The sequence below is a fragment of the Streptomyces sp. cmx-4-9 genome, from assembly GCF_046548835.1.
GTDB lineage: Bacteria > Actinomycetota > Actinomycetes > Streptomycetales > Streptomycetaceae > Streptomyces.
The window spans coordinates 441,686-499,356 of sequence record NZ_JAEBEE010000002.1; the positions used below are offsets into that span (position 1 = coordinate 441,686).

Sequence of the window (57,671 nt, forward strand, 5' to 3'; positions counted from 1 at the left end):
CCTCGCCTTCGAGAAGCAGTCCGAGTCCAACGCCATGTGGGGGCTGTCGCTGCCCGTCCCCTTCCAGCAGCCCCTGCTCGCCGGGGCGGGCGGGTTCTTCGCCCCGCACGTGCGCGCGTACATGCGGCGCACCGGCGCGCCCGACGCGGTGGGCTCGCTCGTCGCCTACAAGGATCGGCGCAACGCCCTGAAGAACCCCTACGCGCACCTGCACGAGCACGACATCACCCTGGAGAAGGTCCAGGCCTCCCCGATGCTGTGGGACCCCATCCGGTACTCCGAGACCTGCCCCTCCTCCGACGGCGCGTGCGCGATGGTCCTCACCGACCGGGCGGGCGCGGCCCGTGCGCCCCGGCCGCCGGCCTGGGTGCACGGCGGGGCGATGCGCAGCGAGCCCACCCTCTTCGCGGGCAAGGACTTCGTCTCCCCGCAGGCGGGCAAGGACTGCGCGGCCGACGTCTACCGGCAGGCCGGGATCACCGATCCGCGGCGGGAGATCGACGCGGTGGAGATGTACGTGCCGTTCTCCTGGTACGAGCCGATGTGGCTGGAGAACCTCGGCTTCGCCCAGGAGGGCGAAGGGTGGAAGCTCACCGAGGCGGGGGTCACCGAACTCGACGGGGACCTCCCGGTGAACCCGTCGGGCGGGGTGCTGTCCACCAACCCCATCGGCGCCTCCGGCATGATCCGCTTCGCGGAGGCCGCCCTCCAGGTCCGCGGCCAGGCCGGGGAGCACCAGGTCCCGGACGCCCGGCGGGCGCTGGGGCACGCCTACGGAGGCGGCGCGCAGTTCTTCGCGATGTGGCTGGTGGGAACGGAGCCACCGGCCTCCTGACGGAAGCGCCGGCCTCCTGACGGAGCCGCCGGCCTCCTGGCGGACCGGGGCGCGGGCGAAGGGTGCCGCACCGGCCACGGATGACTCACCGTGGCCTGTGCGGCACGCGGCGCGATGGCTAACCTGAGCCTCGGACGACGTACCGGGAGGAGCACGCACGTGGCCGAGAGCATGACTTCGCAGGCCCTGGCCGGCTGGGGCAAGCCGGACCTCGATCTCAGCGGGGCGGACTGGCAGTCGAGCAGCCGGGGAGCAGGTGACGTCCAGATCGCCTTCGTCGAGGGCTTCATCGCGATGCGCAACGGCGACCGACCCGAAAGCCCCTCGCTGATCTTCGCCCCGGACGAGTGGCGCACGTTCGTCCTGAACGCCCGGGGCGGGGAGTTCGACCTGACCTGAGACGGGGCCGTCCCCGCAGACGCGGATGCAGACGCGAGCGCGGCCGGAGCCCCTGCGCGGAGGGGCGGGCCGGCGGGCGGGTGGGGACGGCCGGTGCGGTCGTCCCCACCGGGTCAGCGGGCCGCGCCGAAGGACTGCGTCCAGTAGGAGTTGGGCTGGGCCAGGCCCACGCCGATCTCCTTGAACGAGCAGTTGAGGATGTTCTGGCGGTGGCCCGGGCTGTTCATCCAGCCGGTCATGACCTGTTCGGGCGAGCTGTAGCCGTAGGCGACGTTCTCCCCGTAGGTGCTCCACGTGTAGCCGGCCCGCGTGATCCGCTGGCCCGGGTCGGAGCCGTCGGAGCCGGTGTGCGACATGTTCGCGTGGGCGGCCATGTCCTGGCTGTGGCCCTGCGCGGCGGCCGTCAGCTTCGCGTTGACGGTGAGCGCCGAGCAGCCGGCGGCGGCGCGCTCCTTGTTGACGAGGGCCACCACCTGCGCGACCGGGCCGGAGGCCGGCGCGCTCGGGGTGCCGGTCGCCTTCGAGGGGGCCGGGGCCGGGGCCGCCGGCCGGGTCGTCGGCTTCTTCGGCTGCGGGGCCACGGGCGGCCGGGGGGCCTCGGTGGCGGGCGCGGTCTGCTCCGGGGCCGGTGAGGTCTGCACGGCCGACGGGGTCGCCTCGGTGACGGGGGCCGCGGGGGCCGCCGTCTCGACGGGGGCCGCCTGGTTCTCCACCGGCAGCGGGACGCTGGGGGAGGGCGCAGCGTGGACGGGCCGCACCGTGTGGCGGCCGGCAGTCGGGGATCCGCCGGACCCGGTGTCCAGGCACGCCATGGCGGCCGTGGGTATGCCCACGATCCCGAGCGTGACGGCGGCGATCGATATCTTCTTGGAGTGCCTCTTCTTGCGGTGCTTCTGCATGCCTGACCTCACTTGGTTCTGCGAAGCGTCCTGCGCCCGAGCTGCGTGAATGCCGGGCGGGCCGCCATTCTGAGAAGTCCCTCAACTGCCTGGCAAGTCTGATCACCGGCCCGCGCGGCAGTGCCGCGGCACGGGCTTGAAATGGGCGGACGGTCATGCTGGGCACCCCGGCGCAGGACGCCCGGACCTTGCTGGCAGGGCATCAGAAGCACCTGTGACGAGCTAAGACACCGCATTTCATCCCACTCTGCAAGACGCCCGATCCGGCGGACAGGGGGAATGTCCGTCTCTGCGCGACAAGTCGGTACATGTCGGCAGGGCCTGAGTGGACGTGATGCTTCCGTGATGCGCCGTGGTGTGGTGACGCATGTCACTGTTTCGCCGCGGCAGCCCGCGGCGCTCCACCGGCAGCTACCCCGCCGCCCTGCCCCGGATACACCCCCGAAGAGGTCCGGCACAGAAGATCGGATTCTTTCCCCGCACCGGGGCACCCCGCGCTGTGCGCGGGCGTACGCTGATTCCCTGAACAGGCCTGGGGGGAATACCAGCCATGACGGAATACCGTGCCCGCCGGCACCGCACGATGGTGGAACGCGAGGCCGAACTCGCCACGGTGGACGAGGCCCTGGACCGGCTCACCGGACCGGGCCGCGACTCAGGCGGAGCCCTGCTGGCCTTCTCCGGTCCCGCCGGCCTCGGCAAGACCACGCTGCTCGCCGAGGTGCGCCGCCGCGCCCACGCCCGCTCCTGCACCGTCCTGGCCGCCCGCGGCGGCGAGCAGGAGCAGAGCCAGCCCTTCCACGTGGCCCGCCAGCTCATCCAGCCCCAGCTGGCCGGCACCTCCGAGGAGGAGCTGCGGGCCGCCCTCGGCAGCTGGTACGCCATCGTCGGCCCCGCCCTCGGACTCTGCGCCCCGGAACAAGGCGCCCCGCCCGACCCCCAGGGCCTGCGCGACGGCCTCGACTGGGTCCTCACCCACCTCGTCGTCAAACGGGCACCCGTCGCCCTCGTCCTCGACGACGCGCACTGGGCCGACCCCGAGTCCCTGGGCTGGCTCGCCGCGTACACCCCGCGCACCGAGCACCTGCCCCTGCTCCTCGTCGTCGCCTACCGCCCCGACGAACTGCCCGCCCACGCCGAAGCGTTCCGCACCCTGCCCGGTCGGGCGGGACAGCAACCGCTGCCGCTCGCCCCGCTCACCTCCGGCGCCGTCGCGGCCCTGGTCCGCGAGGTGCTCGGCGACCACGCCGAGGAGGCCTTCTGCCACGAGGTCTGGGCCGTCACCGCCGGCAACCCCTTCGAAGCCGTCGAACTCACGGCCAAGGTCCGCGAGAAAGGCCTCGCCCCGGTCGGCGCGAGCACCCCGCTGCTGCGCGACCTCGCCGCCGCCCAGCGCGGCAGCGGACTCGTCGCCCGCCTCGACCGCCTCGGACCCTCCACCGTCCGTTTCGCCTGGGCCTGCGCCGTCCTCGGCACCGCCATCCCGCGCGACCTCGCCGCCCGGGTGGCCGCCCTGGGCCGTGAGGAGGCCGCCGACGCCACCGCCCGACTGCGCGACGCCCGCATCCTCGCCCCCGCCGGAGCCGCCGCCGAACCCGTCGGACCGGCCGCCGTCTTCCCGGCCCCCGCCGCGGTCCCGGTCGGGTACGGCGCGGCGGACGAGGAGTACGAGGCCGGACTGGAGTTCGTCCACCCCCTCATCGCCACCGCCATCTACCGGGCCATCCCCAAGGCGCTCCGCGTCGCCCTGCACGGCAAGGCCGCCGCGGCCGTCGTCGACGCCGGCCTCGGCTCCTCCGCCGCCGCCCGCCACCTGCTGGAGACCCACCCCGAGAACGACCCCTGGGTGGTGCGGACCCTGCGCGAGGCCGCCGCCGAGAACCTCCGCGCCGGCGCCCCCGAAGCCGCCCGCCGCCAGCTCGCCCGCGCCCTGCTCGAACCCCCGGACTTCGACGAACGCGCCGCCGTCCTGTACGAACTCGGCTGCGCCTCCCTGCTCACCGAGCCGGCCAACACCGTCAACCACCTCAGGGCCGCCCTCGCCGAACCCGTCGACGACACCGCCCTGCGCCAGGGCATCGTCATCCGCCTCGCCCAGGTCCTCGCCCACAGCGACCACCTCTTCGAGGCCTCGGAGCTGCTCGCCGACGAGATCCCGCAGACCCAGGACGTCCGCGCCCGGCTGCGGCTGCAGTCCGAGCAGTTCATGTGGGACGCCTTCAACGCCGCCGAACCCGACTCGCCGGCCCGCTCCCGCCGGCTCGCCAAGCTCGCCGACCGGCTCACCGGCCGCGACCTCACCGAGCGGTACGTCATCGGCCTGCGCACCTGGGACGCCTGCCTGCGCGGCGAACCGGTCGCCGTGGTCCTGCACCACGCCGAGCGCGCCCTGCAGCAGCACCTCAGCTGGGCCCACGAGGACCGCGGCTTCGAGGTCCCGGTACTCGCCGCGATGGTCCACATGTACGCAGACCGGCCCTGGCGGGCCGAGCAGCTCTTCGAAGCGGGCACCGCCGAGTTCGAACGGGAGGGCTGGCGCGGCGCCCACCTGTCCTTCGCCTACAGCCTGCGCGGGTACCTCCGCTACCGGCGCGGGCGGCTCGTCGAGGCGGAGGACCTGGCCCGGGCCGGACTGCGGCTGGCCGAGCGCGTCGGCCGCCGTACGCCCGTCCACTGGTACGCCATAGCCACCCTCGTCACCACCCTGCTGGCCCGCGGGCGGACCGATGAGGCCTGGGAACTCGCCCAGGACCACGAGTACGGCAGGCCCTTCCCCGCCGCCGTGGTCTTCCCGGACGCCCAGACCGTCCACGCCGAGCTGCTGCTGGCCCGCGGCGATGCCAAGGGGGCCGTCGCCGAACTCGAAGCGGTGGACCGCCGGCTGACCCCGCGCGGCATCCAGAACCCCGCCTGGTGCCCGTGGCGGCTGCACCTGGCCCGCGCGGTCGCGGCCGACGACCCGGAGCGGGCCGCGGCCCTGGCCGCCGAAGCCGTCCGGCGGGCCCGCGCCTTCGGCGCCCCGTCGGGCATCGGGCAGGCCCTGCGGGTGGCGGCGGAGGTGTCCGCCCCCGAGGGCCGGGCACTGCTCCTGCGGGAGTCCGTCGCCCTGCTGTCGGCCTCCCCGGCCGGGTACGAACTGGCGCGTGCGCAAGCCGCCCTGGGCCGGGAACTGCGCGACACGCACCTGCTGGAGCGGGCCGTGACAACGGCCCGGGAATGCGGAGCGGACGCCCTGGAGGCAGAGGCCACCGACGATCTGCTCGCGCTGGGCGGCAGCCTGCCCTGCCTGTCCGGGGGAGCGGAGGAAGGGCTCACGGAGGAAGAGCTCCGCGCCGCGGAAGGGGCCGCGCAGCGGGCCGCAGGGACGCCGTGGCCCCCCGGGCCGCAGCCTTCCGACGGGACGGGTCCGGCGCAGGGAGCGCCGGACCCGTCCGCCGACGCCGCCTCCGCCGCCACGACGACGGCCGTGCGCACGGCCGCCGCACCGGACTGGGACCTGTCCGCGGCCTGCCGCAAGCTCGGCACGGACCGCGCAGGACTGCCCGCCGCCCTGGCAGCCCTCACCCGCGGCCCGCACTGACCGGACCCGCACCTCCCGGTCCGCCAGCCGCCCCCGGCGGCGGTGGGCAAGCCCCCGGTTGCCGTGCGCCACCCCGCCCCGGAGCCCCCTACGAGGCCCGCAGACGGGCCGCCGCCCACGCCGGACCGCGCCGACCGTGCCGGGACACGCCACCGCGCCGGGCACACCGGCGGCCGCGGGCGTCGCGGCCTCCCCACCGGGAGGCCGCCCGAGCGGGTCCGGCCCGCTCCGGCGCGGCCGCTCCGGCGGACGCCGGGCCGGGGCGCACATCCGGCCCCCCGTCGACCCGGGCCCTTCGGCGGTCCGGCCGGCCCGCGGCCGCCCCGATCCGCGCCCGGTCGGCCCGCACGGGCCGCCCCGGCATGCTCCGCGGCGCCGGCGGGACCGTACGGCGACGGCAGGGGGGACGGCAGGCGGGACGGCGGCCGGATCAGGGGCCCCGGGCCGGAAAACTTCACCCGGACACGTACCATGGCGGCATGTCCTTCCTCCGCCGCCACCGCGCCGCCACACCCGCCGGCCCGGACTTCGACGTCCTGGCCATGGACCCGGGGGACTGGCCGGGCAATCTCGGGGCCGGGCTGCTACCCGCCCCCGACGGCAGCTGCCAGGGTGTCTTCCTCCGCTACGACCTGTTCGGCGGACGCGGCCCCGCGATGATCATCGGGAACCTCCCCGAGGGCTCCCCCGCCCGGGACCTCTCGGAAGGACAGGTCCCCTTCGAGGTGGCCCAGCTCCTCGACGCCCTCGAGAACGACGAGGACGTCGAGGTCACCGGTGTCGAGGACTGCCCCGTCATGCAGGGCGACAACCTCCTCATCGTGCGGAAGGTCAAGCTCTCGGAGTCCCGCATCTCCTGCGTCCAGTTCGACCGCAGCGACAACGTGCTGGTCACCATCGCCAGCTGGGACCGCCCCATCACCGACGACCTCTACGCCCTCCTGAAGCCGCTCCCCGCCGAGCTCTTCCAGCAGGGCTAGCAGCAGGGCCGGCGGCGCCGGCCGCGCCGCAGCCTCACCCGTCCGCGACGGCGTTCGCCGCGACGTAGCCGAACGTCATCGCGGGACCGATCGTCGACCCCGCCCCCGCATAGCTGTGGCCCATCACCGCCGCGCTCGCGTTCCCGGCCGCGTACAGCCCCGGAATCACCGATCCGTCCGGCCGCAGCGCCCGGGCCCGCGCGTCCGTGACGATGCCGCCCTTGGTCCCCAGGTCCCCCGGCACGATCTTGAACGCGTGGAACGGCGGAGCCCAGACCGGGGCCAGGCACGAGTTCGGGTGCACGCCCGGGTCCGTGTAGTAGTGGTCGTAGGCCGTGTCGCCCCGGTGGAAGTCGGCGTCCGTCCCGTTCCAGGCCTGCGCGTTGAACCGGTTGAGCGTGGCGCGCAGCGCCCCCGCCGGCACCCCGATCTGCCCGGCCAGCGCGTCCCAGGTCCACGCCTTCTTCGCCGCGCCGGACTCGTACCAGGCGTCGGGGAAGAGAAACGTCGGCAGGATGTCCTTGAACAGGTACTTGTTGCGGTAGTTCTGATCGACGATCAGCCACGCCGGGATGTGCGAACCGGGTGCCCCCCGGTCCTTCTCGTACATCACGTGCACCACATCGCTGTACGGGGCGGCCTCGTTGACGAAACGGGCCCCGTTCCGGTTGACGATGAGGCCGCCCGGCAGGGTCCGTTCGGCGAGGCAGAAGTACGGCTCCCCGGGCAGTGGGATCGAGGGCCCCCACCACGCGTCCTCCATCAGCGCCAGCGCCGCCCCGGCCCGCTGGCCGGCCCGGATCCCGTCGCCGGTGTTCTCCTTCGCCCCCACCGACCACTGGGTGCCGACCGGCTGCTGCTGGTACTGCGCCCGCATCTGCGCATGGTGCTCGAATCCGCCCGAGCCGACGATCACCCCACGCCGGGCCCGTACGGTGCCCCGTACGCCCTCCTTCTCCACCACCACCCCGGTGACCGCGCCGCCCTCCTGGACCAGGTCCACCAGCGGGCTGTTCAGCCACACCGGAACCCCCGCCCGCTGCAGGCCCGCCCGGAGCCCCGCCGCCAGGGACTGGCCCATGGTCAGCGGCTTCTCCCCGCGCAGGGCGGCCTTCGTGCCGCGGGCCAGGCACTCGGTGGACACGGCCAGCCCCTTGGCGTTCACCGCTGCCAGGTTCAGCCACTTGTAGTCCTGGCTGAACACCACCATCCCCGCCGGGACCGGCAGGTACGCCGGGTTCAGCCGGGCCAGTTCGGCTCCCAGGATGTTGCCGTCGATCTGGTCCGGCTCGATGGAGCGGCCGTTCGGCAGCCCGCCCGGCAGGTCGGGGTAGTAGTCGCTGTACCCCTCCATGAAACGGAACCTCAGCGGGCTGTTGGCCATGACGAAGTCCAGCATCCGCGGACCGTTGGCGAGGAACGCCGCCTGCCGGTCGGCGGGCACGTCGGGGCCGACCACGGCCGCGAGGTAGGCGGCCGCCTTCTGCGGGGTGTCCGGCACGCCCGCGGCGAGGATCACCGAGTTGTTGGGAAGCCAGATCCCGGCCCCGGAACGCGCGGCCGACCCCCCGAACGTGGGGGCCTTCTCGACCACCAGGACGCTCAGCCCCCGCCGGGCGGCGGTGAGGGCGGCAGTCATCCCGGCGGCTCCGGACCCGACCACGACGACGTCGTACTCGCCGAGCGGGGGCCCGTCCAGGGCGCTGTCGGCCCGTGCCGCGGCCGACGGCAGCACGGCTGCCGCGAGCACCCCGGCTCCGGTCCCGGCCAGGACCGTCCTGCGGGTCGGGCGCGCGGAGGGGGAACTGCTGGACGATGCGGGGCTTGCGGTCATGGGCAGGCTCCAGCGGAGAGGGAGGAGGGGGGCGGTACCAGCATGCTGATGCTGCGTCAGAAAAATGTTCGGGGGATCATGTGAAGTCAAGGCATACGCCCCGGACACCTCCCGGCACCTTTCCCGCCTCGCGCCCTCAGGCCGGCTGGCCGCGGACATCGCCGAGCCCCGGGCGGGTGACCCGGGGCTCGGCAACCATGGGGGTGGGGAATCAGGGGGAAGCGGTCAACGGGTGCCGACCGCCGCGCGGACCGCCCGGCGGGCCAGCCCGGCGTCGTCGTGCAGCCGGCGCAGCAGCAGCCGCTGCTCCTCGCCGCAGGACAGGGCGCCCGCGACGAGGGGCTGGGCGGGGGCCGTGGCGTGCATGGACCGCTGGACCGCAGTCTCCGACATCCGGATCTCCCGGGTCAGCACCAGCATCAGGTTGACCAGGAAGGCGTCCCGGGCGGCCGGGCCGGCCGCCTGGGCGAGGCGGCTGATCTGGCTGCGGGCGGCGGGGGCATCACCGAGCACCGTCCACAGGGTGGCCAGGTCGTAGCCGGGCAGGTACCAGCCCGCGTGCTCCCAGTCGAGCAGCACCGGACCGGCGGGGGACAGCAGCAGGTTCGACAGCAGTGCGTCACCGTGGTTGAACTGCAGCCCCGTCCCCGACATCCTGACGCCGTGCAGCAGCTTCTGCAGGTCGCCCAGGTCCCGGTCGGTCAGCAGGCCGAGCTCGTAGTCGCGGACGATACGGCGCGAGTAGTTCAGCGGAGTGCCGAACAGCTCACCCGGCGGCTGCCACTGGTTGACGCGGCAGACCGCGCCCAGGGCCGCCCGCAGGTCGACCCGCGGAGGAGCCTCGACCGGGTGCCGCTGCAGAGCCGCCACCCGGCCCGCCATCCGCTCGACCACCAGCGTGCAGTTCTCCGGGTCGGCGGCGATCAGCCGCGGCACCCGGACCGGCGGGCGGTGCCGGACGAACGCCCGGTATGCCGCTATTTCGTGCCGGTACCGCTCGCGCCACTCGGGCGAGTGGTCCAGTAAAACCTTCGCGACGGCGGTCGTCCGCCCGGTCGTTCCCACGAGGAGGACCGAGCGGCCGCTGCGCCGCAGCACCTGGACCGGGGCGAACTCCGGACAGATCCGCTGCACCGAGGCGAGCGCGGTACGCAGCTGCGCCCCCTGCGGGCCGGAGAGGTCGATCCGCCCGCTGAGCGGCTGCGATCCGGTCCCCGGCAGCCGCCGGGCCCGGACGGCGCCCTGCGCCGGCGCCGCGGGACGGCCCGGTTCGAGGTAGGGGCCGCCGCCGGCCTGGAGCGTGCGGTGGGGTCGGACCGGGGCGGACACGGAGGACGTTGCTGCGTACATGGCGTTACGGATCCCTTCGTGCGCCGACGAGTTCGTACGCCGCCCCGCCGGATCCCGTGCTTCACCCTGGGGAGTTCCGCCGGTGACCGGGTCGGGGAGGCGCATTCCTACCTGACACCCGGCCGCGGGTGGCGGACCATCGAGCGTGCCCTGGCGAAGCCTGGCGAATAGTCGCTGGGCATCTGACGGGGGGCTACTGTCAAGTCAGCCGAGAACCTGGGGGCTTGACGTGAGCAAAGGTCCAAACACCCGCCTGAACGACCTGTTCGGCCTGGCCGGCTGGTCGAAGGGCGAACTGGCGAGGATGGTGAACCGGCAGGCGGCGGCCATGGGCCACCACCAACTGGCCACCGACACCTCGCGGGTGAGGCGCTGGATCGACATGGGGGAGACCCCCCGCGAACCGGTGCCCACGGTACTGGCAGCACTGTTCACCGAGCGGCTCGGTCGTGTCGTGACCATCGAGGACCTCGGGTTCGTACGGCAGCGGCGCACCTCCAGACGGCAGCCGGACGGGGTGAAGGAGAACCCCGACGGAGTGCCCTGGGCGCCCGAACGCACGGCCGCGGTCCTCACCGAATTCACGGGAATGGACCTCATGCTCAACCGTCGCGGTCTGATGAGCGCGGGCGCCGTGCTCACCGCCGGCTCCGCCCTCAGCAACGCCATGTACGACTGGCTGCACACCGATCCCACCCGCTCCGGGGCCGCCCAGGGCCCGGGGGACTCCTTCCAGGCCGACCCGGCCGCCTACGACCGCTACGAGGCCGCCCCGATCGGCTCCCAGGAGATCGAGGCCCTGGAGCGTTCCGTGGAGGTCTTCCGGGCCTGGGACGCCTCCAGAGGCGGCGGACTCCAGCGCAAGGCCGTCGTCGGCCAGCTCAACGAGGTGGGCGGCATGCTCGCCTACCACCACCCGGACCACTTGCAGCGGCGGCTGTGGGGGGTGGCGGCGAACCTGGCGGTGCTGGCGGGCTGGATGTCCCACGACGTGGGGCTCGAACCGACGGCCCAGAAGTACTTCGTGATCGCCGCGCACGCGGCCCGCGAAGGCGGCGACCGGCCGCGCGCCGGCGAGGCACTGTCCCGGGCCGCCCGTCAGATGGTCCACCTCGGCAAACCGCACGAGGCCCTGGACCTGATGAAGCTGGCCAAGTCAGGGTCCGGGGAGCAGACCCTGCCGCGCACCCGCGCCATGCTGCACACCATCGAGGCCTGGGCGCAGGCGGCGATGGGCAAGGGCCAGGCCATGCGCCGCACCCTGGGCGAGGCGGAGGAGCTGTTCGTCTCCGACAAGGGCGACGTACCGCCGCCGAGCTGGATGCAGCACTTCGACGAGGCGGACCTGCACGGCATGCAGGCGCTGGCCTACCGGACGCTCGCCGACCACGAGGCCGCTGCGGCCCCGGTGGCCGCACGCCACGCCAAGGAGGCGCTCCGGCTGCGCGGTGACGGCTACCAGCGTTCGCAGATCTTCGACTACATCTCGATGGCCTCCGCCTGCTTCATCGCCGACGACCCGGAACAGGCGGACCGGTACGCCCGTCTCGCGCTGGTGTCGATGAACGAGACCTCCTCGCACCGGACCTGGGACCGGCTGCGCGAGATGTACCGGCTGACGGGTCAGTACGCCGGCTACGCACGGATCGAGGACCTCCGCGAGGAGATCGAACGGGCCCTCCCCGACAGCCCGGCCCCGCGCGGGGTGCGCGTCGGCAAGGCGTAGCCCCACTCGGCAAGCCACAGCCCCGCGCGCCGGCCGCGGGCCGCCCGCCCCGGCGGGAGACCGGGACATGCACTCTCCGGTGGGAGGCGGGGACATGCACTCTCCGGTGGGAGGCGGGGACATGCACTCTCCGGTGGGAGGCGGGGACACGCACTCCCCGGTGGGAGACGGGGTCCGCGCGGAGACGAGAAAGGCCGCGCCCGTCGGCGCGGCCACGAAGCCCCTGCGTGGGTGCGCCGGGTCAGCCGCCCACCCGGGCGACGAGCACACAGGCGTCGTCCTCGCGCCGGTTGTCCCCGAATTCCTGAATGACCAGCCGCACGCAGTCCTGAGCCGACCGCGCCGCGGAGAACCGCGAGGCCAGCGACAGGAGCCGCTCGGTGCCGTCGGTACGGCTGAACTCGATGCTGCGCGGGGTCAGTCCGTCGGTGCTCAGCACGAGCACGTCCCCCGGCTCAAGGTGCTCCTCGGCCTGTCCGTACGCCGCCCCGGAGGTCGCACCGAGCAGGACTCCCTCGGGCGGTACCAGGGAGCGGCCCGTTCCGCGGCGGAAGAGGAGCGGGGCGGGGTGTCCGGCCTGCGCCCAGGACAGCACCCGGCGTGCGGGGTCGTAGCAGCAGCACACGGCGGAGCCGAGCGCGGGCTGGACGGAGGTTTCGAGGAGTTGGTTGAGCCAGCCCATCAGGGGGCCCGGTTCGATGCCCGCCATGGCCATGCCCCGCAAGGCGCCCAGCATCATCGCCATGCCCGAGGTGGCGGTCACCCCGTGCCCGGTGAGGTCGCCGACGGTCAGCATCGAGCGTCCGTCGGGGAGTTCGAGTGCGTCGTACCAGTCGCCGCCGATCAGGGCGCTGGTCGCCGAGGGCATGTAGTGGGCGGCCACGTCGAGGCTGCCCGCGCTGCCGCTCGGGAACTGCAGGGAGCCGCGCCACGGGGGGAGCACGGCTTCCTGCAGCTCGACCGCCAACCGGTGCTCGGTCTGCGCGATCTCCCGCCGGCGCTGCAGCGAGTCCTGGGACTCGCGCACCGCCCGCTGGCTTCGGCGCAGCTCGCTCACGTCGCGCAGCACGGCCCACATCGAGGCGGTGCAGCCGTCGGAGTCGATCACCGGTTCGCCCCTCATGTGCAGCGTCCGGACGCGGCCGTCGGCCCGGACGATGCGGAACTCGCCGTCTATCGGCCGTCCGTCCACCAGGCAGGCGGTGACCCACGCGGTGAGCAGCGGCTGGTCCTCGGAGAAGAGGGTGGAGCCCAGTTCGTCGAGGGGCAGCGCGCCCGACTCGGGCGAGCGGCCGAAGATCTGGAAGAGTTCGTCGGACCAGGTGACCTCGTCGGTCAGCAGGTTCCATTCGGCGCTGCCGACCCGGGTCCGGTGGTCCTCGGGCTCCGGTTCGGGGGCCGCCTGCGGCGCCTCGATGAGCTCGGGGGCGGGCGGCAAACCCTCCTTGAGCTGGCCGAGGTGCTGGCCGAGGTCGTCGAGGTGGTGGACGGCGAGGTCACACAGTGCGCGCTGCCAGCGGCCCTGGGCGTCGTCGTCGTCCACCACGGTGTCACGGCGGACGGCGTCCACCTCGCCGCGGAGGCGCCGGGTCTGCGAGATCAGCGCGTCCACCGATCCCGGCTCGGGCGGCTGCGCGGGACGGTCCGCGAACAGGTGGGACGGCATGAGAACTCCGATACAGGCGCGGCACGGCCAAGTCTGGCGGATGGAGCCGGTATTGACTGTTGCACAGGCGGCGACGGCGTGTAAGACGTTTGGCAACATCCGCAACGGCCTTGCGGCCGGCATATGCCCGAGGCCTCCCGGCGCCGTCTGCTGCGTGCGAACGATTCCGGTCACCGCTGCGTCCGCCCCTCCGGCGACGGTGCGCGGGCCCGTCCCCGGCCACCCCCGCCCACGCAGGGACGTCCGTGCCGAGGGGCCTGCCGGGCGGTCCCCGCCGGGCCCCGCTGCCTGCCGGCGGCGGCTTGATTGCGGCCCCGCGGTCCGGGCCGGTCGATCACGCGGACGACCGTGCGAGACGGGAACACCACCCCTGCGGGAGGGCGGCCGGGTCAGACAACCTGCCCGAGCGTTCCCCCGAACGGAGGACCCCGCCCCGGCGCGGGAGGTCGACGCACCGGCGGCGAGGCGGACCGGCGGCCGGGCGGGACGGCGGCGAGGCGGGACGGCAGCGAGGCGGACCGGCGGCCGGGCGGAACGGCGGCGAGGCGGGACGGTGAGGGGCTCGCGCCGGGACCGTGCCGCCTCGGGGCGGTACGGGCGGAGCGGCCGGTCCCCGGTGCTTCCCCCGTGAGCACCGGGGACCGGCCGCCCACGGGCAAACCTAGGCGGCCACCGGCCCGTTCGCAGGATTCGGTGTGCCCAGTGGCGGTGCGCGGGGGGTTTCCCCGCGCACAGTGGGTGCCGGATGATGGAACGCGGCGGCCCCCGCCCCCCGCCCGCACCCGGAGGAGCGTCCCATCCAACCTCGTCCCGCCCTGCCACCGCCCCAGGACTGGTCGCGTTCGGACGATGTCCTCAGGCTCCACCGGCTCGCCCACACCGGCGGGTCGGCGGCCGTGCTGGAGTGGCTCGCCGTCCGGCTGGGCGGCTGGACCGGGGTGCTGGACACCGTCGAGGCGCGCGGTCCCGGACTCGCCGTCCGGGCGGCCGCGGAGATGGCCGCCCGGAGGGCCCGGTCGGCCGTCCTGCACGACGGCGGTTCGGTGGCGCTGCTCTTCGCGTTGGAGGACGGCCGCGCCCTGGCCGCCGTACTGCAGCGGCAGCACCATCCCGGCGCGGCGGCCCTGCTGGCGGATGCGGCCGTCCCGCTGGCCCTGGTGCTGCGCGCGGAGGAGGCCGGCCGGCGTGAGGAGCGGGCCGAGCTCGCCGAGTCCCGGGCCCGCGAGGCAGTGCTGCACCTCCTCATGAACGGCAGGATCTCGACCGCCCACCAGATCGCCGGGGCCCTCGGCCCCCCGCTGCCCGAGCCCATGAGGATGTACGTCGTCGAGTGCCGGCCCGGGAGCCGCGCCGAGGTGACCCGGCTGTGCGAGGAGCTGACGGGCGGCCAGGCCTGGATCGTGCGCTGCCCGGTGTACGTGCGCCACCTCATCGTCTTCGTCCCGGCGGGCCCCGTGGCGGCCGCCGACCACGACCCGCTCGCGGCGGCGCTGGTGGACGCGGCCCGCGACTGCACGGTGGGGGTCAGCGGAGAACGGTTCCTGCGCGAGGCCCCGGACGCCTACGGCCAGGCCTTCCACGCCCTGGCCGTCGCCCGGGGGCGGGACGAGCGGCACGCCCGCTTCGGGCCGGGGCCCGAACTGGCGCTGGCCGCCCACGATGCGGCGGCGGGCTGGGCGCAGACCGTGCTCGCGCCCCTGCACGGCTACGAGCCCCGGCGCCTGCAGGACCCGGGCGCGCAGGAGCTGCGCGCCACCGCTCACGCCTGGTTGAACTTCACCTCGCACGCGACCCGGCTGCTGAAGATCCACCGCAATACGCTGGCCGGGAGGCTGCGGCTGATCGAGGAGGTGCTCGGGCTGGACCTGACGCGCCTGCCGGACCAGGCGGCGCTCTCGCTCGCGCTGCGGCTGACCCCGGGTGCGGCGCGGCCGGGCGCGGGGGCGGGCTCCGAGCCGACCCCGCCGCCGGAGACGCCGCCGGAGCGGGGCCCGGACCCGCGCCCGGCCGGGGGTCCGGCCGCCGCAGCCGGGGCGGCTGCCCTGCTCACCGCGCCGCCGCCGGACCTTAAGGCCGCCCTCGACGACGTCCTGCGCGATCCGCGGCTGACGGCCTGGGCACGTACCCATCTGGGCCCGCTGGCCGGAGCCGGGGCTCCGCCGGGCGCCCGCACCACCCTCCGCACCTGGCTGGACCACGACGCCCAACTCGTCCCGACGGCCGCCGCGCTGGGCATCTCGGTGCCCGGCGCCCGGAAGCGGCTGACGCGCATCGAGGCCGTGCTGGAACGCTCCCTGCTCCAGTGCCCGAGCACCCGCCACGACCTCTGGCTGGCGTACCGGGCGGAGGAACTCGCCGGATGACACAGGCGACGAAAGGGGCAATGGACCGCAAGACGGGCTGAATCATGCACGATCATGCCCCAATGAGGCGTATCAATGCGAAACGCGTACTGGTCGGTGAACCCCTCGACACCGCGCGCCTGGGCGAGACCCTGCTGCCCAAACGGCTCGCCCTGCCGATCTTCTGCAGCGACCCGCTCTCCTCCGTGGCCTATGCCACCGAGGAGATCCTGCTGATCCTCGCCCTCGGCGGCGTCGCCCTACTGCACCTCACCTGGTACGCGGCCGCCGCCATCGTCTTCCTCCTGGTGGTGGTCATCGCCTCGTACCGGCAGACCTGCCACGCCTACCCCGGCGGCGGCGGCGCCTACGTCGTCAGCTGCGAGAACCTCGGGCCCACCGCCGCCCTCACCGCGGCCAGCGCCCTCCTCGTCGACTACGTCATGACCGTCGCGGTCTCCGTCGTCTCCGGGGTCTCCGCCATCACGTCCGCCATTCCCGCGCTCAGCGACCACGAGGTGGTCCTGTCGGTCGGCTTCGTCGTCCTGCTGACCCTGATGAACCTGCGCGGCGTCCGCGAATCGGGCCGCATCTTCGCGATCCCCACCTACGGGTTCGTCCTCGTCATCTACCTCATGTTCGCCTGCGCCGCGGTCCGGCTCGCGACGGGCGACACCATCCGCGCGGAGTCGGCCGACCTGCCCATCACCGCGGAAGGCTCCTACGCCGGCTTCGCCCTCGTCCTGCTCACCATGCGCGCCTTCGCCTCCGGCTGTACCGCCCTGACCGGCGTCGAGGCGATCAGCAACGGCGTGCCCGCCTTCCAGAAGCCCAAGGCGAAGAACGCCGCCACCACCCTCGCGGCGATGGGGGTGCTCTCGGTGACCATGTTCGCCGGCATCACCGCCCTCGCCATGTCCTACCAGGTGCACGTCGCCGAGGACCCCACCGAACTCGGCCTGGCCCCCGGCACGCCGATGTCCACTGCGCTGGCCCAGATCGGCCGCGCCACCTTCGGCAGCTGGCACATCCTCTTCTACCTGCTTCAAGCGGTCACCGCCGGCGTGCTGATCCTCGCCGCGAACACCGCCTTCAACGGCTTCCCGATGCTCGCCTCGATCCTGGCCAAGGACCGCTACGCCCCCCGGCAGCTCTTCAACCGGGGCGACCGCCTCGTCTACTCCAACGGAGTCGTGCTCCTCGCCCTCGCCGCCATCGCCCTGATCGTCGCCTTCGACGCCCAGCTGACCCGCCTCATCCAGCTCTACATCATCGGCGTCTTCGTCTCCTTCACCCTCTCCCAGGCGGGCATGGTCCGGCACTGGCGCAAGGAGCTCGCCGCCCCGGCGACCCCGCCCGAGGAGCGCGTGCACATCCACCGCCGCCTGGCCATCAACGCCGTCGGCGCCACCCTGACCGCGCTGGTCCTGGTCATCGTCCTGATCACCAAGTTCACGCACGGGGCCTGGCTGGTCGTCATCGCCATGCCGCTGCTCTTCCTGGGGATGAAGGGGGTACGCCGCCACTACGACCAGGTGGCCCGGCAGGTCGCCGTCCCCCCGGGCGCCACGCCGCGCAAGCCCGCCCGCCACCACGTCCTGGTCCTGGTCGCCTCCATGCACGCCCCCACCCTGCAGGCCCTCGGCTACGCACTGGGCCTGCGGGCCGACACCCTGACGGCCGTCACCGTCGCCGCGGACGAGGCGGACGCGGCCCGGCTGCGCGAGGAGTGGGCCGCGCACGACCCGGGGCTGCCGCTGAAGATCCTGCACTCGCCCTACCGGGAGGTGGTGGGCCCGGTCCTGGCCCACGTCCAGGAGCTGGCCGCCGACACCTCGACGGACATGCTGTCCGTGGTGATCCCCGAGTACGTCGTGGGCCACTGGTGGGAGCAGCCCCTGCACAACCAGAACGCGCTGCGGCTCAAGGCCCGGCTGCTGTTCACGCCCGGGGTCGCGGTGATCGACGTGCCGTACCGGCTGGAGTCGGCGAAGGCCGCGCAGGCGCGGCAGCGGGAAGCGGACCGGACGTAGCGCGGCTCGCCGGTCCGCGCCCCGGTCCGCGCCCCGGACCGGCCGGGAGCGGCAGGGCGCCCGGCGCGCCCGCCTGCTGGACGACCGCGGCGTGCGCCAGCGCCAGTTCCACCACCTGCGCCGGGTCGGCCAGGGTGCGGCCGGTCAACTGTTCCAGGCGCCGCAGCCGGTTGGAGACGGTGTTGCGGTGGCAGTGCAGCAGTCCGGCCGCCCGGGTCGTCGAGCCCTGGCAGGCGAGCCAGGTCCCGAGCGTGGTCAGCAGCACCCGGCAGTCCTCCGCGGGCAGCGCCAGGACCGGACCCAGGACCACCTCCCGCAGCCGGGCGGCCAGTTCGGCCTGCGCGGCGACGAGCGCCTCGGGCAGGTGCTCGTCGAGCAGGGCCGTGCCGGCGCCTCCCGCCGGACCCGGCGCCGGGCCTGCCGCGCGGCCTGCCGCGGAGCCTGGTGCGGTGCGCAGTGCGAGGGCGGCCAGCCTGCGGGCCCGCGCCAGCTCGCCGGGTGCCTCCACGACCGGGCTCACCCCGGCCCGGACCCCCAGCGGAGCGAGGAGTTCCCGTACGGACTCCAGCGGATGGTGACCCAGCTCCACCAGGCCGGTCTCCCCGTCGGCCCGGATCCGCCACAGCACGCGCAGCGCCGGGCCGGGACCGGCGGGGACCGGCCCGGCCGGCAGCGGGGGACCGCCCGCGGCCACCAGGACCACCGCGAACCGGCCCCGCTCGGGCAGCCCCAGCTGCGCCGCGGCCTCCGAGGCAGTGGGGCCGTCCGCCTCGGCCGTCCCGTCGAACAGGGCGTCCAGCAGGGCGGCGCGGCGCTCCCGGTCGCGCTCCCCGCGCAGGCCCTCCACCTGCCGGTAGGCCTCGGCCACGGCGTCCGTCATCTCGTCCAGCACGTCCCATAGGGCGTTCGCGCCCGGCAGCAGCCGGGGCAGCGCCGCCCGGTCGTGCACGGCGACGGCCTCGGTGAGGACGTGCCAGAGCAGCCGCCCGCCGTCCCGGTAGGCCCGCAGCAGCGAGGCGAGCGGCAGCCCCTGGCCGGCCCGGAGCGTCCCGGTGGCCCGCGCGTCGGAGAGGTCGACGGGCAGCCCGCGCAGGCGCCGGAGCAGGCTTTCGACGGCCTGGCGGAGGTGGTGGTGGACCCGCTCGCGCAGTTCGGCCCGGCCGAGCAGAGCGGCGTACGCGGGGTCCTCGGCCAGCGTCCGGTCGGCGAGCCGGTCCGCCGCCAGGGCGATCCGGCGGTCCAGGTCCTCGCGTATCTCCTCGATGATCCGCTCCATGACGGGCAGCCTGACACGGCGGAGGAGCCGGTGGGGAGGGCCCGGACGCTGCACATCCGCAACCGCGCCGAAGGGGCTCGTTCAGGTGCGGGTCGGGCGACTGAGCCCGGAGCGCCCCGCGCACTGGCTAGGGTGCCGGTGCGGGGAGCACCGACATCGCGGGGGGAGACCGTGGGGGAGACCGTGGGGGAAGCAGGGGTCGCCGGGACCGCGGAGGACGGCGCGGGCGGCGGCATCCGCTGGCTGGCGGACTGGGACGGCTGGTTCGTGGGCCTGACCTTCGCCCGGGGCATCGACCCGGGCGAACTGGCCCTGCGGCTGGGCGCGGTCCCCGGTGTCGACCCCGGGCCGCTGGGCGCCCTGGACGCGTGGAGCATGGTGACGGAGACGGTGGACGGGGACGGCGTCGCCCGCGTCGGCAGCTGGGGCGGCTGGTCCTTCGCCGTCGAGCACGGGCTGCCCGCCGGGGCGCAGCGGCTCGCCGAGGTTTCCCGGGGCGGGGCGGAGGCCGTCCACCTCGACCCGCAGCCGGACCACCCGCCCAAGCAGTTCGCGTACGCCCGGGACGGCGAACTGGTCTGCTGCTTCGCACTCGGAGAGGAGTGCTGGCGCGGCGGCCACCAGCCGGACTTCCTGCTGCCGGAGCTGATGGCGGCGGGGATCCTCGGCCCGGACGGCGCCGGACCCGGCCCCGAGGACGCACCGTACGGCCTCCACGACCGGGACACGCTGGCCGTCCTGGAGCGGCGCTTCGGCCTGTCCCTGCCCCGCCGGCTGATCCAGGACGCGGCGCTGCCCGCCTTCGTGACGTGCACCCGGTAGGGCGTCCTGGGGCTCAGGGCGCGGCCAGGACCCGGAGTGGACCGATCCGGGCGCTCAGTGACCGCTTTTTTGCCTACATGATCAAAAGGCGACGCGTTCCGGCCAAGGTGTCACGTGCTGACCCGCATGTTCCAGCGGAAAATGCCAGAACACCCTTCCGCAGTCCGGAACTTGAGTAGGTTCCCTCCTGTCGCGCCGTACGACCGTGCACCCTGCACGTCCGGCCGGGAGGGGAGCCCGAGTGCCCGGGATCGACGAATGCCTGCTCGAAGCCATGGCCCTGCCCGGTGCGCGGGGGGCCGCGCTGGTCGACTGGAGCAGCGGACTGGCCCTCGGTACCGCCGGGGACTCGCCCGTGGGCGACCACGAGACGACCGCGGCCGAGACCGCCGAGCTGGCCCGGGCCGCCGCCGAGTACGAGTCCTTCGCCCCGGCGGGGGACGGGCCGTCCGCCGCCGGGACCGGGCAGGGCGAGGCAGGACCGCCCGTCGAGGACCTGATCGTCACCACCCGCACCGGCTACCACGTGCTCCGCTTCGTCGAGACGAGCTTCGACAGCAGCGTCTTCCTCCACCTGTGGCTCGACCGGGCCGAGGGAAACCTCGCCCTCGCCCGGCACAGACTCCGCACACTGGCCGAAGGGCTGGTGCTCAGATGACCCTCCCGGTCACCGCCCCGGCGGCCTCCGTCGCCGTCTCCCCCCTCCTCACACGGCTCGCCGCCGAACGCGCCACCGGCGCCCTGTTACGCGACCGCGGCACCCTCTTCCTGGAGGACGGCCGCATCGTGCACGCCGAGAGCCCGGCCACCCCCGGTCTCGACGTACTCCTCACCACCGGCGGCGGCCTCGCCCCCGAACGCTGGCGCGAGGCCGTGGACCGGGCCGGCGCCCGCCGCCAGGTCGCCCGCTTCCTCGTGGACAGCGGCGGGCTCTCCGGCGGCGAACTGGAGATATGCCACCTCGCCGCCATATTCGACGCCGCCTTCTTCGCCCTCTCCCCGGGCAGCGGGCCCTCCCGCTTCCGCCGCGGGGCCACCCACTGGATCGGCTCGGTCCGCTCGGTCCCGGCCGCCGCCGTCGAACGGGAGACCCGGCGCCGCCGCGAACTCCTCGACGCGGTCTGGCCCTATCCGCTGCTGGACACCGCGCCCGTCGTCCCCCGGGCAGCCGCCCCCGGCCAGACCGTCACCGCCCGCCAGCGCCTGCTGCTGGTCCGGGCCGACGGCAGGCGCACCCCCGCGGACCTGGCCTGGGTGCTGGGCAGACCGGCCTTCCACACCCTGCTCGACGTACGGCGCCTTGCGGCGGCCGGACTGGTCGAGACCCCGCACACGCCGGTCCCGGTGCCGGCCGCGAACCCCCTGCCCGACTGGATGACCCAGGCCCAACCCCCGGACGTGGCGCTGCTCCGCCGGTTACGCGACGCACTGGAGGCAAGCCTGTGAGGCTCCCGCTGCGACCGGCCCTGCGTGCCGACCGCTCCGAGCGGAGGCAGCCCGAAAGGAGAAAGGCCGACATGAGCACGGTGCCCGCCGAGGCGGAGGCCGAGATACTCGCGGAGCTCCGCAGGCTGCGGGCCCGTGTCCCGCAGCTCACCGGCGCGCTCGCCGCCAGCTCCGACGGGCTGGTGCTCGCGCAGGACAGCGCCGCCACCGAGTCCGAGTCCGTCGCTGCGCTCACCGCGGCCGCCCTCGCGGTGGCCCAGCGGCTCAGCGACAGCACCGGCCAGGGCGGATTCCGCGAACTGCTGGTCCGCGGCGAACACGGCTACGTCGCCACCTACGCGGCGGGTGAGGCCGCCGTCCTCACCCTGATCGCGGAGCCGCGCCTGAACGTGGGACGGCTCCACCTGGAGGCGCGGCGGTCCAGCCTGCGCATCGCCGAACTCATCGAACACACCCTGGCGCGGCGCGGTCCCGCGGCGCCCCCGGGCTGACCACGACCACGACCCACCGCCGTGACCGGACCGGATCCGGCACACCCCACCAGTGAACAAAGGAAGAGGAACCTCTCATGGCCAACGTCGAAACCGCCCTCAAGGAAGCCACCACGACCATCGAGGGTGCGCTCGGCGCCGCCCTGGTCGACTACGGCAGCGGCATGGCCCTCGGCACCATCGGGGGCGGCAAGGACCTCGACCTCGCAGTCGCCGCGGCGGGCAACACGGACGTGGTCCGCGCCAAGGTGCGCACCATGGAGATGCTCGGGCTCAATGACGAGATCGAGGACATCCTGATCACCCTCGGCGGTCAGTACCACCTGATCCGGTTGCTGAAGGGGCGCGGGGCGGCGGGCTTCTTCCTGTACCTGGCGCTCGACAAGAAGCGCGCCAACCTCGCGATGGCCCGCCACCAGCTGAAGAAGATCGAGAACGAGCTGGAGGTCTGACCCCCGGTAACCCTTCCGGAGCGCGTCCTACCGCATCGTCCGGGTGGCGGACGGCTTAATTCTTTGCCGTCCGCCCCGGTGATCAGGCCGGGTATGACCGGGATAGGGGGATTTTATGAATCCGTTACAGAGTAGGATGCTGTCATCAGCTGATCATCGATAAAGCATAAAACGCTGGAGAACTCGCCACCCATGCCCCCGCGCCTGAGCATCGTCGTCCCCGTCTACAACGTCGAGCTCTATCTCGACGAGTGCCTGGAGTCCATTGCCGCCCAGACCTTCGAAGACTTCGAGGCCATCCTCGTGGACGACGGGTCCACGGACACCAGCGCCGTCATAGCCAAGGCGTTCGCGGCCAAGGACAAGCGCTTCCGCGTCGTCATGCAGGAGAACGCCGGCCTCGGCGCCGCCCGCAACGTGGGGGCCCGGCACGCGGACAAGGACAGCGAGTACCTGGCCTTCGTCGACAGCGACGACACCATGCCGGACTACGCGTACCAGCGGCTCATCGACGCCCTCGACGAGACGGGCTCGGACTTCGCCGGCGGCAACGTGAAGCGCTTCCGCTCCGTCGGCATGCAGCAGTCCTGGGGGCACCGCGCGGCCTTCGCGAAGACCCAGCTGAAGACCCACATCTCCAAGTTCCCGGCGCTGGTCACCGACCGCACCGCGTGGAACAAGGTCTACCGGCGCACCTTCTGGGACGAGCACGGCTTCCAGTACCCCGAGGGCATCCTCTACGAGGACGCCCCCGTCAGCATCCCGGCGCACTACTTCGCCTCCAGCGTCGACATCATCAGCGACTGCGTCTACCACTGGCGGGTCCGCGAGACCGGCGAGCGCTCCATCACCCAGCGCTCCACCGACCCGGTCTCCCTCATCGACCGCGTCACCTCCGTCCGCCTGGTCCGCGAGTCCCTCAAGGCCAAGCAGGGCGCCAAGTACGAGCGCTACCTCCGCGACTACGACTACAACGTGCTGAGCGAGGAACTCCCGCTCATCTACAAGTACGTCGGCGAGGGCGGCCCCGACTTCCGCGCCGCCTTCGTCAAGGAGGTCGGCGGCCTCGTCCGCGAGATCGGCACCGGCCCCTGGTCCGACCTGACCGTCGCCGACCGCCTCAAGGCGTACCTCGCCCGCGAAGGCCGCGTCGAGGACTTCATCGCCCTCCAGGACCACCAGCGCGACTTCCACTACAGCGTGCCGGTCAAGGGGCTCGCCCGCCCGCAGGCGGACTACCCCTTCCTGCACGGCCGTCCGCCGGTCCCCGCCAAGATCCTCACCCTCGGCCCCCGCGAACGCCGCGTCGTCAGCCGCCTGGAACAGGCCGCCTGGGCCGACGGCAAGCTCCTCCTGCGCGGCTACGCCATCCCCGGCCACCTCGGCGCGGAAAGCCGCCTCGGCTCGCGCAAGATGCTGGTGTTCCGCGAGGGCGGCAAGCGCCGCCGCTCCGTCGTCAGCGCCCGCACCGTCGCCTCCCCGATGGCCTCCGTGAACGCCCCGCACCTGGCCCTGAGGCACGCGGGCTGGGCCGGCTTCACCGCCGTCGTCGACCCCTCGGTCTTCCAGTCGGGCGGTGCCTGGCGCGACGGCACCTGGACCACCTCCATCGCCGTCACCGGCGCCGGAGGCCTGCACCGCGCCCGCCTCAAGGGCGGCGAGCACGACACCGGCCAGAACCCGCCCCCGCACTGGGTGGCCCCCGACGTCCGCATCGTCCCCAGCGTCGCCGGCGCGCTCACCGTCCAGGTCGAGGTCGTCCGCGCCCGCGCCCTGGACGTCCGCAAGGCCGGTGACGACGCCATCGAGGTGCGCGGCGAACTCGCCGCCGAGGTCGGCGCCGCAGCCGTCCTCAAGGCCGTCCACGTCACCACCGGCACCGTGCGCACCTTCCCGGTCAAGACCACCCCGGCCGGCGCCGGCCGGACGCCCTTCACCGTCCGCGTGCCCCTCGCCGACCTGGCCGCCGTGGCGGACACCGTGTGCGAGCCCGGTGAATGGTCCCCCGAGCCGTGGAGCCTGTCCGTCTCCGGCGCCGACGGCACCGAGCACCGCCTGGTCCACGACGAGCGCGGCGGCTTCAACGGCCTGGTCCTGCCCCTGCCCGGCGGGGAGACCGGCCGCAGCCTGTACGCCAAGCGCGGCAACACCGGCCACCTGACCCTGTCCGTGCAGCCCTCGCCCCCGCTGGTCGACTCCGTCGAGGCCAAGGACGGCGCCGTCACCCTGAGCGGCCGGTTCGCGGCGCCCACCGACGAGCCCTACGAGCTCGTCCTGCACAACGCGCACGGCGTCGAGTTCAGCTACCCGCTCACCCGGGACGGCGACACCTTCACGACGACCTTCGAGCCGGTGCTCCCCGAGGCCTACGCGGGCCTCACCACGCTGCCCGAGGGCCGCTGGTGGCCCACGCTGCGCCCGGTCTCCCAGGGCGGCACCACCGCCGGCCTGCTCGGCGTCGACCGCGGAGCCCCCGTGCAGATGGGCCCCGGCCTGCTGTTCGCCGGCCCGCACCCCTTCACCACGCGGGGCCGCCGGATGCGCGTCGAGGCGCGGTTCTACGACCGCACGGTGCTGGTCTCCGACCCGCTGCTCAGCCCGCACGACCGCTCCAACTACGCCCAGCGCGTGGCCCGCTTCGAGACCTACCCGGCCCAGCGCGCCCTGCCGGTCAAGGACGTCGTCGTCTACGACACCTTCCAGGGGACCGGCGCCGGCGACTCGCCGCGCGCCATCCACGAGGAACTGCTGCGCCGCGGCGAGAAGCTGGAGCACGTCTGGCTGGTCCGCGACGGCCGCGCCGAGGTGCCGTCGACCGCCCGCGCCGTCCAGTACGACAGTGTGGAGTCGTGGGAACTCCTGGCCCGTGCCCGCTACTACGTGGTCAACTCCAACGTGCCGCGGAACTTCCTGCGCCGCCCCGGCCAGACCGTGGTGCAGACCTGGCACGGCACGCCGATCAAGCAGATCGGCCACGACTACGTCCACGACTACTACTCGAGCCCCGAGGTGCTGGAAGGCCTGGAGCACGACAGCGCCCAGTGGACGCTGCTGGCCTCCCCGAGCTCGTACGCCACCCCCGTCCTGAAGCGGGCCCTCGGCTACCAGGGCGAGGTCATCGAGTCCGGCAGCCCCCGCACCGACGCGCTCGTACGGCCCGACGCCCAGCGGATCGCGGAGGTCCGGCGGCGGCTCGGCCTGCCCGAGGGCAAGAAGGTCGTCCTCTACATGCCCACGTGGCGGGAGAACTGCGAGGGCTTCTCCGGCGGCTACAAGCTGGACCTGCGGATCGACCTGGACCGCGCCCGACGCGAACTCGGCGAGGACCACGTCCTGCTCATCCGCGGCCACCACAACGTGGGCGAGCAGGTCCGCGAGGGAGTCCGCGACGGCTTCGTCGTCGACGTCTCGCGCTGGCCCGACGCCACCGACCTGCTCCTGGTCGCCGACGTCCTGATCTCGGACTACTCCTCCGCGATCTTCGACTTCGCGCTGACCGACCGGCCGATCCTGCTCTTCACGTACGACCTGCAGCACTACCGCGGCACCCTGCGCGGCTTCAACTTCGACCTGGAGGAGAAGGCCCCCGGCCCGCTGCTCGCGGACTCGGACAGCCTGATCGAGGCCGTGCGCGATGCGGACGCGGTCGGGGCGCAGTACGCCGAGGCGCGCGCCGCGTTCCGCGCCGAGTTCTGCGACCTGGACGACGGCGAGGCCACCCGGCGGGTCGTCGACCGGATGCTCGGCGTGACCGGGCCGTCCGGGGAGTAGCCCGGACGGGCGAATTCCAGGCCGGACACGGAAAGGCCCCGGGCCCACCGATGAATTTCGGGCCCGGGGCCGGTCTGTATGTGCGGGACGGCATCCACCGCGGAACCGTCCGTCACGCACTCGCCTGGAGGCAGTCATGAGCAGCAACGGTTTCACCACGTGCCTGTGGTTCGACGGGAACGCGGAGGCCGCCGCCGACTTCTACGTCTCCGTGTTCAAGGACGGCAGGATCGGGAGGATCGGCCGGTACAACGAGGCGGGTCCGGGCAAGGACGGCGAGGTCATGGTCGTCGAGTTCGAGATCAACGGGCAGAAGTTCATCGGCCTCAACGGCGGGCCCCAGTTCCCGTTCACCGAGGCGGTCTCCTTCCAGATCCGCTGTACCGACGACGCCGAGGCCGACTACTACCACGAGGCGCTGACCCGCGACGGCGGGCAGGAAGCGAACTGCGGCTGGGTCAAGGACAAGTTCGGGCTGTCCTGGCAGGTCACCCCGGAGGAGGCCATCGAGCTGATCTCCGACCCCGATCCGGCGCGGGCGGTCCGGGCCACCGCCGCCATGATGCAGATGAAGAAGCTGGACGTGGCGGCGATGCGCCGTGCGGCCGACGGCGCGTAGCCGCCCACGACCCGACGGACCGGCCCGGCAGCGGGCCCGGTCCCGTCATCCGGCGAACCGGGCCAGCAGGGCCGGCAGGGCGGTCCCGATCGGCTCGCGCACGATCTCGTCGGCGAGCGGATCGTACGGAGTCTCCTGCGCGTTCACGATGACGAGCCGGGCCCCGGCCTCCGCGGCCGTGCCCGCGAGCGAGGCCGCGGGCTGCACCTGGAGGGTCGACCCGACCGCGATGAACACCTGGCAGCCCTTGGCCACGGCCATCGCCTGCCCGAGGACCACCGGGTCCAGGCGCTGCCCGAACATCACGGTCGCGGGCTTGAGGATCCCGCCGCACCGACGGCAGGGGGGATCCGGCTCCCCGGCCGCGACCCGGGCCAGGGCCTCCTCCATGCCGGAGCGCTCGTGGCAGGCGGTGCACACCACGGACCGGGCGGTGCCGTGCAGCTCGAAGACCTTGCGCGCGGGCATCCCGGCGAGCTGGTGCAGCCCGTCCACGTTCTGGGTGAGCACCCGTACCGGGGTGCCGGCGCGCTCCAGCTCCGCCACTGCCAGATGCGCGGCATTGGGCCGCGCCCCCAGCGCGGCGACCTCGGCGCGCATCAGCCAGGCCCGCCGCCGGATCTCCGGATCGGCCATGTAGAAGGAGTACGTGACCAGCTTCTCGGCGTCGGGGTCCCGGCGCCACAGCCCCTGCGGGCCCCGGTAGTCCGGAATACCGGACTCCGTGGACATCCCGGCCCCACTGAACACTGCGACGAGCGGCTTCCCCATGCGCCGACCCTACGCAGGGCCCCGGCGCGTGCGCGACCGCATATTCCGGGGCCGTGCGCGGGGGCCGGGGAGACGTTTCCGCGGTGAATCCGGACCACCACTGGAGTGAGATCCGGCCCGGCTCCCTCCGGCCGGCCCGGTACCCGGGTACAAACCGGAACATGAAGCTCATGCCGTACGGCCTCGGCGTCCTGCCGCTCACCCTGCTCGCCCTGCTGGCCCCGTCCTCCGCAGCCGTTCAGGCGGCCCCCGGAGCGGCGCCGGCCCCGGTCTCGCACCGGCACTCCGCCGTGGAGATCAGTCGCTTCCTCACCTCCTTCTACGGTCTGCGCGGCCCCTCCGCGTACGACCGCGAGCACCGGGTCTCGCAGCTGCTGAAGGACAAGCAGGGCGAGAGCGAAGGGGCCGACGTCCTGCTGTGCGCGCAGAACGCGCCGCGGGGCATCGCCGTCGGCCCGGTCACCGTGGCGCAGTCGGCCGGGGTCGGCTGGGCCACGGTCACCACGCTCTGGGACGCGGGGGCCACCGACACGTTCACCGCGTACGTGCGGCTGGACTCGCTGCCGATCCGGCTCGACGACGTGATCTGCGCGGGCTGACCGGCGCACCGGCCGCCGCCGACGGTCGGCCGGCGCCCTGCTCGGCCCCCTGCACGGCCCTCCGTCCGTCTGCTACAACACCGGACATGAGGGGATTCGAGATCACCGGCGCCGGCGGCGCCGACATGGAGACGATCCGCGCGTGGGCCGACGAGGAGGGCTGGAATCCGGGGGACTCGGACCGCTTCGCCTTCGCGGTCGCCGATCCGGAGGGCTTCCTCGTCGGCAGACTGGACGGCGAACCGGTGAGCTGCATCTCCGCCGTGCGCTACGGCTCGGACTTCGGCTTCATCGGCTTCTACCTGACCCGGCCCGCGGTACGCGGCCAGGGTTACGGGATGCGGCTGTGGCAGGCCGGGACGGCGCGCTTGGCGGGGCGGCTGATCGGCCTCGACGGAGTCGTCGACCAGCAGGAGAACTACCGCAGGTCCGGGTTCCGTCGGGCCTGGAACAACGTCCGCCACGAGGGCGTCCCCCGGGGAGCGGCGGATACCGCGGCCCCTGGGGCGGACGGCACGCCGGCCGGGGTGGAACTCGTCGATGCGGCCCTCCTCCCCTTCGGTCAACTCGCCGCCTACGACCGCCGGTTCTTCCCCGCACCGCGAAACGCCTTCCTCTCCGCCTGGACCGGTCTGCCCGGACGGACCGCCCTGGCCGCCGTCCGCGACGGGCGGATCGAAGGGCTCGGCGTCATCCGGCCGTGCAGCGGAGCCTCCCGGATCGGCCCCCTGTACGCCGCCGGTCCGCAGATCGCGGCCGCCCTGCTGCGGGGACTGGCGGAGCACGCGCCCGACGGCCTGGTCGCCGTGGACGTGCCGGACGTGCATCCGGCGGCCACCGCCCTGGTCACCGGCCTGGGCCTGGCCCCCACCTTCGAAGCCGCCCGGATGTACACGGGGCCGGCGCCGGACCTCGACCTGGCGGGGCTGTACGGGGTCACCAGCCTCGAACTCGGCTGACGGCGGGGCGGTGTGCGAGGGGCCGGCCTGCGGCGGTCGCCGCAGGCCGGCCCGGCTCAGACCCCTGACGCAGGATCAGAAATCGAACAGTATGCCCGAGGTGCTCCGCAGGCCGCACGGATTGCCGAAGGTGTGGTCGTAGCTGAGGCGCCGTCCCTGCCACACCCCGTCGGCCGTCACGGTCATGGGGTTCCACTCCCTGGTGCAGGCGGCGTCCGCGGCAGGCGCCGTGAGGGCGTCCATGCGGGCCGCGTGGGCCCGCAGCTCCGTACAGGCCGCGACCGGGTCGGGGTGCGTGCCACTGGGCGCCGGGGCGCAGACCAGCGTGACCGCGCGCAGCACCGTGCCGGAGTCGGCGTCTGCGCCCGCCGTCACGGAGAGCACCAGTGCGGACGGTGCGTACAGACTGGCCGTCCCGGAGGGCGCCGCGCCGGCCGTTCCGGGCCAGGCCAGTGCGGTGAGCGCGGTGAGCGCCATGGCGGCGGAACCGAGCCCGAGACCCCTTGCGATGGACCGCATTTCGAACACTCCCTTGGGTGGTTGTTTCGGATAGCGGACAGAGTCTTGCCGACACGGACGGTGAACGCCCGTACGCACATCGCATTCACGTCACTCCGCGTACGCGCATGCGTGCAGACCGGAGCGATGGCGCGGGCCTGACCTGTGGGGGAGCGGGCCGCCTAATCGGCCGAACACCGACCGGGAACCCCGCCCGGGACGCGCCCCACGCGGCTCCGCCACACCAACGGGGCTTCCGGGCAGTCTGCGGACGCGGGTCAGCGGGTCAGCGGGTGGCGGCGGAGCGGGGCGCGTACAGGTCCAGCAGCCGGGTCCGGGTCTGGTGCAGCCGCAGGGCGAGGACCCGGCCCACCCAGTGCCCCACCGCCGAACCGAAGACGGGATCGGCGTCCATCAGCATCCGCACGGCCGTGCCGTCGAACTCGTACGCGCGCACCGGCGTCATCGCCTCCGCGCTCAGCTGCCACACGTACGGCGGGAACAGCCACGACCAGCCCACCAGCTCACCGGACCCGAGGTTCTCCACCGGGGTGGGCCGGCGGCCGGGCACCGGGACCTGGAGGGTCACGGTGCCGGAGCGCACGATCCAGAAGGACGCCGCCGCCTTGCCCTCCTCGAAGATCTGCGCGTTCTCCGGGAAATTCACCAGGCGGGCCTGCGACATGAGCCGTTCACGATGCTCGGCGGACAGGACTGCGGCGATCCGGATGGGAGAAGGTGTGCTCACGACGGCCTCCGATCACGACCCCCCAGAAGGTCCTGCTTCCCCCAGTGTCGCCGACGGGCGCCGAAAGCAGATGCTCCGGAGCAGGCGGCGTCCCGGCGTGCCGGGACGGGGCGGCCTCCCCGGGCGGTCCGGCGGGATCCGGGAGGGGCTTCAGTCGTCCGCGTTCGCCTCCAGGCAGGCGAGCTCCATCGCGTCCAAGACCGCCTCGTGGCTGCGCCGGCTCAGTTCGGCCACGTTCTCGATCTGCGCCGTGGTCCAAGCGGCCAGGGTCATGACCAGCACCCTGAGCCCGTCCGTGCCGTGCTCGGCCAGGATCGCGTCCGCCATGAGCATGGCATCCTCCGGCACCTGTTCGGCGGGCTCCAGGCCGACGAGGCCGCGCAGCATGGTCAGGGTGCGGCGGGAGATCTCCGGCGTCATCCTCGCCAGCCGCATGTCCTCTTCCTCGTCCATCCGCCCCACCCTCCGCTGCCCCGTTGACGGTCCCCTGAGGGCACGGTAGAGCGGCGCGGGCACGAGCGGGGTGCTTTCGCCAGGGTGCACCCGCCGGTGCGGCACGGGCCCCGGGCGCGCCGGCACGCCGCGAGGCGGCGGAGAACCGCCGTCGTGCGGCTTCGCCCGCCGCGGCAAACCGGCCGCCGGAACCGGCCCGGACCGACGGGGCCGCCCCCGGATGCGACCTCTTCGGTATCCGATGCGTCAAATGTCATGAACGTGGCCGTGAACCCCTCTAAGGTGCGCCCGTATGCATGACTGCGGACGGCCATCCGGCTGATTCCAGCCATGCAAGGCACCGGCCGCGAGCCACCCGGCGACCCGGCCGTACCGCTCACCGAACTGGGGGGTTCATGCGTAGATCCAGAGGGCTGGCGACCGCTCTCGCCCTGTCCCTGGCCGGAACCGGCACCGCCGTCGGCCTCGGCCTCGTCCCGCAGGCGGCGGCCGTCACCCCGCCCGTCGCCTTCACCGCCGACGCCCTGCCCACCTGGCAGCCCAACGGCGTCGTCTGGGCCCTCGCGGAAGCGGGCGGCCAGGTCTTCGTGGGCGGCACCTTCTCCGCCGTACGGCCTCCGGCAGGCGGCGCGGGAAGCGAGCAGCCGGCCGTCAACTTCGCGGCGCTCGACGCCGCGACCGGCGCGCCCACCTCCTGCACACTGTCCTTCACCGTCGGCGGCGGCACGGCCACCGTCCGCGCGCTGACCCTCTCCCCGGACAAGGAGACCCTCTACGTCGGCGGCTACTTCGGCGCCGTCAACGGGACCCCCGTCTCCAGCCTCGCCGCCGTCGACGTGGCCACCTGCACCGTGAAGACCGGCTTCCGGCCCGCCTTCGCCGCGACCGTCCGCGCCCTCGCCGTCACCGGTGACACCGTCTACGCCGGCGGGGACTTCCTCTCCGTCGCAGGCCAGCCGCGGGCGCGCTTCGCCGCGGTCGGCGCCGCCGACGGGGCGCTGAAGCCGTTCACCGCCGACGCCGACGAACCGGGCCGCGCCGTCGACGTCACCCCCGACGGCAGCAAGGTGGTCCTCGGCGGCGACTTCTTCACCGTCAACGGGACGAACACGCACGCGCTGGCCGTCGTCGACGCGACGAGCGGCGCCCTCACCACCGCCTACCCCGGCTTCATCGAGACCAACTCCGTCGTCAAGGACATCGCGACCGACGCCACCGGCTTCTACACCGCCAACGAGGGCACCGGCGGCGGCGTCTTCGACGGCCGGATCGCCCTGAACCTCGCCGACTTCGGCCAGCGCTGGCGCGACACCTGCCTCGGCGCCACCCAGGCCGTGCTCCCGTACCAGAGCGTCCTCTACAGCGCCTCGCACGCACACGACTGCTCCAGCGTCGGCGAGTTCCCCGACGGCCAGCGCCACCACCTGCTGGCCCAGCCGACCACCGGAACCGGCAAGCTGGGCTGGGCCCCCGACACCAACGACGGCATCGGCGAGGGCATCGGCCCGCGCGTGATGACGGTCGGTTCCGCATCAGGCGTCCAGTACCTGTGGGTCGGCGGGGAGTTCACCACCGTCAACGGGGCGGCGCAGCAGAGCCTCACCCGGTTCGCCTCCACCGGGGACACCGGAGCGCCCACCGTGCCCGTCGCCGGCGCCGTCAGCTTCAAGCCCGGCGAGGCCCAGGTCCGCTGGCGCACCAGCCTCGACCTGGACGACAGCGCCCTCACCTACCGGATTTACCGCAACGGCGCGGCCACCCCCATCGCCACGGTCACGGCCGACTCGCTGTTCTTCCGGCGTCCCCAGGCCTCCTGGACCGACACCACCGTCGTCGCCGGCCAGTCGTACACGTACCGGGTGACGGCCACCGACGCCGCGGGCAACGCCAGCGCCCTGTCGGGGACGGCGAACGTGACCGTCCCGACCTCGGTGGACGGCTACCCGAACCAGGTCCGCACCGACGGGGCCCAGCAGTTCTGGCGCTACGACGAGTCGGCCGCGCCCTTCGCCGCCGACTCCTCGGTCAGCGGCAACCAGAGCGGCGTGCACCTGAACGGCCCCGCCCTGCGGCAGTCCCCCGGCGCGGTCTCCGGCCCCGGCACGGCCATCGGCTTCGACGGCACGGACTCCCAGGTCTACGGGGACAAGCGGCAGAGCGTCGGCAGCACCTACTCCGTCGAGACCTGGTTCAAGACGAACACCACCCGCGGCGGCAAGCTCGTCGGTTTCGGCAACAACCAGGACCGCACCAGCAGCCAGTACGACAAGCACCTCTACATGACCAACGACGGCCGGCTGGTCTTCGGCGTCTACACCGGCGCCACCCGCACCATCACCACCGGCGCCGCCTACAACGACAACACCTGGCACCACGCCGTCGCGACCCAGGGACCGGGCGGGATGACCCTCTACGTGGACGGCGTGCAGCGGGGCACGCTGAACGTCACCACGCACGAGAACTTCGCCGGCTACTGGCACGCCGGCGGCGACAACCTGAACGGCTGGCCGGACCGGCCGACCAGCGACTTCTGGGCGGGCCAGCTCGACGAGACCGCCGTCTACCCGACCGTCCTCAGCGCGGCGCAGGTGCAACACCACCACACCCTCGCCTCCGCCCCCGCCGACACGGTGGTCCAGGTGACCGCCGCCGAGGACACCTACGCCAACGCCGGCGCGCCCGGCACCAACTACGGCACCTCCGGCTCCCTCGCCGTGCGCGGCACCTCCTTCTACGCGAGCTACCTGCGCTTCACCCTCCCCGCCGCCCCCGCCGGCACCGTCCTGAAGGCGGCCATGCTCGGGGTCAAGACCAGCACCATGAGCGGAGCCGGGACCACCGACACCGTCTCGGTCCTGCCCGTCACCGGAGCGTGGACGGAGAACGGAGCCACCTACACCAACCGGCCGGCGCTCGGCGGCCCGGCGCTGGGCACCTTCGCGGGGATCCCGGACGGCTCGGCGGTGCACACCAGCGTGCTGAACACCCAGGCCGTCGCCGCCGCCCTCGGCAGCAGCTACGCGCTGGCGCTGAGCAGCACCGGGACGGACGCCCTGTGGCTGTGGTCCTCCGAGGCGCAGGCCAACGAAGGGACGCCGCAGCTGACGCTCACCTTCGGCGCCCCCTGACCGCGGGCTGAAGCCCGAACGCACGCAGGGGCGCGGACCGCAGGGTCCGCGCCCCTGCGTGCGTCCTGCCGCCCCACCCCGGTACGCCCCCGCGGCCGCCGGACCCCTCAGGACTCCCAGCGGACCTCGCCGTCCTGACGGTGCCGGGTGGGGTGCAGCCCGCAGGCCGCTGCGACGGCCCCCGAGGCGGCATGCTCCGGGTGGACGTGCGCGAGGATGCGGCCCACCGGCAGCCCCCGCAGCCAGTCCGTCAGCCCCCGAGCGGCTTCGGAGGCGACACCGCGGCGCTGCCACGGCGACCCGACCACCCAGGCCACTTCCGCGTACGCACGGTCCGCGGCGACGGTGGCCTGCACCGTCCCCACCAGCCTTCCCCCGGCGCGCAGCCGCAGCGCCCAGTTGCCCCAGACCACCGCCGGGTCGGGTGAGCCGGCCGCCAGCCGCGCATACCGGGCGCGCAGCGCCCGCGCCGACTGCGGTGCGCCGCCGATGAACGTGTGCAGGGCCGGATCGTCCAAGACCCCGGCCAGCTCCTGGGCGTGCTCCGGGCCGAGCACCGGCAGGTCGAGACGGTGCGTGGCGAGCGCGACGGGGACGGGCGGCGCGGACGCCGCCGCGCGGACCTTCCCGGCCGCACCGGGGCGGGGCACCCCGTCCACGGACAGGCAGATCCCGAACACCCGGTCGTGGCCGGTCCAGCCGTTGACCACGCCCCGGTTGCTGCCGATCTGCACGCGGCGGCGCGCCGCGTCCACCGCCAGGACCAGGTGCAGGTACACGGTCCCGTGGACACGGGCCAGGGCGATGTCGCCGGGCTGCAGGCGCGCCGCGTCGACCGGGCCGACCCGTACCCGCTGCCCCGAGCGGACCAGCGGCGTCATGGAGCCACCGGTCGGGCGGAACTCCACGGTCTCTCCCCGGCCGGCCCGGTCCGCCATCATGTCGAGCATGCCCATGGGAGGAGTCTGCCGGGGCGGCGCCGGCGGGGCCACCGAATAGGGGCCGGGGCCCGTTCAGCGCGGCGGCTCCACCTCCAGGAACCGGCGCCGGCGCGGACCGCGGTACAGCAGGCACTCCCACCCGAGCCGCTCCAGCACCGCGGCGCAGGCCGCCAGCCGTTCCTGTTCCTCCGCGGCGGCGCCCGAACCGGGCGGACCGAGCCAGGTCACCTCGGTTCGTCCGGGCTCCGCGCCCGGGGCCACGCGGTACCCGCTCCGCACCCGGCGGCCCTCCGCGTCCACCGCCGACGCCGGGATCCCCGAGGCCTCCAGCGCCAGGGCCACCGCGCGCGGTGCCTGCCGCAGCTCCCAGGCCGCCGGAACCGCCGTCCCCGCAGGGCCGTTGACCAGGCGCCGGATCTGCAGCAGTCCCTCGTACGCCGTGCGCAGCCCGGCCGCGCGGGCCCCGCCGGACGCCACGGCCGGGCCGTCTCCGGTCGCCGGCTCGAAGCCCTGACCCGGTTCCGTCATCCCCGCCACCCGCCCCTTCGCCCCGCTCGCCGTCCGTCCCTGCCGATCTGAGTACCCCGTACCCGCCGGCCTGAGTACCCGCTCCGATCCCCGGCTGCTGCGCCGCTGGTCGAATGGGGGGCATGATGCACGAAGCCCCCTCGGGCGCGCCCCGCCCGCGCATGCAGCACGTGGCCGCCGCCGGGTCCGCCCTGGCCGTCGCCCTGGTCCCGCTCGTGGTCGGGGTGCTGCTCGCGAAGGGCCTCGCCGCGGACCCCACGGCCCCGGTCAACGCCCTGATCACCGGGGGCGGCCAACGGGCGGGCCTGCCGCGGGCCGAGTGGCGCCGGCGGGGCCGCGCCACCGCGCAACGGCTGCGGACGGCCCGCCGCGACACGCTCCGGCGGTGCGCTCACATCCGCGGGGTCCCCCGCCCCGGCCGGGGAGCCCCGTCGTCCTGAGTCCCGCAGCCCCGAGCTCCGTCGTCCCGAGTCCCGCGGCCCCGAGCCCCGTCGTCCCGGACCGGGCCGCCGTGCGGGGCGTCGCCCTGGGCGCGGACCCAGGCCGCGGCGGACCGGGGCGAATGCAGCCGGACCACGTGCAACGGCGCGAACCGCGGGTCCCCGGCCCGCCGCAGGATTTCGGCCCGGCGCGCCCCGTACTGCGTCCAGGCCCACCAGGCGGGGTGGTCCGCACGCAGCCATTCCCGCCAGGCCTCCCGGTTCCCGCCGAACAGCCGCTCGCGCAGCAGGCTCCGGCGCAGCGACCGCAGCAGGACCCGCCGCATCACGACGTGCCGGGGGTGGTCCAGCCACACCACGGTGTCGGCCCGCTGCCACAGCAGGTCGCGGACCTCCGCAGGGCCAAAGGAATCGAAGACCCAGCTCTCGCCCCGGGCCAGCCGGGCCGTGTCCTCGGCGAAGTCCGGCCGGAGCGCCCAGCCCGGCCCGGCGAAGTGCAGCGCGTCGAGTTCGTGGAAGGGCAGCCCGAGCCGCCGCTCCAGGGCGCGGGCCAGCGTGGACTTGCCGGCCCCGCTGATCCCGACCACCAGAACGCGCTGCATCCGCGCAGGCTACGGCTTGTCGGGCGCGGCGGCGAGCGGCTGCTGGAGTTCGGTGACCCACTGGTCGGGGTCGTCCGGGCAGGCCAGCGTCAGCTCCCGGGCAAGGCCGCAGGAACGCTCCCTGTTCGTGTCCATCCACCGGGCCAGGGCCTGGGCCGTGGCCAGGACCCCGTCCATGGCGCCCCGGTGCACCGCGGTCGCGGCCCGCTCGACCCCGGGCAGCGTGGTGATCCGCACGTCACCGCCCAGGTCCTCGGCGCGGACCGAGGACGCCACGGGGAGGCCGGCGCGCACCAGGATCGCCCCCGTACCGTCGCCGGACCCGGTGCCCGCCGCAGGCGCGTCCTCGTACGCGGCGGTGCCGGGGCCGGTCGCGACCACCCCGGCGGCCTCGAACCGGCGGCACAGCTCGTCGTAGAGCGGGCCGATGACCGGACCGATGTCCTGCGGGGCGAAACTCCCCGCGACTGCGGTCAACTCGGCGAGCCGGACGGGCGGAAGGCTCTTCACGACGATCTCGATGGCAGACATGGAACCCTCGTTCTCGATGGTCCGGAGCCTCGCCTCGACCTGCCGCAGCCCGGCGGTCGCCGCGGCCACCTCCTGCTCCAGCTCGGCCTGCCGCAGGCGCAGCATGCCGCGCAGCTCCCCGGCGCCCACCCGCTCGTCGAGGACGGTCCCCACCTGGTCCAGGCTGAAGCCGAGTTCCCTGAGCGCGATGACACGGTTGAGGCGGGCGAGCTGCCCCGCCTGGTAGAAGCGGTAGCCGGTGAAGGGGTCGACACGTGCCGGGCGCAGCAGTCCGATGGCGTCGTAGTGGCGCAGCATGCGGACCGACACCCGGCCGTGCTTGGCGAAGTCTCCGATGGTGAACATGATGCCTTCCAGTGCAGGCCCTGACACGGGGGGAGGGTCAAGCCTCGCACCCGGGCGCGGGCGGCGACCGGCCGGTTCAGCGTCCGTACTGCCGCAGGCACAGGTCCACGATGGACGGCGGTACGGCGCCCTCCGCGGCCGCGCACAACGCGTCCGTGCGGGACGGCAGCCCCGGATGACGCGGCGGGTGGGCGGTCGCCGGCTTGGGCGAACGCACCCGCCGCGGCGGTGTCCCGGGCTTCGCGGAACGCCGCGACGGAGCCCGCTCGGCCGCGCCGGACGACCGTGGCGGCGCCGTCCGCCGGACACCCGGGTCCCCGCCGGCGGCGGAGCCGGGAGCCGCCTGCACACCCCGTCCGGTGGCCGGGGCGGGCAGGGTCCCCAGGGGCAGGGGCAGGGGCCGGGTCCCCAGCGGCAGGGGCGGGGAAGCGGGTCCGGGCGGCGGCGCATCGGGCGTCCCGACCGGCCGCCCGGGGCCGCGTGCCGGGGCCGGTTCCTGCGGGCCGACGCAGACACAGCCCGCGCTCGCAAGGAGCGCGAGGAGGGAGAGGGGCACGGACCGGCGCAACTGCATCCGACCACCTTGCCGTACGGTCCGGGCCGCCCGGTCCTGCGGCTCACGCGTCCGGGTGAGGCCTTTTTCGGACCTGCCGCCCGGCCGGATCGGGCCGCCGCACCGCGTGAGGGGGACCGTTCGGGCAGTTCGGACATCAGGCTTGACCGGGCTGCGCAAAGGGGACAGAGTGCGCCCGATCACGAACCACCGCATGAGCCGCACCCGGAGACCCAAGATGCCCATATCGGTCCGCTCTTCGCTCGCCCCGGCCCCGTCCGGCGCTTCTCCCGAGCCCGGCGTCCTGCCCCCTGCGGCCTGAGCGGCAGCCGTGTCCCACCGCCCCGAAGAGCGCGGGGCCGCCGACGACCGCTTGCTCGTCCGCCCGTACGTGGTCCCCGCGGCCCGGCCGGCCCGCGCCGGAGGACCCGCCTGGCCGCAGAGCGGCCCCCCGCCGGTGTCCTTCCGTGTCCCCGCAGCCGACCCGCCACCCCCCGCCCCGGCCTACGCGCCGCCCACGCCCCCTGCCGACCGCGGGGCGGACCGCGACGGCCGCCGGGGGCTGCCACGGGCGGCCCTGCTCCTGCTCGCCCTCGGCGCGACCGGAGCCCTGGTGTACCTGCTGAGCGGCCCCGAGAGCCGGGACGCCCCGCGCGCCTCCGCCTCGCCCGGCCTCTCCCTGCCCGTACCCGACCTCCCGGCCCGCAGCCCCGGCGCCGGACCCGCACCCGAGGCCTCCGGCCCGGACCGCAGTGCACCGCCGTCCCCTGCCGCGTCCGCATCCGTGTCCGCCGCCCCGGCCTCCGCCGCCGCGTCCGCACCCGCCGCCCCCTCGGCGTCCGTGTCGGCCGGCGCCGCCGCACCGAAGACCCCGCGCGCCTCCGCGTCGGGCCCCGGCGGGCCGCCGGCGCCCGGGACGCTGCGCATGGGGGACGAGGGGGAAGCGGTGCGCGACCTCCAGGAGCGGCTCTTCGGGCAGGGGTTCACGTACGTGTCCCCGACCGGCGTCTACGACAGTCAGACCAAGCGCGGCGTCGCCCAGCTCCAGCGCGACCGCGGGATCAAGGGCGATCAGCCGGGCGTCTACGGGCCCGCCACCCGGGCCGCCTTCGGCGGCTGACCGGCGAGCCGGCCGCGCTGCGGCGGACGGCTGCGCTCACCGTCCGCCGGACACCCGCAGCACGGCCCCCGTGGTGTAGGAGGCATCGGCGGAGAGCAGCCAGGCGATGGCCGCGGAGACCTCGTCCGGCCGGCCGGGCCGCCCGAGCGGGATGCCGGCGGCGGCCCGGGCGGGACGGTCGGGGTCGCCCATCGCCGCGTGCATGTCGGTCTCGATGATGCCGGGCGCGACGGCGTTGACCCTGATCCCGTCCGGGCCGAGTTCCTTGGCGAGTCCCAGGGTCAGGGTGTCGGTGGCGGCCTTGGTCGCCGCGTAGTGCACGTAGTCCCCGGGGCTGCCGAGGGTGGCGGCGGCCGAGGAGACGTTCACGATGGCCCCGCCGCCGCCCTCCGCCATGTCCTGCGCGGCCCGGCGGCAGCACAGCAGGTACCCGAGGAGGTTCACCTCGACCACCCGCCGCAGGTCCTCCGTCCGGGCGTCGGCCAGCCGTCCCTGCGGACCCGTCACCCCGGCGTTGTTGACGAGCCCGGTCACGGCGCCGAGTTCGGCGCCCGCGACGTCGAAGAGACGCTCGACACCGCACTCCTGCGCGGTGTCCGCGCGCACGGTCACGCAGCGGGCCCCGGCGGCGCGGACCCGCGCGGCCACGGCCTCGGCGGCCGAGGCGTCCTGTACGTAACCCAATGCCAGGTCGTGGCCGTCGGCGGCCAGCCGGAGGCAGGTCGCTGCGCCGATGCCCCTGCTGCTGCCGCCGGTGACGACGGTGACGGATCGCTGTGACACGTGAACCTCCTGAAGTGCGCGGTGCGCTCGCGGTACGGCCGGGCCATCATGGCGGAGCGCGGCACGCCGGGGGGGCCTCCGGCCCGGGACCCGGCCCGCCCGGCTTCCCCCTTCCCGGCACCGCGATAAGCGGTGGACCAGCGCCTGCACCGGCACGGAGACTGGGCGACGCCGGCACGGGGCGCCCCCCGCACGGGCCCCCTTTGCACGGGCGCCCTACGCACGGGCGCCCTACGCACGGGCGCCCCTTGCACGGATGTGCCACGCCCTGCCCGCCCGCAGGCCGCTGCCGCCACGACACCCGAGGAGCCCACCATGTCCACCGTGCGGGTCACCGTCGAGCAACTGACCGTCCACGAGCACCCGGACGCCGACGCGCTGGAGCTGGCCCAAGTGGGCCTCTACCGCGCCGTCGTCGCCAAGGGGGCTTACCGGACCGGTGAGTTCGCGCTCTACCTCCCCGAGCAGTCCGTCCTGCCCGCCGCCCTGATCGAGGAGCTGGGCCTGACCGGGCGGCTCTCCGGCAGCTCCGCCGACCGGGTCAAGGCGGTCCGGCTGCGCGGGCAGCTCTCGCAGGGCCTGGTGTGCCGCCCCCGCGCGCTGGCCGGCGTCGACCTGGCCCGGGCCTGCGCGGAGGGCACCGACTTCGCCGAACTCCTGGGCATCACCAAGTGGTCCCCTCCGGTGCCCACCACGATGAGCGGCGAGGTCGAGGCCGCCCCCGACCTGCTGCCCTGGGTGGACATCGAGAACCTCCAGCGCTACCCCAACGTCTTCGAACCCGGCGAACAGGTCGTCCTGACGGAGAAACTGCACGGCACCGCCTGCCTGTTCACCTACGTGGCGGAGGGCGAGCGGGTCCACGTCACCTCGAAGGGCTTCGGTGCGAAGGGCCTGGCGCTCAAGGAGGACGGGCGCAACGTGTACTGGCGGGCCGTACGCGGCCACGACGTCGCGGCCGTCGCGGCGAAACTGGCCGCCCGGCTCGGCGCCGCCCGCGTGGGGATCTTCGGCGAGGTGTACGGCGCCGGCGTCCAGGACCTGGCGTACGGAACCGACGTGCGCACCGCCGAGGCGCCGCCCGGCTACGCCGTCTTCGACGTCTCGGCCGAGATCGGCGGGGAGGTGCGGTGGCTGGACCCGGCGGCCGTACTGGAGGACGGAGAGCTGCCGTTGGCGCCGGTGCTGCACGAGGGCCCCTACGATCCGGCCGTGGTGCTGGGGCTGGCGACCGGCCGGGAGACCGTGTCGGGGCGGAGCCTGCACCTGCGCGAGGGCGTCGTCATCCGGCCGCGCACCGAGCGGTACAGCCCGGTGCTGGGCGGCCGGGCCATCGCGAAGGCGGTCAGCCCCGCGTACCTGACGCGCAAGGGCGGCACGGAGTACGAGTGACCCGGCCGCCGGGGGAGCGGCCCGGCGAACCGGACCGGCTCGCGGACCAGCTCGACCTGCGCCGGCAGGTGCGCCTGCCGACGGACGGTGACGCCGACCGCACGGATCCCCGGGCGGGCCCCGCACCCTGGTCGCCGGCCCGCGGCTGCCGGGTGGCGGAACCCGGCCGGTTCACCGACATGGCCGGCCCGTCCGCGGGGGAGCTTCCGCTGCGGGCGTACCCGCACGGCAGTGGCACGTGACGCCGGGACCGGCGGATACAGTGCCGCCATGGACACGGGGCGGCGCAGGGGCGCGGGTACGGCGGCGGGCCCGGGGACGCCGCCGACCCTGGAGGACGTGGCCCGGGCCGCCGGGGTCTCCCGGGCCACGGTGTCCCGGGTGGTGAACGGGGTGCGCAATGTGGACCCCGCGATTGCGCTGGCCGTCCGACGGGCCGTCTCCACCACGGGGTACGTGCCCAACCGGGCGGCCCGCTCCCTGGTCACCCGGCGGTCCGGGGCCGTCGCCCTGGTCGTCTCCGGAGCGGGCTCGGCGTCCGCCGGCGAGCGCGACGCGTTCGCCGCCCGCGTGTTCCAGGACCCCTTCTTCGGGCGGGCGGTCAGCGGAGTCGTCCGCGCACTGCGCCCGAGCGGCGTGCATCCGGTGCTGATGCTCGCCGACACCGCCGAGGACCGCGCCGAGGTGCTCGGCTACCTGGGCCAGGGCAGTGCGGACGGGGCCCTGCTGGTCACCACGCACCCGCGGGACCCGCTGCCCGGGATGCTCGCACAGGCCGGGCTGCCCGCGGTGCTGTTCGCCCGCCCCGCGGACGGGGTGCAGCTCGACCACGTGGACCTGCGGCACGCGGAGGGCGGGGCGCTGGCCGCCCGGCACCTGCTGGCGCGGGGCTGCGAACGGCTCGCGGTGATCACGGGCCCGGCGGACGTCCCGGCGAGCCGGGAGCGCGCGGCGGGATTCCGACGGGCGGCGGCCGGCCGAGTACCGGTCGCCGAGGGGGACTTCACGCTCGAAGGGGGCGAGCAGGCGATGAGCAGCCTGCTGGCCCGCCGGCCCGATCTGGACGGGGTGTTCGCAGCGAACGACCTGATGGCACAGGGCGCCTGCCTGGTGCTGCGCGAGCACGGCCGGCGGGTCCCGCAGGACGTGGCCGTCGTGGGCTTCGACGATTCGAGCGCGGCCGAGGCCTCCCGGCCACGGCTGACGACGGTCCGGCAGCCGGTCGAGGACATGGCGGCGGAGATGGTGCGCCTCCTGCTGGAACGCATCGCCTCCCCGGCCGCCGCCGGTCCGCGCGGGGTGCTGTTCAGCCCGGTGCTGGTCCCGCGCGATTCGGCCTGACCCCGGCACGGCCCCCGACCCCGAACCGACCGGGCCCTACGTGTCGGCCGGGCCTTGCGTGTCGGCCGGGCCTTGTGTGTCGGCTGGGCCTTGTGTGTCGGCCGGGCCTTGCGCCCCAGTCGGGCCTTGCGTGTCGGCTGGGCCCGGCGCCCCCGCGGGTCAGCCGCGGCGGGCCCCGGCCCCGCTGCGGACCTCCAGGGAGGTCTGCCAGCCCGGCTGTTCGGCCGGGGGCTCCACGGGCGCGCGGCGGCCGCCCGTCGCGAAGAACGCCGACAGCGGCAGGGTGGCCGCGCCGACGGTGACCGCGTCCGGGCCCAGGGAGCCCATGCCGATGCTGACCCGCCCGGCGGGATGGTGCAGGGAGTAGCGCGTGGCGTGCTCCCGTACGGCGTCCAGGATGTACGGGCCCAGCATCAGCCCGGCCCAGCCGCCGATCAGGATGCGCTCCGGCTGGAAGAGGTTGACGAGGTCGGACAGCCCCGCGCCCAGGTACTCCGCCGTCTCCTCCAGCACCTCCACGGCCACCGGGTCGGCGGCCCGGGCCGCCGCCAGCAGGGCGGACAGGGCGTGCTCCTCGTCCGCCTCCCCGCCCGCACCGGCGTTCCCGCCGCGTTCGGCCCACCGCGCCAGCAGGGACTCCGCGCCGGTGTAGGCCTCCAGGCAGCCCCGCGCCCCGCAGCGGCAGCGCCTGCCCCGCACGGAGACCGTCAGGTGCCCCCACTCCAGCGGGGTGCCCTCCGTCGTGCCACCGTCCGGCGAGCCGTCGGTGATCAGGCTGGCGCCCACGCCGGAGCCGAAGAGCACCACGACCGCCTCGCGTGCGCCGCGCCCCGCGCCGAACCACATCTCGGCCTGGCCGAGCGTGCGGGCGCCGTTGTCGATGATGTACGGGACCTCCTCGGGCAGCGCCCCGGTGGCCCGCAGCAGGGCTTCCAGCGGTACCGCGTCCCAGCCGATGGTCTGGCCGTGCACCACGGCCCCGCCGGGTGCCTCGCGGTCCACTATGCCGGGCACGCCGACACCCACGCCCAGCAGCCGGCCCGTGCCCACACCCGCCTCGGCGAGAACGGTGGCGATCCCCGCCTGGATGTGGTCGACGACGGGTCCGACGTCGTAGCAGCCGCGGGGCAGCAACGGGGTCTCCGTGCGCGCGAGTTCGGTGAGCGTGAGGTCGAACAGCTCGACTCTGACCCGGGTTTCGCCCACGTCGACGCCGATCATGTGGGCGCTGCCAGGGGTGACGCGCAGCAGGGTGCGGGGCCGGCCGCCGTCGGAGTCCACGACTCCCGCCTCCTCCAGCAGGCCGTCCGCGACGAGTTCGCCGACGACGTTGCTGACCGACCCGGAGCTCAAGCCGGTTGCCGGGCCCAGTTCCTGACGGCTCATCGGTCCGCCGAAGTACAGCCGCTGGAGTACCGAGCTGCGGTTGCCGCGCCGCAGGTCCCGCACCGTTCGTCCGCTACGACCCGTGGTCATGTGGCTCCTTCCGCCCCGCCATCGATCGCAACATACCCTTCTGCGACCCGATGGCGCGACCCTTTCGCGCCTCTTAACTCACACCCTAATTTAAGGTCTAGACAATAGGTCGCACCAAAGGCCCATGCAGACGATGCACGGTACCTCCCCGCCGTCCTCCCCACCCCTGCCTACAGGCGGCCGATCCGCCAGGCGTTGAACCGGCGCCGGCCGGGACCCGGCCGCGCTCTCGCTCTCCTGCCGCCGGGCCCGCCGCCAATCCCGGCGGACCGCGGCGGCCGGTTCCCCGGACCGCGCCCGCCCTGCTTCTCGGGGCGGGCGCGCCGTGCGTGGTGGGATGGCCCCGGGGGTGGATCCAGCAGCTCACGGAAGGTCGGGTAGATGGCGCAGGAGAACACCATGCGGGCGATGGCCTACGAGACGTACGGCGGGACGGAGGTGCTGTCCGAGACCCGGCTGCCCCGCCCCAAGGTGGGTCCGGGCGAGGTCCTGGTCCGGGTCAGGTACGCCGGCGTCAACCCGGTCGACTGGAAGATCATGGCGGGCGGCCTCGACGCGCTGATGGACGTCGTCCACCCCGTCGTGCCCTGCTGGGACGTGTCGGGCACCGTCGAGCAGGTCGGCATCGACACCCCCGAGTTCGCCGAGGGCGACGAGGTCATGGCGTACGTCCGCAAGGACTACGTGCACGGCGGGACCTGCGCCGAGTTCGTGACCGTGCCGGTACGGGCCCTCGCGCACAAGCCCGCCTCGCTCGGCTGGGCCGAGGCCGCGGCCCTCCCGCTGGCCGGGCTCACCGCGTACCAGGTGCTGACCCGCCTGGGCACCGGGAAGGACGACACCGTGCTCATCCACGGGGCGGCGGGCGGGGTCGGCTCCTTCGGGGTGCAGATCGCCCGCGCCCTGGGAGCCCGTGTCCTCGGCACCGCCTCGCCGCGCAACCACGACCGGGTCCGGGAGCTCGGCGGCGAACCGGTGGCCTACGGGGACGGCCTGGCCGGCCGGGTGCGCGAGCTGGTCCCCGGGGGCGTAACCGTCGTCGCCGACTTCGTGGGCGGCGTCCTGGACGTCACCCGGGAGGTGCTGCACGACGACGGCCGCCACGCCTCGATCGCCGACCCCACCGTCACCGGCTCGGGCGGGGAGTGGATGTGGGTCCGCCCGGTCGGCGGGCAGCTGGCGGAACTGGCCCGGCTGGCCGACGCCGGGCAGCTCACCGTGACGGTGGCCGAGACCTTCCCCCTGGCGGAGCTCCCGGCCGCCTTCGAACTGAGCCAGGCCGGCCACACGGCCGGCAAGATCGTCATCGAGCTCTGACCACCGTCCCGGACCGCGACCCGACGCCCGGTCAGACCCGTGCGCCGGGTCGGGCCCGGGCGTCCGGTCGGCCCTGGCATGTGGTCAGGCCCCGGGCCGCGGTCAGACCCGCGCTGGGTCGGGCCCGGGCGTCCGGTCAGGCCCGCGCGCCGGTCGGGCCGCGGCGCCCGGTCGGGCCCCGGCACGCGGTCAGGCCCCGGGCCGCGGTCGGACCCGCGCCCGGTCAGCCCCCCGGGCGCCCGGTCAGCCCCGGGCGTCCGGTCGGGTCCTGGCATGCGGTCAGGCCCCGGGCCGTGGTCAGACCCGCGCCGGGTCGGGCCCGGGCGGCCGGTCGGGCCCCGGGCCGCGGTAGGGCCCCCGGGCCTGGTGAGGCCCGCGCCCGGTTAGACCCGCGCCCGGTCAGGCCCGGGCGTCCGGTCAGGCGCCGGCGCCCGGTCACGCCCGCGCCCGGTTGGGCCCCGGCACGCGGTCAGACCCCGAGCCGGGTCGGGCCCCGAGCCGGGGTCAGGCCCGCGTCCGGTCAGGCGCCCGCGCCCGGTTGAGTCCCGGGCGTCCGGTCAGGCCCCGGCGTCCGGTCAGGCTCCGAGCCGCGGTCAGGCCCCGGCACGCGGTCAGGCCCGAGTCGGGGTCCGGCCCCGGGTCGCGGTCAGACCCGCGCCGGGTCGGGCGCCAGCGCCCGGTTGGGCTTCGGCGTCCGGTCAGGCGCCGACGCCCGGTCGAGCCCCGGCGCGCGGTCAGGCCCCGAGCCGGGGTCAGGCCTCGGGCCGCGGTCAGCCCCCGGAGCTCAGGCCCCGGGCCGGGGTCAGGCCCGCGCCCGGTCAGGCCCCGAGCCGCGGTCAGGCCCCGGCGTCCGGTGGGGTCCTGGCATGCGGTCAGGCCCCGGGCCGCAGTCAGACCCGCGCCCGGTCAGGCGCCAGCGCCCGGTTGGGCTTCGGCGTCCGGTCGGGCCCCGGCGCGCGGTCAGGCCCCGGGCCGGGGTCAGCCCCCGGAGCTCAGGCCCCGGGCCGGGGTCAGCCCCCGGAGCTCAGGCCCGGGCCGGGGTCAGCCCCCGGAGCTCAGGCCCGGGCCGGGGTCAGGCCCATGCCCGGTCAGGCGCCGACGTCCGGTCAGGTCCCGGCCGGGCGGGGCGCCGTTCGCTGCTGCGGCGCCCCCGGCCGCCGGACCCGTGACACTCGTGGATATCCACCGGATTGTCCGTATGGCGACTACATTCCCTCCTGTGGCCGCGAGGCACCGGGCCGACACCGGACGGCGACCGGAACGGGGGATGCCGCCCGGCCCGGCCCCCGGCCGCCGCACCCGGCCGCCGCACCGTGGGCGTCCCGCCCGAAGCCCGCCAGCCCCCTGCACGCTGCCCCGACACGAGGGCCTGGACGAGGGAAGCCATGAGCCACGCCGGAACCGACCCCGAAACCGCGCCCACCGCAGACCCGCCCGCCGCCAAACTGACGCTGGTGACCCTGACCGCGCTGGTCGTCGGCTCGATGGTCGGCGCCGGCGTCTTCTCCCTGCCCCGCCGCTTCGCCCAGGAGACCGGCGTGGCGGGGGCACTGATCGCCTGGGCGGTCGCCGGCACCGGCATGCTGATGCTGGCCTTCGTCTTCCAGACCCTCGCCGTCCGCAGGCCGGACCTGGACGCGGGGGTGTACGCGTACGCCAAGGCGGGATTCGGCGAGTACCTCGGCTTCTTCTCCGCCTTCGGCTACTGGGCGAGCGCCTGCGTAGGCAACGTCACCTACTGGGTGCTCATCATGTCGACGGTCGGCGCGGTGTGGCCCGCGCTCGGCAACGGGGACACCCTCCTCGCCGTCGTGCTCTCCTCGGCCGGCCTCTGGGCCTTCTTCCTGCTGATCCGCCGGGGAGTCAAGGAAGCCGCCGCGATCAACAGGATCGTGACCGTGGCGAAGGTCGTCCCCATCCTCGTCTTCGTCGTCCTCGCCCTGTTCTACCTCGACGGGGAGGTCTTCGCGGCGAACTGGGGCGGCGCCGACTACGCCGGCTCGCTCTTCAACCAGGTCCGCGGGACGATGCTGGCCACCGTGTTCGTCTTCCTCGGCGTCGAGGGAGCCAGCGTCTACTCCCGCCACGCCAAGCGCCGCGAGGACGTCGGCCGGGCCACGGTCCTCGGCTTCCTCAGCGTCTTCGCCGTCTTCGCCTCCGTCACCATCGTGTCGTACGGGATCATGCCGATGGCCGAGATCGCCGAACTGCGCCAGCCCTCCATGGCCGGAGTCCTGGAACACGCGGTCGGCACCTGGGGCCAGGTCTTCGTCAGCATCGGCCTCGTCGTCTCCGTCCTCGGCGCCTACCTCGCCTGGACGCTCATGGCCGCTGAAGTGCTCTTCGTCGCCGCCAAGGACCACGACATGCCCCGGTTCCTGGGACGGTCCACGGCCCAGGACGTACCGGCCAACGCCCTGTTGATGACCACCTCGCTCAGCCAGCTGGTCCTGATCGTCACGATGTTCTCCGACGACGCCTTCAACTTCGCCCTCGACCTGACCAGCGCGCTGAGCCTGATCCCCTTCCTGCTGGCCGCGGCCTTCGCCGTGAAGATCGCCCTGCGGCCCGGCAGTGCGCTCACCGCCGGCCGCAGCACCCGCCCGGAGCTGGCGATCGCGCTGGTCGCCACCCTGTACACGGCGTTCCTGCTGTTCGCGGCCGGCCTCAAGTTCGTCCTCGTCTCCTTCATCCTCTACGCCCCGGCGACCTTCCTGTTCGTCAAGGCCCGGCGGGAACAGTACCGGCGCCCGTTCTCCGCCCGCGAGGCCGTGATCTGCGCCGTGTCGGCCGCCGGGGCCGCCGTCGGCGTGATCGCCCTGGCCCTGGGCTGGATCGAACTGTGACCCGTACCGGGATCCCGCACACCCGAACGAAAGGCGCAACGCGTTGAGCACCGAGAGCACCCCCCAGCCTGCCTTCGGCGTCCACTCCGAGGTCGGCAGGCTCCGCAAGGTCCTGGTCTGCGCACCCGGACTCGCGCACCGCCGACTCACCCCGACCAACGCCGACGACCTGCTCTTCGACGATGTGATGTGGGTGGAGAACGCCCAGCGCGACCACGCGGACTTCGTCAACAAGCTCACCCAGCGCGGGGTCGAGGTCGTGGAGCTGCACGACCTGCTCGCCCAGACCATGGGCATCGCCGAGGCCCGCACCTGGCTCCTCGACCGGAAGATCACCGCCAACGAGGTCGGCCTCGGCCTCCTGGAGGACACCCGGGCCTTCCTGGAGTCCCTCACACCGCGCGCCCTCGCGGAGTTCCTGATCGGCGGGCTGTCGACCACCGACCTCCCGGACGGTTTCCGGCCGGACCACGTGGCCCTCGCCCGCGAGGGGACGGGGGCGCGGGAGTACCTGATGCCGCCCCTCCCCAACACCCTCTACACCCGCGACACCACCTGCTGGCTGTACGGCGGCGTCACCCTCAACCCGCTGTACTGGCCCGCCCGGCACGACGAGACCCTGCTGATGAAGGCGATCTACACCTTCCACCCCGACTTCAAGGGCTCCACCGTCTGGTGGGGCGACCCCGAACGGTCCTGGGGCCAGGCCACCTTCGAGGGCGGCGACATCATGCCCGTGGGCAACGGCGTCGTCCTGATGGGCATGAGCGAGCGCACCTCCCGCCAGGCCATCACCCAGGTCGCCGCCTCCCTGTTCGAGAACGGCGCGGCCGAACGCGTCATCGTCGCGGGCATGCCGAAGCTGCGGTCCGCCATGCACCTCGACACGGTCTTCACCTTCGCCGACCGCGACATCGTCACCCTGTACCCCAGGATCATGGACGCGGTCCACGCCTTCTCCCTGCGCCCCGGCGACACACCGGCCGGCGTCGCGGTCACGGACGAAGGGAGCCGGCCCTTCGTCGACGTCGTCGCCGAGGGCCTCGGCCTGGACCGGCTGAGGGTCATCGAGACTGGCGGCGACGTCTACGCCTCCGAGCGCCAGCAGTGGGACAGCGGTAACAACGCGGTCGCCCTGGAGCCCGGCGTGGTGTTCACCTACGACCGGAACACGCAGACCAACACCCTGCTGCGCAAGGCGGGTGTCGAGGTCATCACCATCGTCGGCGCCGAACTCGGCCGCGGCCGCGGCGGCGGACACTGCATGACCTGCCCGCTGGTCCGCGACCCGGTGGACTTCTAGGTCGAGCGCAGGAGGGGGAACACCCGCGGAGCCTGGTCGAGCTTCCCCACGCCGGTCTCCGCCGGTCTCCGCCGGTCTCCGCCGGTACCGCGGCGGTGGCCCCCCGCCGCGTTTCCGTCCGGGGGGGCGCTTGGGTCGCATGGCGCGGGGCGGCCGTTGGCCGCCCCGCGTCGTGCGGGGGTCAGGGGTGGATCAGGGGAACGAGACGACGGTGGACGCGACGGTGGAGGTGCCCGAGGTCGGGGCGCCGATGCCGTTGATGACGTGTTCGTACTGGCCGTTGCCGCCGAGCGAGACGACGAGCAGGTCGTGGAACTTCACGCCCGGTTTCACCGGAGCCTGGAAGCCGTGCTCCTGGCGGATGGTCGGGTCCACGTTGTAGTAGCAGTAGCTGCCCAGGCCCCAGCCCTCGTGCGTGGTCACCGAGTCGGCCACCTTGTAGGCCGCATAGCCCTTGATGGAGCCGTTCTGGATCGCGGCCTGGTTGGGTGCGTCGTACGCCTTCTCGTTCTGGAAGAAGATCGTGCGGCCGCGCTCGCCGTTCCACTCCACGTCGTACTTGTTGAAGTGCTCGACGAAGAGCCCGGTGGCGAGGACGTCGTCGCCGTTCACCCGGAACCCGTAGTCGGAGCGGTTGGTCTCCCAGCCCACCCCGTCGCCGTGGTCGGCCCGCCAGATCCAGGTGTGGTCGACGATCGTGTCGTCGTTGTTGATCACCATGCCCACCGTGGCCTTGCCCGCGCCCGCGCCGCCGACCCGGATGAAGACGTCCTGGACGGTGGTCGGGTTCGCCGCGTGGTCGGCGGAGGCGTTCGCCGGTCCGACCTCCAGCAGGCTCGGGGAGTTGACGGTGCCGGCGTCGACCAGGAAGCCGGCGAGCTTGACCCCGTCCACGTCGGCGACCTTCATCGCGGTGACCCCGTTGTCCGGGACGATCGTCGCGAGGCCGAGCCCCAGGACGATCGTGTCGGGGCGGTTCACCTGGATGGTCTGGTTCACGTGGTAGACGCCGGGGGTGAACAGCAGGTGCAGGCCCTGCGTCAGCGCCGCGTTGATCGTCGCCGCGCTCGCGCCGGGCTTGACCACGTAGAACTTGCTGAGCGGGACCGAGCTGCCCTGCGGCGCGCCGTTGCCCCAGGAGGTGCCGCGGGCGTTCGTGCGCTTCGCCGGGACGAAGACCTTGTACTCGCTGCCGTCCAGGTAGAGGAAGGGCTTCTCCCGGGAGACGGGCGTGGTCTCCAGGGTGCTGTAGGGCGGGTTCGGGTACGACTGCGCCGGCGCGCCCTGGGTCCCGGAGAACACCTGGTTCCACACCGCGTTGGACCAGCCGCCGATCGCGCTGTCACGGGTGTACCACTGCTGCTGCGAGTAGTTGCCGACCTGGCCGTCGATCCTGGAGTCGGCGATGTAGCCGCCGGAGGCCCAGCCGTAGCCGTTCGGCGCCAGGTTGAGGCCGCCCTTGACGTGCATCCGGCGGAACGGGGCCGCCTGGGAGACGGCCCAGCGGTTGGTGCCGTTCACTGGGTTCAGCGCCAGGTTCTCGGCCGAACGCCAGAAGTTCTGCGTGGCGTTGCCCCCGAACCAGCCGGCGTCGACGGTCACGTCGCCGTTGATGGTGGTGTCGTCGGGGTTCAGGCCCAGACCCGAGATCGAGGTGTAGAAGCCGATCTGCGCGTTGAGACCGTTGTACGTACCGGGCTTGAAGAGGAACTGGTAGCGGCCGGAGCCGAACTGTGCGGACTCCTGCTGGGCGAAGACCTGGTCCAGCTTGGCCTGGATGTTCGGCGTGGACGGGTCGAAGACGATCACGTTGGGGCCGAGGTCGCCGCCGCCGGGGATGACCGGGCCGCTGCCGGAGGTGCCGTAGACCTGGAACTCCCAGAGGGAGTAGCCGTACCCGGTGGTGCGCTGCGTCCCGAAGACGCGGACGTAGCGGGCGGTGCCGGTGATGTCGTGGGTGGCCGTGCCGCCGGTGCCCGTGGTGGTGGAGGCGGCGGTGGACCAGGTGGTGCCGTCCGTGGACAGCTCGACCCGGTAGGCCTTGGCGGCTGCGGCCTCCCAGCGGAGGACCACCTGGCTCAGCTGGGCCGGGGCGCCGAGGTCGACCTGTATCCACTGCGGGTCGGCGAACTGGCTGGACCAGCGGGTGCCGTTGTCGCCGTCCACGGCTGCCGATGCCGGAGTGCCGGCGCCCTCCGTGCTGGAGGCGGTGGCGGGCTTGCCCTGGGAGAGCAGGACGGGTGCCGCGTGGGCGGTGGTGCCGGGAAGCAGCACCAGGAGGGCTGCCACCAGCGCGGCGGCGAGCGCCGCGACGGCGAGCCGCGGCGGGCGGTCGGAGAGGAGGGGCATGCGGGGTGCTCCTGACGTCGTGGATCCGGGGGGATCGAAGCGTGAGTGAACTGCCCGCCAGAGAGGCCGTCAAGGGGTTGAGCGTTCATGAACTGAAGATCAACGGGTGTGTCAATGACCCATCAGGCCTGTGAACTTGGGGTTTCTTCAATCCTTGTGAAAAGTGTTGACGAAAAAACTCGGCGGCGTTCTACTAAGGCTCCTGACTGCTCCGTCCCGCCGGGCCCGCTGGGCGGGACGGAGCAGTCTCCATTCAGGAAGTGGCCGACTTCCCGCCCCGGGCATTCCTGTGTGTTCGACACTCGTCGACCCGTGGGGCGGGGCGCCGACGGGGGAGGGGCCCGGTGTCAGAGCAGGTCCGGAACGTCCCCGCCGGCTGCCCACCCCAGTGCGACCCCCGGCAGCCCCGCCAGCGGACGCCGGGCCAGACGCTCCAACCCCGCCGCGTCCGGCGGGGCCGCCCCCAAACCCACCGCGTACCGGGCCAGTCCGGGCCCCGACGCGAAGGGCCGCGGCCAGGCGTGCGCATCCGCCACCCCCGCCTCCTCCAGCGCGCCGAGCAGCCGGCCCATCCGGCCCCGCAGCCGCCCGAGCGACTCCTCGAACCCGGCGCCCCCGGCACCGCGTACGGTCACCACCGCCCAGGCCGCGTGCCTGCGGTGCAGCGGCGGCGGCGCCGTCACCCGCGAAAAGGCCTCCGGACCCTCCTCCAGGAGCTCCCAGGCCCGGTACAGCTCCCGCGCCAGCAGGTCGCGCATCCCCGGCCCGACCAGGGCCGTGCAACTGCGCACCGGCTCCGAGGGGGTCAGTACCGTCACCGGCCCGGCGGCGCCACGGCCGGCCGCACCCGACGCGGTCGGAGCCGGGTACGGGGTGAGGGCCACGGGCTCCCGCCAGTCCCACGCCGCCCACATGCCGAAGAACTCCCGGAGCAGCGAACCGGGTTCCCCGGGCCCGGCCTCCCCGGGCCCGGCCTCCCGCACCGTCCGCGCCGCGAGCACCGCCCAGGCCAGGCCCGGCAGACCGCCGAACGGGGCCGAGTCCAGGCCGCGCGAGCGCGCCCAGGCCTTCACCTCCCGGGCCAGCCCGCCCCAGGCCGCCGACTGCCCCCGTACGGACTCCCGTACGGCGTCCGCGTCGCTCAGCGCGCTCAGGGCCAGGGCCGCCCCCTCGCCGAGCTCCGAGCGCCGCGAAAGCGCCCGGTCCGGCTCCGTCCCGCCGCAGCCGACCAGTACCAGGTCCACGTCGAGGGCGCCCGCCCGGAATCGGAGCCCCGGCGTCCGCGCACCGGCGACCTCCCGGATCCGGCTGACCCCGGGCAGCGCCGTCAGGAGGCGGCTGCGCACCTGCGCGGTACCGGGCGTGCCCGGCAGGACGGCCACCAGGTCCAGGTCCGCCCCGGGGAGGTCGCAGCCCATCCGGCGGGACCCGGCCACCTGGACCAGCGCGCCGTCGAGCGCCTCGGCCACACGGGCGGCGACCTCCCCGACGGCCTCCGCGGCGACCGGGCCGGCGGCCGGCTCGCTGACCGATCCGTCGGCAGGCCCGCTGACCGATCCGCCGGTTGGCCCGGTCGCCGAACCGGTAACCGACCCGCCGGCCGGCTCGCTGACCGGCCCGCCGGCCGGCCGGCTAACCGACCCGCCCGCCGACCCGCCGGTCGGCCCGGTCGCCGAACCGGTGACCGAACCGGCGGGCCGCTCCGCCGCCCACCGCACCTCTCCCGTCCCCAGCGCGACCGTCGCACGGAGTTCCATCGGCCCGTCCCCGCGCCGCGAGAGCACCGCCAGTTCCCCGACCCGGACCGGCGGGGCGCCGCCGAGACGCGCCGCGGGAGCGGCCGCCGGCGGCTCCGGGTCCGGGCTGCGCTCCGGCGCCCGGTGCGGGGTGTGGCCCTCCCCGCACCGGCAACCGGGAAAGCACGCCGCCAGCGCCGCCCGCAGCTCCTGCCACCGGGCGCCGCCCGAGGACGCCGGGTCCGGCCACCGCGTGCCGTCCGCCCCGTGCCCGAAGCCGTGCACCCCCTCCGGCCGCACGGTGAACGGAGCCGTCCCGGCCGCGACAGCGGCCAGCAGGGGCAGCGCCCGGTCGAAGGCGGACTCCGGGACGAAGCCGCAGAGCAGGTCGACGTGCTCGGGCCACCGGCCGGCCTGCTGGCCGCGCTCCGCGCGGGACTCCTCGACTGCCGGGTCGTGCGGTGGCAGCCAGGCCAGTGCGGTCCGCGCCGTCGCGGGTACGTCGAGCCGTGCGGCCGCCGCCGCCGGCCGCGCGCCTCCGCCCTGCCCGAACTCCACGGTCGCCTCCACCCCGAAGTGGTCGGAGACGAACAGCCCGTCCGCGGCCGGGCAGTCCCCGCGCAGGGCGGCCCGTGACACCCGCGCCCGCGCCGACCTCAGCAGGATCCGGTCCAGGCGGGCGGACCGGCCCGCCAGCGAGGCGATCGCGGCCAGCGGATTGACCACCGGATCGAAGGTGGGCGTCTCGTCCGCCGCCCCGTACACCTCGTTCCAGGCATCGCGCATCCCCAGGACGGCCGCAGGCCCCACGGCACCGGTGCGACCGTCGTTGAAATCGCCCAGCAGGGCCACATCGGCGCCGATGCCGGCCAACCCCTCCGTGATGCCGGCCAGTTCGGCCGCCCTGCGGCCCGCCCCGTCCTGCATGTGGTCGCTGGTGAGATGGGTGGCCGCGACGACCAGGGGCCCGGCCGCGGTGTCCACCGCCACGGCGGTAAGCGCCTTGTGCGAGCCCAGCCGGTGCGCCCCGGCCTCCCGCACGGGCAGCCGGCTCAGCACCAGCAGGCCGTACTCGTCGACGTCCCGGCCCCGCGGATCCGTTCCCACGGTGTAGCCGTCCCGCACCCACGGAGCGCCCAGCAGCAGGTCCAGGAGCGCGGGTTCGACCTCCTGGAGCACGATGACGTCGGCGTCCGCGGCCGCCAGGTCGGCCAGCAGCATCGGCCTGCGCCGGGCAGTGGCGATGCGCGGCGCGTCGTACCGGTCCCAGAGCGTGTTCCAGGTGAGCAGCCGCACCCCATCCGGGGCCGCGGCCGCGGCGGCCGCTCCCGCACCGCGCGGGCCGGCCGCGGCCGGCCGCCAGGCGCCGCCGTCCGCGGGGTCCCAGGCGTGCGGGGTGAGGGTCGTGAAGAACGGCGGGCGCAGCAGGAGCGCGTCGCGCGCCCGCCCGGCGCCGGTGGCGTCGATCCGGTCGACACCCGTCGCGCGGTCCCAGACCAGTTCCCCGTCCGCCTCGACGAACAGCACCCGGTGCCAGGGGATGTCGCCGCCGGGCACGAAGGACGGCAGCGGGACCCGCTTCGGCGGGGCGCCCCGCTGGAGCAGCCCGAGGACGAACCGGGACGGGTCGAACCGGGAGTCCCAGCGGACCCGGTGGTACAGCTCCTCGCTCGTGCGCATCAGTGGTCCCCCTCGTCCGCGAACAGGCTGCCCGCGGTGTCCTCGACGGCCCCGGCCGCGCCCACGTACCAGGTGCGGTGGGCCTGACCGGCGTACGGCGGGTCGAACCGGCGCAGCTGCGAGGACAGCACCGGGGGCGGCACCGGGTGCGGACGCACCGCGTTGCGCCGCAGCAGCTCCGCCTCGTCGGTCAGCAGCACGGCGTGCGTGACCAGCGCGTCGTGGCGCCGCGCCACCGACCGGGGCAGGCCGCGCTGGCGGTCGTTGAGCGAGGTGGCGTCCCACACCACGGTGCCACCCCGGGCCAGCGCGGCGTCCAGCCGGTCCAGGCCCTGGCGCAGCACGTCCGCGTTGGCCCGCTGATCGGCCCGCGAACCCCTCGCGGTGCGCAGGTCGTCGAGGCTGATGCAGGTGTCCACCCCGGGCAGGCCGCGGGCGAACGTGCTCTTGCCGCTGCCCGAGGGCCCGCACAGCTGCACCAGCCGGGGGAAGTCGCCCGCGCGCCACCGCCAGGTGGCCGCGACGGCCTCTTCCGCGGCGGCGATCCCGCCCAGGGCGAACGCGCTACGGGCCTCGGCCCAGCAGCGGTCTGCGGCATCCGGGGCGAGCCCGGCGAGCGCCCCGCGCAGCCCGGAGCGCAAGGGCCCGAGCGGATCGGGACCGAGCAGCCCCGCCTCGTCGGCGTACAGCAGGGACCACTCGGCGCACTCCTGTTGCGCGGCATCGGCGGCCAGTGCCCCGGCGAGCGCGTGCAGCACCCCGAGGTCTGCGGCCGCCGCCATCCGAACCAGTCCGGTCCGCCGCTGTTCGTCCGGAAACGGCTGCTGGAGCAGGCCGTACAGCCCGACCAGGTCGGCCACCCGCCTGGCCAGCCCGGCGCCGAGCAGCCCGGCCGCCGGCTGCGCCGCGATCCTGGCGCGCGGCGTACGGTGCATCAGAGCGGCCAGCACGCCGGCGAGCCGGGCGTCCCCGGTCCGGCCCAGCGCGTCGATCCGCGCCGCGGTCTGCGCCACCGCCGCCTGAAGCGCGGGCGCGCCGGCCCCGGGCGCCTGTTCGGCGCCGGCGCAGCTTTCCGCACCCGCATCCCCACCCGGACCCGTACCAGGACCCCCACCGACACCCGCACCCGGACCCCCACCCGCACCCGGACCCGTACGCGCACCCGGACCCGTACGCGCCGCCGCGCCGCTGCCCGCACCCGGGTCCGCACCCGGGTCCGCGCCCGGGTCCGCAGCCGGGCCGACCGCGGCGGCCAGCGCCGCCGCGTCCGGTGCGGCGCCCGAGCGAACCGCCCACAACGGCGCCGCCCGGCCGAGCCCGTTGGGGACCACCGGCGCGAACATCCAGTGCGTGTCGGTCTGCACGTGGCCGGCCCGCACCCACTTGGCCACGTTCCGCCCGAACTCGGCGAGCGGGAAGCCCGCCACGGTCCGTACGACGTACCCCTCCTGGCGGGCCGGGTCCAACACCAGCCTGCGCAGGGCCCGTTCGTCGTAGATGCCGCGCCACAGCACCCGCGGGGCCGGTATCCCCAGCCGCCGCATGAACCGTACGCCGCGGTCCCAGTCCAGGCAGTGCTCCCCGTCCCACACCGAGAACCCGTAGAACCAGCTGTCGAGTTCCTCGTAGGCCAGGGAGTGGCGGGCGTACAGGTTCTCCCCGCACACCCGCCGGCCCTCCGGGATTCCGCGCCCGATCCGGCCCTGGAGGCCTTTGACCCAGGCCCGGGAGGGGTGGTGCGCGGAGTCGAGCGAGCGGGCGTGCAGCCCGTCCCGGTACAGCGTGGTGTTCTCCCCGTCGAGCTTCTCGGTCACCACGACCTCGCGCCCGGCCAGTCCCGCCAACCCGTCCGCCCGCACGTCGTCCGCACTCGCCCCGGGGGACCAGGGCAGATGGGGCGTACGGGGATAGTGCGTGCGCATGATCGCTCCTGGCCGGCGGCGGGTGTGCCGTCACTCTAGGTATGCGGATCAGGCCAATCCACCCATTATCCCCGGTCCGGGCCCGGTCACGGCACTAGTAGCCGACGGTGAAGCGCACGCCCGGGTGCGCGTCGCGCTCGACCTCGTCGACCAGCGCCACCGCGTAGTCCTCCGTGGAGATCCAGCTCCGGCCGTCCGTGTCGACGACCAGGTCGTCCAGCCCGAGGCGGTACACCCCCGTCCGCTCGCCCGCCTCGATCTGCGCGGCCGGGCTCAGGCTGGTCCACCGCACCTCCTCCACGGGTACCGTCCGCAGGAAGTCCAGGGCGTCCCCGTGCGCGTGCATCAGGGCCAGCACCGGTTCCGGCACGTCCGCGGCGTCCCAGACCAGCGGTCCGCCGGGAGTCCGCAGCGAACCGGCGCCGCCCACCGTGACCAGTCGCGGCCACGGGGAGTCCGCGCCGAGCGACTGCACCCCGCCGACGAGGGATTTCGCGGCGTTCACGAGCGCCCCCGGGTCACCGGCGCCGGGGCCGAACGTACTGACCACCACGTCGTGTCCGGCGCCCGCCACCGCCACGGACGCCGGGTCCAGCACATCGCCGAGCACCACCGCGCAGCCCTTCCCGTCCGCGGCGCCACCGGTGAGCTTCGAGGGATCACGCACCACCGCCGTGACCTCGTGCCCGCGCGCGAGTGCTTCCTGCAGCACCCGGGTCCCGATGCTGCCGGTCGCTCCGAAGAGCGCAATCTTCGCCATGGGGTCTCCGTAGGGGGGAGGTTCGGTAC

At 74.5% G+C, this 57,671-nt stretch carries 44 protein-coding genes (1 of these 44 cut by a window edge); 25 read left to right on the forward strand and 19 right to left on the reverse strand.

All coding sequences use genetic code 11. The features are described from left to right. Both ACLJTM_RS08075 and ACLJTM_RS08080 read left to right on the forward strand, forming a co-directional pair. Positions 1-835: the 3' portion of a thiolase domain-containing protein gene (locus ACLJTM_RS08075; protein ID WP_411102735.1), read on the forward strand. 332 nt of this gene lie to the left of the window's left edge; 835 of the gene's 1,167 nt are visible here — the last part of the coding sequence; its start codon lies off the left edge, out of view; the stop codon is at positions 833-835. Between the two features lie 171 nt (positions 836-1,006). After that, on the forward strand, positions 1,007-1,234 hold the full coding sequence (locus tag ACLJTM_RS08080; protein ID WP_411103269.1) for a DUF397 domain-containing protein: 228 nt from the start codon (positions 1,007-1,009) through the stop codon (positions 1,232-1,234). A 113-nt stretch (positions 1,235-1,347) separates the two neighbouring features. On the opposite strand, the gene ACLJTM_RS08085 is transcribed toward ACLJTM_RS08080, so the two are convergent. Next, positions 1,348-2,133 (reverse strand): CAP domain-containing protein, encoded by a 786-nt coding sequence (locus tag ACLJTM_RS08085; RefSeq protein WP_411102736.1) that lies wholly within the window; start codon positions 2,131-2,133, stop codon positions 1,348-1,350. A 550-nt stretch (positions 2,134-2,683) separates the two neighbouring features. Here ACLJTM_RS08085 and ACLJTM_RS08090 point away from each other — a divergent pair. Together ACLJTM_RS08090 and ACLJTM_RS08095 are read left to right on the forward strand one after the other, a co-directional pair. Then, positions 2,684-5,713, forward strand: coding sequence for an ATP-binding protein (locus ACLJTM_RS08090; RefSeq protein ID WP_411102737.1), 3,030 nt, complete (start codon positions 2,684-2,686; stop codon positions 5,711-5,713). 479 nt (positions 5,714-6,192) lie between these two features. Next, on the forward strand, positions 6,193-6,693 hold the full coding sequence (locus ACLJTM_RS08095) for a hypothetical protein (RefSeq protein ID WP_411102738.1): 501 nt from the start codon (positions 6,193-6,195) through the stop codon (positions 6,691-6,693). Between the two features lie 34 nt (positions 6,694-6,727). Here the strand turns inward: ACLJTM_RS08095 and kstD are convergent, their stop codons facing one another. Together kstD and ACLJTM_RS08105 are read right to left on the reverse strand one after the other, a co-directional pair. After that, complete coding sequence (kstD, locus tag ACLJTM_RS08100; protein WP_411102739.1) at positions 6,728-8,527, reverse strand: 3-oxosteroid 1-dehydrogenase; 1,800 nt, start codon at positions 8,525-8,527, stop codon at positions 6,728-6,730. Between the two features lie 225 nt (positions 8,528-8,752). After that, the gene (locus tag ACLJTM_RS08105) at positions 8,753-9,877 is read right to left on the reverse strand and encodes an aminoglycoside phosphotransferase family protein (RefSeq protein ID WP_411102740.1); all 1,125 of its coding nucleotides are present in this window, start codon (positions 9,875-9,877) and stop codon (positions 8,753-8,755) included. Positions 9,878-10,106: 229 nt separating this feature from the next. On the opposite strand from ACLJTM_RS08105, the gene ACLJTM_RS08110 reads away from it, so the two are divergent. Further along, positions 10,107-11,603: a hypothetical protein gene (locus ACLJTM_RS08110; protein WP_411102741.1), complete on the forward strand. Its 1,497-nt coding sequence runs from the start codon at positions 10,107-10,109 to the stop codon at positions 11,601-11,603. Positions 11,604-11,844: 241 nt separating this feature from the next. Here ACLJTM_RS08110 and ACLJTM_RS08115 read toward each other — a convergent pair whose 3' ends face one another. After that, positions 11,845-13,269, reverse strand: a complete 1,425-nt coding sequence (locus ACLJTM_RS08115) for a PP2C family protein-serine/threonine phosphatase (protein ID WP_411102742.1) — start codon at positions 13,267-13,269, stop codon at positions 11,845-11,847. A gap of 896 nt (positions 13,270-14,165) precedes the next feature. Here ACLJTM_RS08115 and ACLJTM_RS08120 point away from each other — a divergent pair. Both ACLJTM_RS08120 and ACLJTM_RS08125 read left to right on the forward strand, forming a co-directional pair. Next, positions 14,166-15,632, forward strand: coding sequence for a helix-turn-helix domain-containing protein (locus ACLJTM_RS08120; protein ID WP_411102743.1), 1,467 nt, complete (start codon positions 14,166-14,168; stop codon positions 15,630-15,632). A gap of 62 nt (positions 15,633-15,694) precedes the next feature. After that, entirely contained in the window at positions 15,695-17,644 is a 1,950-nt protein-coding gene (locus ACLJTM_RS08125; RefSeq protein ID WP_411102744.1) for an APC family permease, read from the forward strand. On the opposite strand, the gene ACLJTM_RS08130 is transcribed toward ACLJTM_RS08125, so the two are convergent. After that, positions 17,553-18,920, reverse strand: coding sequence for a helix-turn-helix domain-containing protein (locus ACLJTM_RS08130; RefSeq protein ID WP_411102745.1), 1,368 nt, complete (start codon positions 18,918-18,920; stop codon positions 17,553-17,555). The genes ACLJTM_RS08125 and ACLJTM_RS08130 overlap by 92 nt on opposite strands. Before the next feature lie 171 nt (positions 18,921-19,091). Between ACLJTM_RS08130 and ACLJTM_RS08135 the strand changes: the two genes are divergently transcribed. The 7 genes from ACLJTM_RS08135 (at position 19,092) to ACLJTM_RS08165 (ending at position 26,521) form a co-directional block, all read left to right on the forward strand. Then, positions 19,092-19,742, forward strand: coding sequence for a DUF6461 domain-containing protein (locus ACLJTM_RS08135; protein WP_411102746.1), 651 nt, complete (start codon positions 19,092-19,094; stop codon positions 19,740-19,742). Between the two features lie 241 nt (positions 19,743-19,983). Beyond that, the gene (locus tag ACLJTM_RS08140; protein WP_411102747.1) at positions 19,984-20,400 is read left to right on the forward strand and encodes a hypothetical protein; all 417 of its coding nucleotides are present in this window, start codon (positions 19,984-19,986) and stop codon (positions 20,398-20,400) included. Further along, complete coding sequence (locus ACLJTM_RS08145) at positions 20,397-21,188, forward strand: transcriptional regulator (RefSeq protein ID WP_411102748.1); 792 nt, start codon at positions 20,397-20,399, stop codon at positions 21,186-21,188. Before ACLJTM_RS08140 ends, ACLJTM_RS08145 begins: the two co-directional genes overlap by 4 nt. A gap of 71 nt (positions 21,189-21,259) precedes the next feature. Continuing rightward, positions 21,260-21,679: a roadblock/LC7 domain-containing protein gene (locus ACLJTM_RS08150; protein WP_411102749.1), complete on the forward strand. Its 420-nt coding sequence runs from the start codon at positions 21,260-21,262 to the stop codon at positions 21,677-21,679. A 77-nt stretch (positions 21,680-21,756) separates the two neighbouring features. Further along, positions 21,757-22,131 (forward strand): hypothetical protein, encoded by a 375-nt coding sequence (locus tag ACLJTM_RS08155; protein WP_411102750.1) that lies wholly within the window; start codon positions 21,757-21,759, stop codon positions 22,129-22,131. 192 nt (positions 22,132-22,323) lie between these two features. After that, a complete protein-coding gene (locus ACLJTM_RS08160) occupies positions 22,324-25,902 on the forward strand; it encodes a CDP-glycerol glycerophosphotransferase family protein (RefSeq protein WP_411102751.1) in 3,579 nt (1,192 codons plus the stop codon). A 136-nt stretch (positions 25,903-26,038) separates the two neighbouring features. Continuing rightward, positions 26,039-26,521, forward strand: coding sequence for a VOC family protein (locus tag ACLJTM_RS08165; protein ID WP_411102752.1), 483 nt, complete (start codon positions 26,039-26,041; stop codon positions 26,519-26,521). Positions 26,522-26,566: 45 nt separating this feature from the next. Here the strand turns inward: ACLJTM_RS08165 and ACLJTM_RS08170 are convergent, their stop codons facing one another. Further along, a complete protein-coding gene (locus tag ACLJTM_RS08170; protein ID WP_411102753.1) occupies positions 26,567-27,292 on the reverse strand; it encodes an SIR2 family NAD-dependent protein deacylase in 726 nt (241 codons plus the stop codon). 161 nt (positions 27,293-27,453) lie between these two features. On the opposite strand from ACLJTM_RS08170, the gene ACLJTM_RS08175 reads away from it, so the two are divergent. Beyond that, a complete protein-coding gene (locus ACLJTM_RS08175) occupies positions 27,454-27,891 on the forward strand; it encodes a hypothetical protein (protein WP_411102754.1) in 438 nt (145 codons plus the stop codon). Positions 27,892-27,977: 86 nt separating this feature from the next. Next, positions 27,978-28,850 carry a GNAT family N-acetyltransferase gene (locus ACLJTM_RS08180; RefSeq protein WP_411102755.1) on the forward strand — a complete coding sequence of 291 codons (873 nt, stop codon included), beginning with the start codon at positions 27,978-27,980 and terminating at the stop codon, positions 28,848-28,850. 75 nt (positions 28,851-28,925) lie between these two features. Here ACLJTM_RS08180 and ACLJTM_RS08185 read toward each other — a convergent pair whose 3' ends face one another. The 3 genes from ACLJTM_RS08185 to ACLJTM_RS08195 form a co-directional block, all read right to left on the reverse strand. Beyond that, entirely contained in the window at positions 28,926-29,369 is a 444-nt protein-coding gene (locus ACLJTM_RS08185; RefSeq protein ID WP_411102756.1) for an SSI family serine proteinase inhibitor, read from the reverse strand. Between the two features lie 265 nt (positions 29,370-29,634). Continuing rightward, positions 29,635-30,096, reverse strand: coding sequence for a Crp/Fnr family transcriptional regulator (locus tag ACLJTM_RS08190; protein WP_411102757.1), 462 nt, complete (start codon positions 30,094-30,096; stop codon positions 29,635-29,637). A gap of 150 nt (positions 30,097-30,246) precedes the next feature. Beyond that, positions 30,247-30,549, reverse strand: coding sequence for a hypothetical protein (locus ACLJTM_RS08195; protein WP_411102758.1), 303 nt, complete (start codon positions 30,547-30,549; stop codon positions 30,247-30,249). Positions 30,550-30,944: 395 nt separating this feature from the next. Between ACLJTM_RS08195 and ACLJTM_RS08200 the strand changes: the two genes are divergently transcribed. Beyond that, entirely contained in the window at positions 30,945-33,677 is a 2,733-nt protein-coding gene (locus tag ACLJTM_RS08200) for a LamG-like jellyroll fold domain-containing protein (RefSeq protein ID WP_411102759.1), read from the forward strand. Between the two features lie 107 nt (positions 33,678-33,784). On the opposite strand, the gene ACLJTM_RS08205 is transcribed toward ACLJTM_RS08200, so the two are convergent. Together ACLJTM_RS08205 and ACLJTM_RS08210 are read right to left on the reverse strand one after the other, a co-directional pair. Further along, positions 33,785-34,240: a GNAT family N-acetyltransferase gene (locus ACLJTM_RS08205; protein ID WP_411103270.1), complete on the reverse strand. Its 456-nt coding sequence runs from the start codon at positions 34,238-34,240 to the stop codon at positions 33,785-33,787. A gap of 450 nt (positions 34,241-34,690) precedes the next feature. Then, positions 34,691-35,146, reverse strand: coding sequence for a hypothetical protein (locus ACLJTM_RS08210; RefSeq protein WP_411102760.1), 456 nt, complete (start codon positions 35,144-35,146; stop codon positions 34,691-34,693). A gap of 122 nt (positions 35,147-35,268) precedes the next feature. Here ACLJTM_RS08210 and ACLJTM_RS08215 point away from each other — a divergent pair, with 122 nt between their 5' ends. After that, positions 35,269-35,586, forward strand: coding sequence for a hypothetical protein (locus ACLJTM_RS08215; protein ID WP_411102761.1), 318 nt, complete (start codon positions 35,269-35,271; stop codon positions 35,584-35,586). Here the strand turns inward: ACLJTM_RS08215 and ACLJTM_RS08220 are convergent. Together ACLJTM_RS08220 and ACLJTM_RS08225 are read right to left on the reverse strand one after the other, a co-directional pair. Beyond that, complete coding sequence (locus tag ACLJTM_RS08220) at positions 35,538-36,188, reverse strand: adenylate kinase (RefSeq protein WP_411102762.1); 651 nt, start codon at positions 36,186-36,188, stop codon at positions 35,538-35,540. The two genes, ACLJTM_RS08215 and ACLJTM_RS08220, sit on opposite strands and share 49 nt — an antisense overlap. Before the next feature lie 9 nt (positions 36,189-36,197). Next, positions 36,198-37,064, reverse strand: coding sequence for a MerR family transcriptional regulator (locus ACLJTM_RS08225; protein ID WP_411102763.1), 867 nt, complete (start codon positions 37,062-37,064; stop codon positions 36,198-36,200). 884 nt (positions 37,065-37,948) lie between these two features. Between ACLJTM_RS08225 and ACLJTM_RS08230 the strand changes: the two genes are divergently transcribed. Further along, positions 37,949-38,737: a peptidoglycan-binding domain-containing protein gene (locus tag ACLJTM_RS08230; protein ID WP_411102764.1), complete on the forward strand. Its 789-nt coding sequence runs from the start codon at positions 37,949-37,951 to the stop codon at positions 38,735-38,737. 36 nt (positions 38,738-38,773) lie between these two features. Here the strand turns inward: ACLJTM_RS08230 and ACLJTM_RS08235 are convergent, their stop codons facing one another. After that, positions 38,774-39,520, reverse strand: a complete 747-nt coding sequence (locus tag ACLJTM_RS08235; RefSeq protein ID WP_411102765.1) for an SDR family oxidoreductase — start codon at positions 39,518-39,520, stop codon at positions 38,774-38,776. Between the two features lie 315 nt (positions 39,521-39,835). On the opposite strand from ACLJTM_RS08235, the gene ACLJTM_RS08240 reads away from it, so the two are divergent. Genes ACLJTM_RS08240 through ACLJTM_RS08250 form a run of 3 tightly spaced genes read left to right on the forward strand, consistent with a single transcriptional unit; the run spans position 39,836 to position 42,253 of the window. Beyond that, entirely contained in the window at positions 39,836-40,912 is a 1,077-nt protein-coding gene (locus tag ACLJTM_RS08240) for an RNA ligase (ATP) (RefSeq protein WP_411102766.1), read from the forward strand. Further along, a complete protein-coding gene (locus ACLJTM_RS08245; protein WP_411102767.1) occupies positions 40,909-41,154 on the forward strand; it encodes a hypothetical protein in 246 nt (81 codons plus the stop codon). The genes ACLJTM_RS08240 and ACLJTM_RS08245 overlap by 4 nt, the downstream gene beginning before the upstream one ends. A gap of 28 nt (positions 41,155-41,182) precedes the next feature. Next, positions 41,183-42,253, forward strand: coding sequence for a LacI family DNA-binding transcriptional regulator (locus ACLJTM_RS08250; RefSeq protein WP_411102768.1), 1,071 nt, complete (start codon positions 41,183-41,185; stop codon positions 42,251-42,253). A 159-nt stretch (positions 42,254-42,412) separates the two neighbouring features. On the opposite strand, the gene ACLJTM_RS08255 is transcribed toward ACLJTM_RS08250, so the two are convergent. Beyond that, positions 42,413-43,729 (reverse strand): ROK family protein, encoded by a 1,317-nt coding sequence (locus ACLJTM_RS08255; protein WP_411102769.1) that lies wholly within the window; start codon positions 43,727-43,729, stop codon positions 42,413-42,415. A 399-nt stretch (positions 43,730-44,128) separates the two neighbouring features. On the opposite strand from ACLJTM_RS08255, the gene ACLJTM_RS08260 reads away from it, so the two are divergent. The 3 genes from ACLJTM_RS08260 (at position 44,129) to ACLJTM_RS08270 (ending at position 49,195) form a co-directional block, all read left to right on the forward strand. Then, complete coding sequence (locus ACLJTM_RS08260; RefSeq protein ID WP_411103271.1) at positions 44,129-45,046, forward strand: NADP-dependent oxidoreductase; 918 nt, start codon at positions 44,129-44,131, stop codon at positions 45,044-45,046. A 1,385-nt stretch (positions 45,047-46,431) separates the two neighbouring features. Further along, the gene (locus ACLJTM_RS08265; protein WP_411102770.1) at positions 46,432-47,892 is read left to right on the forward strand and encodes a basic amino acid/polyamine antiporter; all 1,461 of its coding nucleotides are present in this window, start codon (positions 46,432-46,434) and stop codon (positions 47,890-47,892) included. 43 nt (positions 47,893-47,935) lie between these two features. Continuing rightward, positions 47,936-49,195 carry an arginine deiminase gene (locus ACLJTM_RS08270; RefSeq protein ID WP_411102771.1) on the forward strand — a complete coding sequence of 420 codons (1,260 nt, stop codon included), beginning with the start codon at positions 47,936-47,938 and terminating at the stop codon, positions 49,193-49,195. A 192-nt stretch (positions 49,196-49,387) separates the two neighbouring features. Here ACLJTM_RS08270 and ACLJTM_RS08275 read toward each other — a convergent pair whose 3' ends face one another. The 4 genes from ACLJTM_RS08275 to ACLJTM_RS08290 all read right to left on the reverse strand — a co-directional run bounded on the left by ACLJTM_RS08275 (position 49,388) and on the right by ACLJTM_RS08290 (position 57,642). Next, entirely contained in the window at positions 49,388-51,544 is a 2,157-nt protein-coding gene (locus ACLJTM_RS08275; protein WP_411102772.1) for a discoidin domain-containing protein, read from the reverse strand. 347 nt (positions 51,545-51,891) lie between these two features. Then, positions 51,892-54,960 (reverse strand): poly(A) polymerase, encoded by a 3,069-nt coding sequence (locus ACLJTM_RS08280; protein ID WP_411102773.1) that lies wholly within the window; start codon positions 54,958-54,960, stop codon positions 51,892-51,894. Then, on the reverse strand, positions 54,960-56,882 hold the full coding sequence (locus tag ACLJTM_RS08285) for an RNA ligase family protein (protein ID WP_411102774.1): 1,923 nt from the start codon (positions 56,880-56,882) through the stop codon (positions 54,960-54,962). Before ACLJTM_RS08285 ends, ACLJTM_RS08280 begins: the two co-directional genes overlap by 1 nt. 94 nt (positions 56,883-56,976) lie before the next feature. Further along, the gene (locus tag ACLJTM_RS08290; RefSeq protein WP_411102775.1) at positions 56,977-57,642 is read right to left on the reverse strand and encodes an NAD(P)-dependent oxidoreductase; all 666 of its coding nucleotides are present in this window, start codon (positions 57,640-57,642) and stop codon (positions 56,977-56,979) included. Between the last annotated feature and the right edge of the window lie 29 nt (positions 57,643-57,671).

Bases quoted from the DNA above. Each gene is read 5' to 3' on its own strand.
- ACLJTM_RS08105 (WP_411102740.1), bottom strand. From the start codon at position 9,877: ATGTACGCAGCAACGTCCTCCGTGTCCGCCCCGGTCCGACCCCACCGC.
- ACLJTM_RS08215 (WP_411102761.1), top strand. From the start codon at position 35,269: ATGATGCACGAAGCCCCCTCGGGCGCGCCCCGCCCGCGCATGCAGCAC.
- ACLJTM_RS08150 (WP_411102749.1), top strand. From the start codon at position 21,260: ATGAGCACGGTGCCCGCCGAGGCGGAGGCCGAGATACTCGCGGAGCTC.
- ACLJTM_RS08090 (WP_411102737.1), top strand. From the start codon at position 2,684: ATGACGGAATACCGTGCCCGCCGGCACCGCACGATGGTGGAACGCGAG.
- ACLJTM_RS08285 (WP_411102774.1), bottom strand. From the start codon at position 56,882: ATGCGCACGCACTATCCCCGTACGCCCCATCTGCCCTGGTCCCCCGGG.
- ACLJTM_RS08185 (WP_411102756.1), bottom strand. From the start codon at position 29,369: ATGCGGTCCATCGCAAGGGGTCTCGGGCTCGGTTCCGCCGCCATGGCG.
- ACLJTM_RS08115 (WP_411102742.1), bottom strand. From the start codon at position 13,269: ATGCCGTCCCACCTGTTCGCGGACCGTCCCGCGCAGCCGCCCGAGCCG.
- ACLJTM_RS08155 (WP_411102750.1), top strand. From the start codon at position 21,757: ATGGCCAACGTCGAAACCGCCCTCAAGGAAGCCACCACGACCATCGAG.
- ACLJTM_RS08125 (WP_411102744.1), top strand. From the start codon at position 15,695: ATGAGGCGTATCAATGCGAAACGCGTACTGGTCGGTGAACCCCTCGAC.
- ACLJTM_RS08265 (WP_411102770.1), top strand. From the start codon at position 46,432: ATGAGCCACGCCGGAACCGACCCCGAAACCGCGCCCACCGCAGACCCG.
- kstD (WP_411102739.1), bottom strand. From the start codon at position 8,527: ATGACCGCAAGCCCCGCATCGTCCAGCAGTTCCCCCTCCGCGCGCCCG.
- ACLJTM_RS08170 (WP_411102753.1), bottom strand. From the start codon at position 27,292: ATGGGGAAGCCGCTCGTCGCAGTGTTCAGTGGGGCCGGGATGTCCACG.
- ACLJTM_RS08200 (WP_411102759.1), top strand. From the start codon at position 30,945: ATGCGTAGATCCAGAGGGCTGGCGACCGCTCTCGCCCTGTCCCTGGCC.
- ACLJTM_RS08160 (WP_411102751.1), top strand. From the start codon at position 22,324: ATGCCCCCGCGCCTGAGCATCGTCGTCCCCGTCTACAACGTCGAGCTC.
- ACLJTM_RS08130 (WP_411102745.1), bottom strand. From the start codon at position 18,920: ATGGAGCGGATCATCGAGGAGATACGCGAGGACCTGGACCGCCGGATC.
- ACLJTM_RS08165 (WP_411102752.1), top strand. From the start codon at position 26,039: ATGAGCAGCAACGGTTTCACCACGTGCCTGTGGTTCGACGGGAACGCG.
- ACLJTM_RS08225 (WP_411102763.1), bottom strand. From the start codon at position 37,064: ATGTTCACCATCGGAGACTTCGCCAAGCACGGCCGGGTGTCGGTCCGC.
- ACLJTM_RS08175 (WP_411102754.1), top strand. From the start codon at position 27,454: ATGAAGCTCATGCCGTACGGCCTCGGCGTCCTGCCGCTCACCCTGCTC.
- ACLJTM_RS08180 (WP_411102755.1), top strand. From the start codon at position 27,978: ATGAGGGGATTCGAGATCACCGGCGCCGGCGGCGCCGACATGGAGACG.
- ACLJTM_RS08080 (WP_411103269.1), top strand. From the start codon at position 1,007: ATGACTTCGCAGGCCCTGGCCGGCTGGGGCAAGCCGGACCTCGATCTC.
- ACLJTM_RS08240 (WP_411102766.1), top strand. From the start codon at position 39,836: ATGTCCACCGTGCGGGTCACCGTCGAGCAACTGACCGTCCACGAGCAC.
- ACLJTM_RS08220 (WP_411102762.1), bottom strand. From the start codon at position 36,188: ATGCAGCGCGTTCTGGTGGTCGGGATCAGCGGGGCCGGCAAGTCCACG.
- ACLJTM_RS08255 (WP_411102769.1), bottom strand. From the start codon at position 43,729: ATGACCACGGGTCGTAGCGGACGAACGGTGCGGGACCTGCGGCGCGGC.
- ACLJTM_RS08290 (WP_411102775.1), bottom strand. From the start codon at position 57,642: ATGGCGAAGATTGCGCTCTTCGGAGCGACCGGCAGCATCGGGACCCGG.
- ACLJTM_RS08145 (WP_411102748.1), top strand. From the start codon at position 20,397: ATGACCCTCCCGGTCACCGCCCCGGCGGCCTCCGTCGCCGTCTCCCCC.
- ACLJTM_RS08095 (WP_411102738.1), top strand. From the start codon at position 6,193: ATGTCCTTCCTCCGCCGCCACCGCGCCGCCACACCCGCCGGCCCGGAC.
- ACLJTM_RS08085 (WP_411102736.1), bottom strand. From the start codon at position 2,133: ATGCAGAAGCACCGCAAGAAGAGGCACTCCAAGAAGATATCGATCGCC.
- ACLJTM_RS08210 (WP_411102760.1), bottom strand. From the start codon at position 35,146: ATGACGGAACCGGGTCAGGGCTTCGAGCCGGCGACCGGAGACGGCCCG.
- ACLJTM_RS08250 (WP_411102768.1), top strand. From the start codon at position 41,183: ATGGACACGGGGCGGCGCAGGGGCGCGGGTACGGCGGCGGGCCCGGGG.
- ACLJTM_RS08280 (WP_411102773.1), bottom strand. From the start codon at position 54,960: ATGCGCACGAGCGAGGAGCTGTACCACCGGGTCCGCTGGGACTCCCGG.
- ACLJTM_RS08275 (WP_411102772.1), bottom strand. From the start codon at position 51,544: ATGCCCCTCCTCTCCGACCGCCCGCCGCGGCTCGCCGTCGCGGCGCTC.
- ACLJTM_RS08260 (WP_411103271.1), top strand. From the start codon at position 44,129: ATGCGGGCGATGGCCTACGAGACGTACGGCGGGACGGAGGTGCTGTCC.
- ACLJTM_RS08195 (WP_411102758.1), bottom strand. From the start codon at position 30,549: ATGGACGAGGAAGAGGACATGCGGCTGGCGAGGATGACGCCGGAGATC.